The 46078-nt window shown below is 55.0% G+C and carries 36 protein-coding genes; 28 read left to right on the top strand and 8 right to left on the bottom strand.

Features of this window, described 5'->3' with window-relative positions:
- Nucleotides 1-673 precede the first annotated feature (673 nt).
- The 13 genes from GG681_RS17340 to GG681_RS17280 all read left to right on the top strand — a co-directional run bounded on the left by GG681_RS17340 (nt 674) and on the right by GG681_RS17280 (nt 15639).
- Nucleotides 674-1432 (top strand): hypothetical protein, encoded by a 759-nt coding sequence (locus GG681_RS17340; protein WP_194287221.1) that lies wholly within the window; start codon nt 674-676, stop codon nt 1430-1432.
- Nucleotides 1429-2871: a sigma 54-interacting transcriptional regulator gene (locus GG681_RS17335; protein WP_153549294.1), complete on the top strand. Its 1443-nt coding sequence runs from the start codon at nt 1429-1431 to the stop codon at nt 2869-2871. Before GG681_RS17340 ends, GG681_RS17335 begins: the two co-directional genes overlap by 4 nt.
- Nucleotides 2837-3892 carry an ABC transporter substrate-binding protein gene (locus GG681_RS17330; RefSeq protein WP_153549293.1) on the top strand — a complete coding sequence of 352 codons (1056 nt, stop codon included), beginning with the start codon at nt 2837-2839 and terminating at the stop codon, nt 3890-3892. The genes GG681_RS17335 and GG681_RS17330 overlap by 35 nt, the downstream gene beginning before the upstream one ends.
- A gap of 69 nt (nt 3893-3961) precedes the next feature.
- Nucleotides 3962-5035 carry an ABC transporter ATP-binding protein gene (locus GG681_RS17325; protein ID WP_153549292.1) on the top strand — a complete coding sequence of 358 codons (1074 nt, stop codon included), beginning with the start codon at nt 3962-3964 and terminating at the stop codon, nt 5033-5035.
- Nucleotides 5032-5886: an ABC transporter permease gene (locus tag GG681_RS17320; protein WP_153549291.1), complete on the top strand. Its 855-nt coding sequence runs from the start codon at nt 5032-5034 to the stop codon at nt 5884-5886. The genes GG681_RS17325 and GG681_RS17320 overlap by 4 nt, the downstream gene beginning before the upstream one ends.
- On the top strand, nt 5883-6698 hold the full coding sequence (locus GG681_RS17315; RefSeq protein WP_214645161.1) for an ABC transporter permease: 816 nt from the start codon (nt 5883-5885) through the stop codon (nt 6696-6698). Before GG681_RS17320 ends, GG681_RS17315 begins: the two co-directional genes overlap by 4 nt.
- A gap of 22 nt (nt 6699-6720) precedes the next feature.
- Nucleotides 6721-8208: an aldehyde dehydrogenase family protein gene (locus tag GG681_RS17310; RefSeq protein ID WP_153549290.1), complete on the top strand. Its 1488-nt coding sequence runs from the start codon at nt 6721-6723 to the stop codon at nt 8206-8208.
- A 233-nt stretch (nt 8209-8441) separates the two neighbouring features.
- A complete protein-coding gene (locus tag GG681_RS17305; protein ID WP_328593440.1) occupies nt 8442-9527 on the top strand; it encodes a Xaa-Pro peptidase family protein in 1086 nt (361 codons plus the stop codon).
- A 128-nt stretch (nt 9528-9655) separates the two neighbouring features.
- Nucleotides 9656-10282 carry a helix-turn-helix domain-containing protein gene (locus tag GG681_RS17300; protein WP_153549289.1) on the top strand — a complete coding sequence of 209 codons (627 nt, stop codon included), beginning with the start codon at nt 9656-9658 and terminating at the stop codon, nt 10280-10282.
- 118 nt (nt 10283-10400) lie between these two features.
- Nucleotides 10401-11942 carry an ABC transporter substrate-binding protein gene (locus GG681_RS17295; protein WP_153549301.1) on the top strand — a complete coding sequence of 514 codons (1542 nt, stop codon included), beginning with the start codon at nt 10401-10403 and terminating at the stop codon, nt 11940-11942.
- A gap of 102 nt (nt 11943-12044) precedes the next feature.
- Nucleotides 12045-13013, top strand: coding sequence for an ABC transporter permease (locus GG681_RS17290; RefSeq protein WP_153549288.1), 969 nt, complete (start codon nt 12045-12047; stop codon nt 13011-13013).
- Nucleotides 13013-13948 (top strand): ABC transporter permease, encoded by a 936-nt coding sequence (locus GG681_RS17285; protein WP_153549287.1) that lies wholly within the window; start codon nt 13013-13015, stop codon nt 13946-13948. The genes GG681_RS17290 and GG681_RS17285 overlap by 1 nt, the downstream gene beginning before the upstream one ends.
- Nucleotides 13948-15639 (top strand): ABC transporter ATP-binding protein, encoded by a 1692-nt coding sequence (locus GG681_RS17280; RefSeq protein WP_153549286.1) that lies wholly within the window; start codon nt 13948-13950, stop codon nt 15637-15639. Before GG681_RS17285 ends, GG681_RS17280 begins: the two co-directional genes overlap by 1 nt.
- Before the next feature lie 215 nt (nt 15640-15854).
- Here the strand turns inward: GG681_RS17280 and egtD are convergent, their stop codons facing one another.
- Together egtD and egtB are read right to left on the bottom strand one after the other, a co-directional pair.
- Nucleotides 15855-16793, bottom strand: a complete 939-nt coding sequence (gene egtD / locus GG681_RS17275; protein WP_153549285.1) for an L-histidine N(alpha)-methyltransferase — start codon at nt 16791-16793, stop codon at nt 15855-15857.
- A gap of 1 nt (nt 16794) precedes the next feature.
- Entirely contained in the window at nt 16795-18039 is a 1245-nt protein-coding gene (gene egtB, locus GG681_RS17270; protein WP_214645160.1) for an ergothioneine biosynthesis protein EgtB, read from the bottom strand.
- 410 nt (nt 18040-18449) lie between these two features.
- On the opposite strand from egtB, the gene GG681_RS17265 reads away from it, so the two are divergent.
- Genes GG681_RS17265 through GG681_RS17245 form a run of 5 tightly spaced genes read left to right on the top strand, consistent with a single transcriptional unit; the run spans nt 18450 to nt 21583 of the window.
- Nucleotides 18450-19178 (top strand): energy-coupling factor ABC transporter ATP-binding protein, encoded by a 729-nt coding sequence (locus tag GG681_RS17265; protein WP_153549284.1) that lies wholly within the window; start codon nt 18450-18452, stop codon nt 19176-19178.
- A complete protein-coding gene (locus GG681_RS17260; RefSeq protein ID WP_153549283.1) occupies nt 19153-19767 on the top strand; it encodes an energy-coupling factor transporter transmembrane component T family protein in 615 nt (204 codons plus the stop codon). The genes GG681_RS17265 and GG681_RS17260 overlap by 26 nt, the downstream gene beginning before the upstream one ends.
- Nucleotide 19768: 1 nt before the next feature.
- Entirely contained in the window at nt 19769-20326 is a 558-nt protein-coding gene (locus tag GG681_RS17255) for a biotin transporter BioY (protein ID WP_153549282.1), read from the top strand.
- Nucleotides 20316-21008: a nitroreductase gene (locus tag GG681_RS17250; RefSeq protein ID WP_153549281.1), complete on the top strand. Its 693-nt coding sequence runs from the start codon at nt 20316-20318 to the stop codon at nt 21006-21008. Before GG681_RS17255 ends, GG681_RS17250 begins: the two co-directional genes overlap by 11 nt.
- Nucleotides 21005-21583: a hypothetical protein gene (locus tag GG681_RS17245; RefSeq protein WP_328593439.1), complete on the top strand. Its 579-nt coding sequence runs from the start codon at nt 21005-21007 to the stop codon at nt 21581-21583. The genes GG681_RS17250 and GG681_RS17245 overlap by 4 nt, the downstream gene beginning before the upstream one ends.
- 2 nt (nt 21584-21585) lie before the next feature.
- On the opposite strand, the gene GG681_RS17240 is transcribed toward GG681_RS17245, so the two are convergent.
- The 3 genes from GG681_RS17240 to GG681_RS17230 all read right to left on the bottom strand — a co-directional run bounded on the left by GG681_RS17240 (nt 21586) and on the right by GG681_RS17230 (nt 24505).
- A complete protein-coding gene (locus GG681_RS17240) occupies nt 21586-22686 on the bottom strand; it encodes a thiolase family protein (protein WP_153549280.1) in 1101 nt (366 codons plus the stop codon).
- Nucleotides 22683-23846 (bottom strand): AMP-binding protein, encoded by a 1164-nt coding sequence (locus GG681_RS17235; RefSeq protein ID WP_235900058.1) that lies wholly within the window; start codon nt 23844-23846, stop codon nt 22683-22685. Before GG681_RS17235 ends, GG681_RS17240 begins: the two co-directional genes overlap by 4 nt.
- A gap of 86 nt (nt 23847-23932) precedes the next feature.
- Entirely contained in the window at nt 23933-24505 is a 573-nt protein-coding gene (locus GG681_RS17230) for a TetR/AcrR family transcriptional regulator (RefSeq protein ID WP_153549278.1), read from the bottom strand.
- Between the two features lie 231 nt (nt 24506-24736).
- Here GG681_RS17230 and GG681_RS17225 point away from each other — a divergent pair, with 231 nt between their 5' ends.
- Nucleotides 24737-25210 (top strand): nuclear transport factor 2 family protein, encoded by a 474-nt coding sequence (locus GG681_RS17225; RefSeq protein WP_153549277.1) that lies wholly within the window; start codon nt 24737-24739, stop codon nt 25208-25210.
- A gap of 33 nt (nt 25211-25243) precedes the next feature.
- On the opposite strand, the gene GG681_RS17220 is transcribed toward GG681_RS17225, so the two are convergent.
- Complete coding sequence (locus GG681_RS17220) at nt 25244-25774, bottom strand: hypothetical protein (protein ID WP_235900056.1); 531 nt, start codon at nt 25772-25774, stop codon at nt 25244-25246.
- A complete protein-coding gene (locus GG681_RS17990) occupies nt 25771-26517 on the bottom strand; it encodes a response regulator transcription factor (protein ID WP_153549276.1) in 747 nt (248 codons plus the stop codon). Before GG681_RS17990 ends, GG681_RS17220 begins: the two co-directional genes overlap by 4 nt.
- Nucleotides 26518-27197: 680 nt before the next feature.
- Here GG681_RS17990 and GG681_RS17210 point away from each other — a divergent pair.
- The 5 genes from GG681_RS17210 to GG681_RS17190 all read left to right on the top strand — a co-directional run bounded on the left by GG681_RS17210 (nt 27198) and on the right by GG681_RS17190 (nt 40282).
- Nucleotides 27198-28961: a hypothetical protein gene (locus tag GG681_RS17210; RefSeq protein WP_153549275.1), complete on the top strand. Its 1764-nt coding sequence runs from the start codon at nt 27198-27200 to the stop codon at nt 28959-28961.
- A gap of 113 nt (nt 28962-29074) precedes the next feature.
- Nucleotides 29075-31123, top strand: coding sequence for a hypothetical protein (locus tag GG681_RS17205; protein ID WP_153549274.1), 2049 nt, complete (start codon nt 29075-29077; stop codon nt 31121-31123).
- A gap of 21 nt (nt 31124-31144) precedes the next feature.
- Nucleotides 31145-33187, top strand: coding sequence for a type I secretion system permease/ATPase (locus tag GG681_RS17200; protein WP_328593438.1), 2043 nt, complete (start codon nt 31145-31147; stop codon nt 33185-33187).
- A 12-nt stretch (nt 33188-33199) separates the two neighbouring features.
- Complete coding sequence (locus tag GG681_RS17195; protein ID WP_153549273.1) at nt 33200-34558, top strand: HlyD family type I secretion periplasmic adaptor subunit; 1359 nt, start codon at nt 33200-33202, stop codon at nt 34556-34558.
- 507 nt (nt 34559-35065) lie between these two features.
- Nucleotides 35066-40282 carry an Ig-like domain-containing protein gene (locus GG681_RS17190; protein WP_153549272.1) on the top strand — a complete coding sequence of 1739 codons (5217 nt, stop codon included), beginning with the start codon at nt 35066-35068 and terminating at the stop codon, nt 40280-40282.
- A 93-nt stretch (nt 40283-40375) separates the two neighbouring features.
- Here the strand turns inward: GG681_RS17190 and GG681_RS17185 are convergent, their stop codons facing one another.
- The gene (locus GG681_RS17185) at nt 40376-41692 is read right to left on the bottom strand and encodes an AcvB/VirJ family lysyl-phosphatidylglycerol hydrolase (RefSeq protein WP_194287220.1); all 1317 of its coding nucleotides are present in this window, start codon (nt 41690-41692) and stop codon (nt 40376-40378) included.
- A gap of 294 nt (nt 41693-41986) precedes the next feature.
- On the opposite strand from GG681_RS17185, the gene GG681_RS17180 reads away from it, so the two are divergent.
- The 4 genes from GG681_RS17180 to GG681_RS17165 all read left to right on the top strand — a co-directional run.
- Nucleotides 41987-43402 carry a methyl-accepting chemotaxis protein gene (locus tag GG681_RS17180; RefSeq protein WP_328593437.1) on the top strand — a complete coding sequence of 472 codons (1416 nt, stop codon included), beginning with the start codon at nt 41987-41989 and terminating at the stop codon, nt 43400-43402.
- Nucleotides 43403-43588: 186 nt separating this feature from the next.
- Nucleotides 43589-44347 (top strand): 5-oxoprolinase subunit B family protein, encoded by a 759-nt coding sequence (locus GG681_RS17175; protein WP_153549296.1) that lies wholly within the window; start codon nt 43589-43591, stop codon nt 44345-44347.
- Nucleotides 44344-45381, top strand: a complete 1038-nt coding sequence (locus tag GG681_RS17170) for a 5-oxoprolinase subunit C family protein (RefSeq protein WP_153549270.1) — start codon at nt 44344-44346, stop codon at nt 45379-45381. The genes GG681_RS17175 and GG681_RS17170 overlap by 4 nt, the downstream gene beginning before the upstream one ends.
- Nucleotides 45378-46078 (top strand): LamB/YcsF family protein (locus GG681_RS17165; RefSeq protein ID WP_153549269.1); only part of this gene is annotated, 701 nt, incomplete at its 3' end. The genes GG681_RS17170 and GG681_RS17165, both read left to right, overlap by 4 nt.

Genomic DNA, 46078 nt, shown 5'->3' with positions numbered 1-46078 from the left:
GGTGAAAGCCCGTGTTGGCAAGTGGATCGAGTTCTACAACCGCAAACGCCCCCAATCCGCCCTTGGCGGCAGACCTCCGGCCGTGGTCTATTGGCTGAGAAAGACAAAACCCAACCCGATCAGCAGGAGCAGAGAGTAGCTTAAGTTACGCCGAAATCTGTCCAAACATTGGGGAGTAGCCCATCCGGCCAGGGGCGTGAAGGCTCCTAACATGGCTGCGATGACTATCTTGAGATGAAATACATCTGCTTGAGTGTGGATTGAGCGCACTTAAACCACGCGCAGCGCAGCCTGACATCAAATGAATAGTATTACAGGGGGCATCGGGTATACGATGCCCCCTTTTTTATGCCAACCGTGGCTTGCTCGCGGGGCGGATATTGATGTCACGGTTGATGGAAATACTTCAAGTGCTGCAGTTTTGCAGCGCTTTTTGATTCTGATTTCACGGTTGTAATTGCAATTTTCGATACAGTTCATTCCGACAATGCAGCACCTATTTGGTATTTTTTGAAAAAAATACCATCAGACTAAAGCCTTGATTGACTTGTAAACTTTCGACTGGGCGCAGTGGGGAGGGTGGTTGATTGAAACTTCATGATTGACGATGTGATGCATAAATGGCCACATATGATGCATGAAAGAATCACATAAAAACACATCTGCATCTACCATGGATCCTGGTCTCGAGTTGGAGATCTTGCGCGGGGTTGTCGACGCCTCTAGCGATGCATGCTGGTGTATGGAATTTGGCGTGCCGGTCGATCTTGCGGCACCATATGATGAGATTGTTCGGCAGGTTTTTGAAAACAACCCATATTGGAGCATCGCAAACGCAGCGATGTCTCGTCTTTATCTGCTGGAGCCAAACGAGGATTTTCTCAAGCGGCCAACAGCTGAAATTTTTCCGCGCAACAAGCAAAACGAAGATTTTGTGCTGAACCTTCTTGCAAATGGTTTTGAAGTAGATGGGGCGCCGGCGCGGGATACCCGCTACGACGGCGTGCAGATCTACGTGGAAAACGATGTGCGCGCACATATCGCTGATGGCAAATTGCGGCGCTTGTTCGGGATCGTGCGCGATGTCGAAAAACACCATCGGCGCGAAGAAAACCTCAGAAATGAACGCGACGAAGCGTTGGATATTTTGGCTGCGCTGCCGCAGCCGGTTCTCGCGCTGAACAGTGATAGCGTCGTTATCGCTGTGTCGCGTTCTGCCGAGCTTCTTCTACGTGCTGGCGCGGACGATTTGCTAGGCGTTCCGGTTGCGGAGCTCGAAATTGTGGGCCTGTCAGAGGCGGTCACCCAATCAGGTGAACAAATGATGCCGACCGAAGGTGCCAATGGGCAAATCAGCTGGGCGATTGCACCACGCCGTATGGGAGGCGTGGTGGTCACTTTGGAGCTGGTTGCGCAGGAGGGTTCACTATGACGATCTGGCAGGATCACCCATTGTTTGATGTCGAAACCCCATCTGAGGCGTTGCAGCGTTTGGACGGGTTTGATGAAGGCATTATTGCGCTTGGCGTTGAAGGAAACGTCTTGTCCGCCAATGCCGAAGCGAAGCGTATCTTGTCGCCGGATGCGGCTGTGGAGCTGAAAGACCTGGACACAATAGGGCAAGCGCTTGGTGGCTGGCAAAAGGTTGTCGATGCGGTGGATGTTGGGAAGCAAACCGATGTCGCCCTGCAGGGCGCGCGTCACAAACAGTATCTTGCGACGTTGCGAAAAATGCCGGGGCAGGCGCAGATCGGGATCATCCTGATCCGAGATCTCGATGCGCTGGAGTTTCGCAAATCTTATGCAACCGGCGGTGCCCCCAAGAGCAACGTGCACTTCCTGACTTTTGAGCGGACTCGTCCGGATTTTGAGCAGCAGCGCCGACTGTCGCCGGAACTTAATCGTGTGCTGTCCCGCGGGGAGCGGGCCCTGAGACAGGGGGCGCGTGTTTTGATCACCGGTGAATCTGGTGTGGGCAAAGGTGAAATCGCGCGCGCGCTTCATCGATCTGTCAGTGATGCCCAGGATCCCTTTGTGGTGGTGAACTGTGCTTCTGCATCGGGTGATCGGCTGGAACGTCAGCTGTTTGGGGCCGCTGCCAGTGATCGGACCTCAGAGCCAAGCTTGGTTGAGCAGGCGCAGGGCGGCACGTTGTTTCTGGATGAGGTCGCTGACATTCCGATGTCGCTTCAGGCGCGCCTGCTGGGCTTTTTGGAAGACAGCGCAGCCGCAACGCGATTGGGCAATTTTGATCGCCGCAATCAGGTGCGGGTGGTTGCAGCAACCAATAAAGATCTAAAGCAATTGGTCCGCGAAGGCGAATTCCGCGCCGACCTCTTTTTCCGCCTAGCGGTTATCAATCTTCAGGTGCCACCGCTGCGCGATATGCAGCCATTGGTGTTGCATCTGATCGAGCGTTTTACACGCACTTTGAACCGCCGTCGCGAGGCGCCAGTCGAAATTCCGCGTCGGTTGCAGCATGTTTTGATGGATTACAGCTTCCCCGGCAATATTCGAGAGCTGTTGAACATCGTGCAACGCATAGCTGTGCTGCAAGAAGACAGTGAAGAGATTGAGGAGCTCATTTATGAGCTCATCTCCCCCATCGACGTACCAGACAGTGAAGCAATCACAGGCCCGAGTTCGGATACCTATGATTTGCGGGCTGAGGTGCGGCGATATGAGCGCATCTTGATCGATCGCGCGATCCGCACGCACGGATCCAAAAGAAAGGCCGCAAAGGCGCTTGGTGTTGATATCGGCACCATCGTTCGAAAGACGGCCGAACCAACAGTGGAGGTTTCGAGTGGTGAAACCCCCAACAAGGAGATCACCGATGACACGCATCAAACAACTGGCGGCAAACGCTAGCAGTGTTGCGATAATTCTTGCCACAACAACGGCGGCATACGCCGGGGGCGAGCTCAATCTACTCACTTGGGAGGGCTATGCAGACCCAAGTTTTATTGAACCATTTGAAGCCGCAACCGGCTGCAAAGTTTCGGCAACATATGTGGGTGCCAATGATGATTTTGCCCCGAAACTGGCGGCGGGCGGTGGGGTATTTGACCTTGTATCCCCCTCAATTGACAGCACCGCCCCGCTGATTGCTGCCGGTTTTGTGGAAGAGATCGATACCGCAAAGCTCCCCCGGTTTGGCGAGATTTATGATAAGTTTCGCGATGCTGATGGCATCAACGTAGATGGTAAAACCTACGGGGTGCCATATGCCTGGGGTGCGATCAGCTTTATGTATCGCCCGGACAAGTTTGACACGCCGCCAACGTCATTGGCAGAGCTGTGGAACCCTGAACTCAAAGGGCGTGTTTCGCTTTGGGATGACAAAAGCGCGCTTTATGTAGCAGCCCGTCTGAACGGTGATATGGACATCTATAATCTGAGCGATGATCAGATTGGTGCTGCACAGGAAAAGCTGGCTGAACAACGCCCATTGGTGCGCAAATACTGGTCGACTGCGGGTGAACTGGTTGATCTTTTCCTCGCGGATGAGGTTTGGGTGTCCAACACCTGGGCGGGTTACCAATCGGCACTTTTGGCGGCTGAGGGTATGGAGGTCGTTGAATTTATTCCCAAAGAACGTGCCGAAGGCTGGATGGACAGCTTTATGATCGTCTCGGGTTCCCCCAATGAAGACTGCGCCTACAAGTTTTTGAACATGGCCATCAGTGAGCAGGGCCAATGTGGTGTTGCCAATGTCAACGGCTACTCTGTGACCAACCCAGTTGCGGCCCGCGCCTGTATGTCGCCAGAGCAATTCACGGCCCTGCATCAGGATGATTTGTCCTATCTCGACAGCCTGATGCTGTGGGAAAACCTCGGTGCCCGTCTGCAGACCTACACCAACGCGTGGAACGCGGTGAAGGCTCAATAAAGGGTCTGTGGAGAGCGCGCATTGGCCTGCGCTCTCCCGCTCTTCCTCTATTCAAGCTGGGGTAGGACGATGAACGAAATAATTAAAATCGATGCAGTGACCAAAAGCTGGGGCTCTGTGGTTGGGGTGGATGACGTTAGCTTTTCCGTCAAAGAAGGTGAGTTCGTCACCCTTCTGGGCCCGTCGGGATGTGGCAAATCAACCTTGCTGCGAATGATCGGGGGGTTTGAAACCCCTACGGATGGGCGGATTTGGCTGGATGGCGAAGACGTCAGCTTTGACCCGCCAAACAAACGCGCTGTGAATATGGTGTTTCAGGATTATGCGCTGTTTCCGCATATGTCTGTTGGCCGCAATGTGGCCTATGGGCTGCGGGTGGCAGGTGTTTCCGCCAGTGACCGAGAGGCGCGCGCGATTGAAGCGTTGGATCTGGTTGGGCTCGCCGACAAAGCCAACAACATGCCACATGAGCTGTCGGGCGGGCAGCGCCAGCGTGTTGCATTGGCGCGGGCGATTGTGCGCAAGCCCAAGGTGCTGTTGTTGGATGAGCCGCTTTCGGCGCTTGACGCAAACCTTCGCGAAGAAATGCAGGTTGAGCTGCGCCGCCTGCACACCAAGGTTGGCCTGACTTTTATCATGGTGACCCATGATCAGGACGAAGCGCTGGCAATGGCGGACCGGGTAATCGTAATGCGGGCTGGGTCTGTCATTCAGGATGGCACCCCAGATGAGCTTTATGATCAGCCAAACTCGCCCTATGTCGCGGGCTTTATCGGTGCCTCCAATCTGTTTACCTCACAGGTGAGCGGCAATACCGTTGATTGCTTTGGCCAAGTGCTGGAGTTGCCAAGCGCGCTGACCACGCAAAGCGGTGGAACTTTTGGCTTTAGGCCTGAAAAAGTGCGCTTGCTTGCCGCCAATGAACCCGCTGGGCCCAATGTGCTGACCGGCACGGTGCGCGAGGTCCTGTATCATGGGGCGTCAGCCCGGATGGTCGTTGTTTTGGGCGGTGGTGAAATCACCGCAACCTGTCCCATCCAAACCCTGTCAGGCCGCAAACTTCTGCCGTCAGAGGGCAGCACTGTGCGCCTTGAAGTGCCATCAGATCGGTTGATGCATTTCGCGCAGGAGGCAGCCGAATGAGCAGCCTTCGCAAATACTTGGTGCTGTCTCCACCTTTGGTGTGGACGGTGGTCTTTATGTTCGTGCCTTACACGATCTTGCTGGTCTACTCATTCTGGACCGCGCAATTTCCAACCTTTGTGCCGGATTTTCAATTTGGCAACTACCTCGAGCTGGTGCGGGATCCGCAGTATCTCAATGTGTTGCTGCGCACGTTGAAAATCGCTGTGTTAGTGTCGATTTTTGCCCTGCTTCTGGCCTATCCCTACACGTTCTTTCTTGTCTTTAAGGTCAAGAAACCCGGGGTGCGGCTTGCGCTTTATATGGCGGTGGTTGCACCGCTCTGGGTGAGCTACCTGCTGCGGGCCTATACTTGGAAGACCATTCTGGGCACCAATGGTGTTTTGAATTCCTTTCTGATGTCTGCCGGAGTGATTTCCGAACCATCAAGCGTGTTCTTGTACAATCAGGTCGCGATGGTGGTGACGCTGACCTATGTGTTCATTCCGTTTATGGTGATCCCGATCTACGCGGTGCTGGAAAAGATTCCGACATCCCTGTTGGAGGCCTCATCCGACCTCGGTGAAAACGCGCTGACGACCTTCTTTAAGGTGACGCTGCCGCTGTCCATGACCGGTGTGGTGGCTGGGTTCACCATGACCTTCTGCCTGTCCTTTGGCGATTTCATCGCCCCGGTTTTGGTGGGCGGGCCCAACAGCCTGATGATCTCCAACGTGATTGCGTCGCAGTTTGGAGCCTCGCTCAATTGGCCGCTGGGGTCCGCGCTCGCGCTGGTGATGCTGCTGATCGTTTTAGGCATTATTTCTGCATCTGACCGCTTTGAGCGTCTGGGGCAGGGGAGGTTGTCATGAGCCGCTCTTTGACCCAAATGCGCCGCGCCGCAATGGTGGATAAATGCGCTTGGCTTGGATTTGTTGCCGCTGTTCTGGCTTTTCTTTATGTGCCGATCGCCATTCTGGTGATGTACAGCTTCAACGCTTCCAGAGCGCTCTCTTGGCCGATGTCCGGGTTGACCCTGGATTGGTACCGGAAGCTTGCCCAGAATGAGCAACTTTTGGAGGCCATCGGCAACTCGTTTTACGTTGCCACCAGTGCCACAGCGCTGACCCTGATCATTGGGGTTCCCGCAGCCATTGTGCTGGATCAGTTGGATTTCCCCGGTAAGTCGGTGTTTCGCAAACTCATCCTGCTGCCGATTGCCTTGCCCGGGATCATTACGGGTATTTCGATGCTGACGTTGTTTAGGCTGGTTGGGTTCAATCTGAGCCTGGAAACCGTGATCATCGGCCATGCAACAGCGCTCTTGGCGGTTGTTGTGACGCAGGTCTATGCCCGGCTGCAACGGTTGCCCAACACCTATGGCGAAGCCTCGGCTGATCTTGGTGCAAATGGCCTCCAGACCTTTTTTCTGGTGACTTTGCCCAACATCAAATCTGCGGTGATCGGCGCTGGGCTGCTGAGCTTTACCCTCAGCTTTGATGAAATCCCCGTCACTTTCTTCCTGACCGGGCGCGACAACACGCTGCCCATGTACATCTGGTCGACCATGCGCCGGGGCATCACTCCAGAAATCAATGCGGTAGGTGCGCTGATCGTGCTGTTCTCCGCAATCCTTGTCATCACATCGGTCTCGCTGCTGCGAGACAAATCAACCGCTCGATAAGCGGATCTTTAGGGAGCATAAAATGAATAAGATAGCAGACGTGAATCCAAACGTCCTGAAAGCCGCGCTTATTGGCGGGGAGTGGGTCGATGGGAATGGCGGAACACTTGACGTTTACAATCCTCATGATGGATCGGTTCTTCACACCATTGGGGTGTGTTCCCCTGCGGATGCCGAAGCTGCCATTGCCAATGCCAAAGCTGCGCAACCGGCCTGGGCCGCGATGTCCACGATTGAGCGCGCCCAGATCATGCGCCGCATTCATCAGTTGTTTTTGGAGCGCGCTGAACCAATTGCACAGATGATCACCGCTGAGATTGGTAAGGTCATCACGGATGCGCGGGAAGAGGTGTTCGAATACTCGGCACCGTCCTGGGCAAAATCTGCCGAAGAAATTCTGCGTCATCGCGGGCTTAGTTTTCCGTCAACCCAAGAGCGGACTCGCAATAAGCGTCTGGTGATGAACCATCGCCCGCTGGGTGTTGTGGCCGTGGTCACGCCTTATAACTTCCCAACCGATATTTCCTCGATCGCGCTGGCGCATATTGCAGCGGCGGGCAATACGGTGATCTGGAAACCATCCGAACATGCGGCCGTGTCCTGTGCGATGCTTGCGGACATCTTCAAGGATGCTGGCTTGCCGGATGGTGTGATCAATGTGGTTCAGGGCAAAGGCGATGTTGGGGCGGCGCTTGTCGACAGCAGTGATGTGGACGGCGTGTTCTTTACGGGTTCTACCGCGACCGGCAAGAAAATCGCAGAAAAATGCGCCTTGCGGCCGCATCTGTTGGAGTTGGGCGGCGATGGCCCGTTCATCATTATGGATGACGCTGACATCGATGCCGCAGTGGAGGGGGCGATCAACGGTTGCTTCTACTACTCTGGTCAGGTCTGCACATCTGCCGAGCGTGTTCTGGTGCATGAAGCGGTTTATGATGAATTTGTCGCGAAGTTCCGCGCCAAAGCAGCAGAGCTTAAGATCGGTGATCCTTCCAAAGAAGACACTGAAATGGGGCCATTGTGCAACCACGACACGCTGCGCCGTGTGAAGGGCCATGTCGAAAACGCCGTTGCCAAAGGCGCGAAGATCGAACAGTTCGGCAAAGAAGAAGGGCTCTATTACCCGGCGACCATCCTCACGGATGTGACCACGGATATGGACATCATGTGCGAGGAAACCTTTGGTCCTGTTGCGCCGATCTACAAGCTCAAGAATGCAGAAGAGGCAATCGAAATTGCCCATCAGTCTGGCCTTGGTTTGATTGCGTCGCTTTGGACCAAGGATCTGGCGACCGCTTGGCAGATCGGTGAGGCATTGCCTCATGGTACGGTCAACATCAACGAAACTTCGAACTATTGGGATCAGCTTGCCCCCTTCGGTGGCACCGGTCAGTCCGGTGTTGGCCGCGAGCTGAGCCAGTGGTTCCTGGAAACCTTCACCGAGAAGAAACTGTTGGTATTTGATCTGGGCGGCGAGTCTTACAGCCGCCGCGCAGAGGGCGGCTGGTAATCAACTCCCAGTCGTACCGGGTGCCGGAGCGAAGCAATTCGCTCCGGCATTTTTGTTTGTGGGGACAGAGTTTAGGGAGGCGCGAAAGCTTGTGTGATTGGGAGGGTTTTTAAGGAGATAATTTTAGTATTGCTAAATAATTTGAGTTTTTTCACTGGAAGTGGTCATATGTGCAGTAATACTAAAATTACGACCGCTGCTTTGGGCGCGGCTTTGAATTGGGAGTGTGGCCAGTGGAGCGACTAAATTACCTGCAAGACGCGATGAAATCTAACTCTGTCGATCTGGTTGTGCTTGCACCAGGTGGGTATTTGAATTGGCTTGCAGCTTTGTCGCCACATTCGGATGAACGGCCATTTTTGGTGTTCGTGTCTCAGACCAACGTGGGCGTGTTGGTGCCTCAGCTTGAGGCGCAGGGCCTCACCGCAAAGACAAGCTACCCACTGTATGCATGGCATGATGCGACCGGGCCGGATGCTGCGCTTGTACAGCTTTTGCAAGACCTAGGCGGCAGCGATGCCAAGGTGCTTGCCCTTGATGAAGCAATGCGTGCGGATCATGCGGGGTTGGTTCGAAAGCATCTCCCCAACGCAAATCAGCTTTTCATGTGGGAAAGTCTGGGTGCGCTGCGGATGCGTAAAAGCGAGAGCGAATACCAGCTTTTGAAACAGAATGCCTTGGTTGCCGATGCGGCCATGCGCAAGGCCTGGGCACAGATGCATGTTGGCATGGGCGAAAGCGATGTGGCGCAGATCATCGCTGACAGTTTTGCCCATTCCGGCGCAAGGTCGCTGTTCCGGATTGTGGCCTCTGGCGCCAATGGTGCGATGCCACACTATATGGCGGGTGAATCTGTGCTTCGGACCGGGGATCCCGTGGTTATGGACATTGGCGGGCGCATGCACGGCTATTGCTCTGATATGACCCGTATGGCGTCTATTGGGGCCCCCAGCCCCGAGTTGGTCGAAGTGCACGGGATCGTCGAAGAGGCGGTGCAGGCCGCAATGAAAGCTGCTCGGCCAGGCGTGGCGGCGCGCGATGTCGATGCTGCTGCACGGCAAGTCATCGCGTGTGCTGGCTATGGCGCCTATTTCAACCACCGTATTGGTCATGGTCTGGGGCAAGAGGTACACGAGGCCCCCTATTTGACCGGCACGGCAGATACTGTCCTAGAGGAGGGTATGGTGTTCTCGATTGAGCCGGGAATTTACCTGCCGGATCGATTTGGTGTGCGGCTTGAAGAGATTGTGATTCTGCGTGCGGATGGCCCGGAAATCCTGTCGGAACTGCCGCGCGACATTCACGTCGTTGAGAATTAGAAACCACTCTACGCGCAAGCCTTTCAAACATAGGCAGGATTTTTCGCATTTGGTGCCGTCGCGTCGTATTTTTAGTAATGGTAAAATTTTGTTGACCGATTTGAAGTCTGAAGTATAGGATTTCACCAATGCTTAAAAAACCTACCATAAATACACCGTCAAAACCCCCTTTGGGAGAGGCACTACGTGCCCGCCGCAAAGAGCTGAAACTCTCCATGCAGACGGTTGCGGATCGTGCGGGACTTTCTGTCGGCTTTGTGAGCCAGGTTGAGCGCGGCCAGTCTGCGCCCTCTCTTGTGTCGCTCAGCTCAATTGCTGCGATCTTGGAATTGCCGCTGGGATCACTGCTGGATCAGCCGTCTGAAAAACCCAGCAGCACCTCGCAAGGCGCGCGAGATAAGTTTTCGGTGGCAGACAACGAACTGGTCTATGAACGCCTGTCGACCACGTTCAACCATTCACGGCTGCACTCGCTGATCGTGCATGAACCCCCAGGGCACCGTTACGAACCCATCAGCCATCCTGGCGAGGAACTCTTTTACATGTTGTCTGGCACGATCACCATCGAGATCGATGGTGAGGTTTCAGTGCTTGGCCCCGGAGATTCCATCCACTTCGACAGCTACCGCACCCATTCATCCTGGAACCATGGCAGCGAAGTTGCCTCCTTCCTCTGGTGCGGGACCATGGATGTGTTTGGTGAAGGCGGAACCGCGTTTCATCCGCTTCATAAGGAACCCAAAGGGGGCAATTAAGACCCTCTATCAACGATAATCGGCCGTGTTCTAAATCTTGAGAAACAGGGGTGAGCAGGGTCAAAACAAGGAGATCATTGTGAATAAAACTACTGGAATTCTGGCTGCAGTGGCGCTGATGTCGTCCACCGCGCTTGTGAACGCAGAAACCCTGCGTTGGGCCCGCGCAGGTGATGCGCTGACGCTTGACCCCCATGCCCAGAACGAAGGGCCAACCCACACCGTACGTCACCAGATGTATGAGCCGCTTTTGGTGCGTGATGTCACTGGCGCATTTGAGCCTGCACTGGCAACCGAATGGGCACCATCTGAAAGCGACCCGAACGTTTGGGTCTTTAAGCTGCGTGAAGGTGTGAAATTCCACGGTGGCGAAGAGTTCACCGCCGAAGATGTTGTCTTCAGCTTTGAGCGTGCAAAGCAGCCTAACTCCGACATGAAAGAGCTGATCGGCTCCATCGTCGAAGTCCGCGCAGTCGATGACTACACCGTTGAACTGGTCACCGATGGCCCGAACCCGATCCTGCCATCAAACCTCACCAACCTGTTCATGATGGATAAGGGCTGGTCTGAGGCCAATAACACCACCAATGTGCAAGACTTCGAGGGTGGTGAGATCACCTATGCGACCACCCATGCAAATGGCACCGGTCCTTACATCCTGCAAAGCCGTGAGCCTGACGTGAAAACTGTCATGACACGCAATGAAAACTATTGGGGCCGTGATCAGTTCCCGATGCAGGTTTCTGAAATCATCTACACCCCGATCCAAAACCCAGCGACCCGCGTTGCGGCGCTGCTGTCGGGTGAGGTGAACTTCCTGCAGGATCCAACCGTTCAGGACCTTGGCCGGATTGATGCGGCACCGGGTCTGGTTGTGAAACAGGCACCGCAGAACCGTGTGATCTTCTTTGGCATGAACAATGGCGCGGCGGATATTGAAGCCGACAACATTGAAGGCGCAAACCCGCTGTCTGATGTGCGCGTGCGTAAGGCGATGGCCATGGCGATCAACCGTGATGCGATCAAACAGGTTGTAATGCGTGGCCAGTCCAAGCCTGCCGGTATGATCGCACCTCCGTTTGTAAATGGCTGGACCGCGGAAATGGACGCCGAAAGCTCAACCGATCTGAACACCGCCAAAGCACTGATGGCCGAGGCTGGTTATGGTGACGGTTTCTCGCTGCGTCTGGATTGCCCGAATGATCGCTACATCAATGATGAAGCAATCTGTCAGGCCGCAGTTGGCATGCTGGGTCAGATTGGTGTGAAGGTGAACCTGAACGCGCAGCCTAAAGCACAGCATTTCCCGTTGATTACCGACGGCAAAACCGACTTTTACATGCTGGGTTGGGGTGTTCCGACCTATGACTCCGAGTACATCTTCAACTTCCTCGTGCACGGTCGTGAAAGCGATATCGGCACCTGGAACGGTACCGGTTTCGACAATGATGAAGTTGATGCCAAAATCAAATCGCTCGCGTCCAATACCGATCTGGCTGCGCGCAACGCTGACATCGCCTCCATCTGGCGTGTAGTTCAGGATGAGCAGCTCTACATCCCGATCCACCACCAGGTGCTGAACTGGGCTATGGGTGACGGCGTTGGCATCGCAGTTGATGCCGAAGACCAGCCCAAGGTCAAATACTTCACCATGAACTAAGCTGAGTGGCGGCTAGGGGAAATCCTCTAGCCGCTGTCTCTTTATCCACGGATATCGGGGTTCAACACGGTTGCGGCCCCCTTTGGCAAAGGCTCTTTAGCAATGCTTTCCTTCCTTCTCCGACGTGTCGGGCAATCAGCCCTTGTGCTTTTGATTGTTGGTTTCGTCGCCTTCTCAATGTTCAACTTTGTTGGCGATCCCATCGACAACATGCTGGGGCAGGAACGCACGCAGGAAGACATCGACCGTCTGCGCGCGCAGCTTGGCCTCGATCAACCCTTCCCGGTGCAATACTTCAAATTCCTGCAAGAAGCGGTGCAGGGAAATTTTGGTGTCAGCTACCGCCAGGGGCGTGAAGTCTCTGAAATCATTATGGAACGCGCGCCAGCAACGCTGGAACTTGCGGCCGTATCCGCCGTGGTTGCGATCCTTCTGGGTATTGCCTTTGGGGTTTACACCGCAATCCGCCGCGATGGGTTTGTTGCCAATTTCATTATGTCGGCCTCGCTGATCGGTGTTTCGCTTCCGACCTTTTTGATTGGTATCTTGCTGATCTATGTCTTTTCGGTTGAGCTGAATTGGCTCCCGAGCTTTGGGCGCGGGGAGGTCGCCCAATTGGGATGGTGGAGCACCGGATTTCTGACAGAAACCGGGTTGAAATCGCTGATCCTTCCGGCGATCACGCTGGGTCTGTATCAAATGACGCTGATTATGCGTCTGGTGCGTTCCGAGATGCTGGAAGTTTTACGCCAGGACTATATCCGCTTTGCCCGCGCTCGCGGCCTTGGGAGCCGGACCATCAATTATCGCCACGCGCTAAAGAACACCATGATCCCGGTTGTGACCATCATCGGTCTGCAGCTTGGCGCAATCATCGCCTTTGCCATCATCACCGAGACCGTATTCCAGTGGCCGGGTATGGGGCTGTTGTTCATCAACGCGGTGCAATTTGTCGATATTCCGGTAATGGCCGCCTATCTCATGCTAATTTCGGTGATGTTTGTCGTGATCAACCTGATCGTTGATATCACCTATGCCCTGATTGATCCTCGTATGCGGGTGAGTAAATAATGACCGAACAAACCACACCCCCGAGCCGCATGCGCCGTATGCTGGACAGCGATCTGTTCTACGCATTTCGCACCTCGCCAGTTGCTGTTGTTTCTGCTGCTGTTGCGCTGTTGTTGATCCTGGCTGCTGTGTTTGCGCCACTGGTCGCCACCACCAACCCGTTTGATCCGGCGGGGTTGAACCTGATGAATGGGTTTACGCCGCCGATGCAGGACAACGCCTTTACCGGTGAGAACTTCCTGCTTGGCACGGATGATCAGGGCCGCGATGTGTTTTCAACCATCCTCTATGGCATGCGCATCTCGCTCTTTGTTGGCGTGTCTGCGGTGCTGTTTGCCATGGTTTTAGGCATCGTTTTGGGCCTGTTGGCGGGCTACCTTGGTGGCTGGACTGACACTGTGATCATGCGCGCAGCTGACGTGCAGCTGACCTTCCCATCCATCCTTGTTGCAATGCTTATTTTTGGCATCGCCAAGGGCATCACTCCAATTGAATACCGTGATCAGATGGCGATCTGGGTGCTGATCTTGGCGATTGGCCTTTCGGACTGGGTGCAGTTTGCCCGCGTTGTTCGCGGCGCGACTTTGGTCGAGCGGGGCAAAGATTATGTATCTGCAGCCCGTTTGATTGGCCGCCCCTCGATCGTGATTATGCTGCGTCACATCCTGCCAAATGTGATTTCACCGGTTCTGGTGATTGCGACCATTTCGCTTGCATTGGCCATCATTGCTGAGGCGACGCTTTCCTTCCTTGGCGTTGGCGCACCGCCGACCCAACCGTCGCTTGGCACTCTGATCCGCGTGGGTCAGCAGTTCCTGTTCTCTGGCGAATGGTGGATCCTTTTCTTCCCGGCCTGCACCCTTTTGGCGCTGGCCCTGTCGGTAAACCTGCTGGGCGACTGGCTGCGTGACGCGTTGAACCCGAGGCTGAAATAATGTCTGAACCTATTCTATCCATCCGCAACCTGACCGTCGAAATCCCCACCCGGCACGGTATTTTCAAACCGGTGGAAGGGGTCAGCTATGATATCCGTCCCGGTGAAATTCGTGGCGTGGTTGGCGAAAGCGGTGCAGGCAAATCCATGACCGGTAACGCGGTGATTGGTCTGCTTGATGCTCCTGCCCATATCGCTGAAGGGGAAATCTGGTTGAAAGGGCGTCGTATCGACAACCTTGACCCAGAGGAAAAACGTCGTATCCGCGGCAAAGAGATCGCGATGATCTTTCAGGATCCGCTGACCTCGCTGAACCCGTTGTTCACGATTGGCGAGCAGCTGGTTGAAACGATCCAGTTGCATTTGGGCCTGTCGAACGCAGATGCCAAGGCGCGCGCGCTCGAGCTTTTGGAGGCGGTGTCGATCCCGAACCCGCCTGAACGCTTCAACCAGTACCCGCATCAGTTCTCTGGGGGTATGCGTCAACGGGTGGTCATTGCGCTGGCGCTCTGCTCAGAGCCCTCGGTGATTGTTGCGGATGAGCCCACAACCGCACTGGATGTTTCTATTCAGGCGCAGGTGCTGGATCTTATTAAAAAACTCGCCGATGAGCGCCAGATCGGTGTGATCCTTGTGACCCACGATATGGGGGTAATCGCGGATACAACCGAGCAGGTTACCGTGATGTATTCCGGCAAAGTGGTCGAAAGCGGCACCACTGATCAGATCCTCGGTGCGCCAGAACATGAATACACCAAATCGCTGATCTCGGCAGTTCCGCGCCCCCATGTCAAACTGCACCGCTTCCCGCAGGTGAGTTATGGCGGCCGTGAAACCGTGTTCAAGATCGATGATCTCGCCCGCAACTGGGACCGCTCGGTGAAATCTCAATCCGGCACATTGCTGCAGGTGAAAGGCCTGACCAAACGCTTTATCGAGAAGTCTTCGATCTTCCCGTCTCAACGCAAATACTTCACTGCGGTTGATGGTGTCAGCTTTGATATCAAAGATGGCGAGGTCTTTGGCATTGTGGGCGAAAGTGGCTCTGGTAAATCCACCGTCGCACGGATGATCGCCACGCTTTATGACACCGACGGTGGCGAAGTTCTGTTTGACGGCAAGGATGTGACCAACCTTGATGCCGAGGGGCTGGCAGATTATCGTCGTCAGATCCAGATGATCTTCCAGGATCCGTTTTCAAGCCTAAATCCCCGCATGAAAGTTGGTGATATCGTGGCCGAGCCGTTGATCCACCACAAGATCCTCAGCAAGGGGGAAACCGCGCCCCGCGTGCGCGAACTGCTTGATAAGGTTGGCCTTGCAAGCGACGCCTACCGCAAATACCCGCATGAATTTTCTGGCGGCCAGCGTCAGCGGATCTCCATTGCGCGGGCGCTTGCGACCCAGCCGCGTTTCCTGATCTGCGATGAGCCCACCAGTGCGTTGGATGTGTCCATTCAGGCGCAGATCCTCAATATCTTGAAGGATTTGCAAGAACATCTCGGCCTCACCATGCTGTTCATCAGTCACGATCTTGCTGTCGTGCGCCAGATGTGTGATCGCGTTGGTGTTATGCAGCGCGGTAAAATGGTTGAGGTTCAGGAGGCAGAGGGTCTGTTTGAGGATCCGCAAGCCGAATATACTCAGCATCTGCTGAAACTGATGCCACGACTGGCGCAGATCGCCAACTGATTGACGGCTATAGCTAAAAACAAAGGGCCAGCGACATCTTCGCTGGCCTTTTGGGTTCATACTGGCAGTCTTAGAAAGATTTGCCCAGTCTCACACCAACTTCACGGCCAACTCCTGATGGCACGAGGCTGTGATCGACAGATCGCAGAAACCCAGATATGGGCCGCGAAGTCGAGTATGCATGCAAGAATACGCAGGCCTGCTCTAACGATCGTTTATTGAGCACGCAGCAGATTAACTGAGAAATCACCTTGGGCATCAACCAGGTGTTCAGTCAGAGACCAGCCCGCCTGCGTCGCCAGCTTTTGCAAGGTGCTTTGGCGGTATTTATGGCTGTTTTCGGTATGTATGGTCTCGCCCGCTGCGAACTGAACAACTTGTCCCATCAAATGCACGGTCTGCGCCTTGTTACTGATCAGATGCATTTCGATCCGTTCATCTTCAGGGTTCCAAAGCGCCTTATGATGAAAATCCTCAAGCGAAAAGTTAGCTTTGGCCTCACGGTTGAGCCGCGCGAGGAGGTTGAGGTTAAATGCTGCAGTCACCCCTGCACTGTCATCATAGGCATCAACCAGTCGCTTTTCATCCTTGACCAGATCCGCCCCCAGAATGAGCGCATCGATATTTTCAATCGCGCGCACCCGTTTGAGCAGGTCCACAGCAGACTTGGGTTCAAGATTTCCGATGGTGGATCCTGGGAAAAACGCAACTTTTCTGCGGGTTTCGATCTGTGATGGCAGCAAAAACGGCTGCATGAAATCGCCCACAATTGGGATGATATGAAGATGCGGATAAGCCTTGCGCAAAGGGGCTGCGATCTGGTGCAGAAACGGCCCAGAAATATCCAGCGGCGCATAGGCAAAAAGCTGTGGAGCCGCATCCAACAACAAGCGGGTTTTTGTGCTGGAACCGCTGCCCAGTTCAACCAAAACACTGCCAGGCGGGATCAGTGCCGCCAAAGTTGCGGCATTCTGTTGCAAAATCGCGGTTTCCGTGCGGGTTGGATAGTATTCTGGCAGTTTGGTGATCTGTTCAAACAATTCACTGCCGTAATGGTCATAGAACCATTTGCTCTCGAGCGATTTTTGCGGCTGTGACAGGGTGTGCAGCGCCGAATTTGCCAGCGCGATATTGGTCAGGGCTGATTTGCTCATGTCAAAGATCCTTGGCGAGGCGCAGGCCCATCATCTGCCAACGCTGATGCGGGTAAAAGAAGGTGCGGTAGCTTGGGCGCATCTGTTCGCGCACGGTGGCACATGAGCCGCCACGCATCACAAATTGATTGACCATGAACTTGCCGTTGTATTCACCAATTGCTCCTTCAGGGGGGCGAAAGCCGGGGTAGGGAGTGAACGGCGATTGCGTCCATTCCCACACATCGCCCCAGATGCCAGCGCCTGGTTTCGGCTGGAGTATACCTTGATCCATGAAATTTCCGTCAATCGCGCTGCCGCGGAAGGCGATTTCATGTTCAGCCTCAGTAGGTAGCCGTGCCCCTGCCCAACGGGCAAAGGCATCCGCCTCATAATAGCTGACATGCACGACGGGGGCGTCGAGATTGACCAGCTGTGCGCCATTCAAGGTAAACGTCCACCAGGCCCCATCTTGTTGCCACCAATATAGCGGGTGTTGCCAGTCTTCGCGCTGATTGCGCGCAAAGCCATCCATCAGCCATAGGACCGCGTTTTCATAGCCGCCATCTTCCATGAAGGCGATCCAATCACGATTGCTCACTGGCCGATTGGCGATGGCAAAGGGCGCGACATAGGTTTTGTGGCGCGGCGCTTCGCAATCATAGTGAAAGCCCGATCCCTGATAGCCGATGTCGACGAGCCCGGCGTCATGGCTTTGAAATGACAGCTCGGGCGCAGCAACATTCGTTTGATCCGGCACTGTTTGATAGGCCGGTAGCAGCGGGTTGTGTGAAAGCCCATGCAGCAAGTCGGTAACCAAAAGCTCCTGATGTTGCATTTCATGATGGCAGCCAAGTTCTACCAGCGCATGGATTTCGCTTTGATCCGCACGTTCTTCTGCAATCAGCGCAATCAACGCCTCATCCACATAGGCGCGGTATGACAGCACATCTGATACCGATGGTCGTGAGATCAATCCTCGCTGGTTGCGGGCGTGGCGCGGTCCGGCCTGCACATAGTATGAATTGAACAGCCGCGCGAAGCGATCATCGGGCGATTGATAGCCGCTGCGGTATTTGCTGAGAATGAATTCCTCAAAGAACCATGTTGTGTGCGCCAGATGCCATTTCGCCGGACTTGCATCCATCATTGATTGCAGCATCATATCTTCGGGCGAGAGCGGCGCAGTGAGTGTAATGCTGCGCGCACGGGTGCGATCAAACAAAGCACCAATCTGTGGCTGCGGTGCCGGGGACATTAGGTTCATCTTGCGCTCTCCTCAGCGATGGCCATGACGGAATGAGGTGCAACCTGGTCATGCCAGGACAGTGTTGTGTCCAAGTTAAACTTATATGTCGATGTGATGCTCTTCACGGTTTCGTTGGTATGAGAAAAAGCGCGAATCTACCTATGCAACGGCCCTCTTCAGTTTCAGTTCACCGCGCCGGAGAGCGCGGTGGCGCAGTAAAATTATCTGTAGAACATGGGTTTTTAGCGGCCTGGGCGGGTGGGAACAGCTAAATCACTTGCAATTTGAAGCCTAAATCGGCATGGCTGCGTGCCGAAGATGTAAATAATCTATGATTTTATGCGTTGTGCAAATAATCTATGATTATCCAAGGGCGCAATCCTACTTCGCAGGGGCGTGTCAAACGGTCGGTGTAAAGGGGTGCGGTCATGGTTTTGCCAAGCCGGATTGAAGTTGAAGCATTGGGGTTTGCCATTGAAGGCAAAGAAGTGCTGCGCGACATTTCCCTGAATATCACGGAACGCCGCATTGGCGTTGTTGGCCGCAATGGGTCCGGTAAATCCACGTTTGCGCGCCTGCTGGCGGGGCTTGTTGCGCCAAGTTCAGGCAGCATAACAATCAATGGCCATGATCTGGCCAAGGATCGCCGCGCCGCGCTGACCGAAGTGGGCATTCTGTTTCAAAACCCCGAACATCAGATCATTTTCCCCACAGTGGGCGAAGAGATCGCCTTTGGTCTGGAACAGCAGGGCAACAGCAAGGCAGAGGCGTCTGAACAGGTGGATGCCGCGCTGGCGCGTTTTGGACTTAGCCATTGGCGCAACGCCTATATCAACACGCTGTCGCAGGGACAAAAACATCTGGTTTGCATGATGGCGGTCGTGGCCATGGCGCCAAAACTTTTGATTCTGGATGAACCCTTTGCCGGGCTCGATATTCCAACTCGCGCGCAGCTCAATCGTTATCTTGCGCTATATGAAGGCAGCTTGCTTCATATCACCCACGATCCCGCTGACCTTGCTGAGTATGAACAACTGGTCTGGATCGATCAGGGCAGCATTCGCCAAACTGGCCCACATGGAGTGGTGATGGCGGCCTATCAGGCCACAATGTATTCCGAGGGAGAGGCCGATGATCTCGCTCACCTCGCCAGTTAGAACCCGCGCCCATAGTTGGCCAGCCGGGATAAAACTGGCAGTGCTGGGCGTTGGCACGTTTTTCCTGTTTATGCTCCATGATCTGCGGCTGCAGGGTTTGGCTCTGCTGGTCATGTTGGTGCTCTATGCACTGCCGGGGGGGCAGTTCTTTCGCGCGGGTATGCGACGCTTGCAGGTGCTCTGGCCGTTTCTGGCGATTCTTGCGCTCTGGCATGGGGTGACGGCAACCTATCTGGAAGGCGCTGAAATCATCCTGCGTCTGGTGACAGCGGTGGGGCTTGCAAACCTTGTGACCATGACCACCGCGCTGAGCGAGATGATTGCAGTGATCCGCTGGATCGCCACCCCTTTGCGCCGCATCGGGCTGAATACACGGGCGATGGAGCTTGCGATTGCGTTGGTCATTCGCATCCTGCCAACGCTTGTTGAAAACGGGCAGCGTCTAACTGATGCCTGGCGCGCCCGCTCACCACGTCGCGCTGGTTGGCGCGTGGTTGTACCTTTTACTTTGCTAGCTTTAGACGATGCCGACCATCTGGCCGAAGCATTGCGGGCCCGCGGAGGAATTCTGGAAAACAAGGAGACCTAAGATGGAACGCAATGTCGTCCTTATTGCGCTGTTCACAGCGCTGATCGCAGCACTTGGCCTGGTGCCAAAACTGACCCTCGCCAGCGGCATCCCGATTACTGCGCAGACCCTTGGTTTGATGCTGTGTGGCACTGTTTTGGGTGCAAAACGTGGCGCATTGGCTGCGGCACTGTTCATTGTTCTGGTGGCTGCTGGCCTGCCGTTGCTTGCTGGTGGCCGTGGTGGTCTTGGCGTCTTCACCACGCCTTGGGCAGGTTTTTATTACGGCTATCCGCTGGCGGGCTTTGTTGCTGGCTTTGTGATGGAGAAATGGAGAGGTGGCAATGTCACTGTTGTTGCCGGTGTTGCTGCCGTTCTTGGTGGTATTGGCGCGCTCTATCTGGTGGCCGTACCCTATTACATGGTCGCAAAACCCGCCGGTCTTGGCGAAGCACTACTAACTGCGATGGCACCGTTTATGCCGGGTGACCTGATCAAAGCAGTTCTGGCAGGTCTGATCACTGGTGCGCTGTATAAGGCACGCCCGTCCAGCGTTCTGTCGCGCTCTGATGCTGCCTGAGTTCGCTGAACTCATCAAAAACCGACGCTCCACCCGGGCCTATACACAGGACCGGGTGGAGCGCTCTGTTGTGGAACGCATCTGCACCGCAGCACGGATGGCCCCCAGTGGTGCCAACCTGCAACCGGGCGCGTTTCATGTGCTAACGGGCGCAGCTTTGGCGGCGCTCACCGGAGATCTGAAATCGGCCTCGGCAGATGGCACACCGATAGATCTGGAATATTCCTACTTTCCCAGTCCTATGTCTGCCGCGCTCAAGGCGCGCCAACGTGCAGCGGGCTATGCGCTTTATTCTGCGCTGGGCATCGGACGGCGCGATATTGCTGCACGCCGGGCGCAATTTGATCGCAACTATGAATTCTTTGGCGCGCCGGTGGGGATCATTGTCACCATTGATCGCAACATGGGCAAAGGCTGCTTTATGGATCTTGGTATGGCGGTGATGGGGTTTCTGCTTGCTGCTGAAAGCGAAGGTCTGGGGGCAACCGGCATTGGTGCAATCGCCAATTACGGCCCGATCGTTCACCAACACCTTGGCCTGCCTAATGATGAAATGGTGGTTTGCGGCATCGCGCTGGGCCATCCGGATCGTGACGCGGCGGTGAACCAGTTTCGCACAGACCGCGCCGCGCTGGATGAATTCACCAGCTTTCGCGGTTTTGAAGAAGAGGGCACCTTGTGAATATAGCCTCCCCTATTGTTGAGACTGTTTTTGCCAGCCGCGAAGACTGCGACGCGGCGCTGCCGCATATTCTGGCGGCCCCCAAAGATCGCGCTCCGATAGAAAGCCTGTGTTTTCGCGAAGGCTACGGGCAACGCGCATTCCCCGAACAGATCGAGCTGAGCGTTACAGGTGGCATCAAAGGGGAGCGTTGGACCAAAGCGCCGTGGCTTAAGCTTGCGGATGGAAGCCCTGATCCACGCATTCAGGTCTCGATCTTGCCGTTGCGGGTGATGGACCTGTGCTGGCGGGATCGTCAAAACAGCGTGCATCCCGGTGATACGATGGTGGCTGATCTTGATATGAGCGAGGCCAATTTGCCCGTTGGCACCCGGCTTGCGGTTGGGAGTGCGGTGATCGAGGTGAGCGATTATTTCAACACTGCCTGCATCAAGTGGAAAGAACGCTACGGCGCAGAAAGCCTCGCCTGGATCAATCATCAACCCTATCGCGCGTTAAGGCTGCGCGGTGCTCTGTGCCGCATCGTGCAAGATGGTGTGATCCGTGCAAGCGATGAGATCTGCGTGCTGCGATAGCTTTATCCTTGCAGAACTAAGGCGCTGCCAATGCCTCCGGCGGCGGCGATCGCAGCCAATCCGTTGCGCTTGGTGTGTTGCAGCTGATGATAAAGATGCACAGCCAGTATAGCGCCTGATGCCCCAACCGGGTGCCCGCGCGCCAATGCGCCGCCATGGCGGTTGATTTGATCCTCAGCGAACCCTGCGCCGCGCAGACAAGCGATGGCCTGTACCGCGAAGGCTTCCATAATTTCTGCCGTATCCACATCCTGCGGCGTGAGACTGGCTCGTTTCAGGCTGTTCTCAATCGCAGGGAGCGGTGCGAGGCCAGGTTGCAAGGGATCGGCGCCGAGGGTTGCACCAGACAGAACCTCAACTGCACTGTGATTGCGGGCAATGCGCTCAGACACCATGAGCACAAAAGCAGCCCCATCTGCAGCGACAGCCATATTGGCGGCGGTGATGGAGCCACAAACCGTCTTCGCGCGGCTGCAATGACGCGGGGTCAGGTCTCGGGTGAAACTGTCTTGGCTGAGCCCTGCAATCGGGGTAATTTCCTGCATCAGCACATCTTCAGCCGCACGCGCTTTGGCGTGGCTGCCCTGCGCCCAGCGATCTTGTTCTTCATGGCTGATGCCAAGTTTTTGCGCCAGAGTATCCGCAGCTGTGGCCATATCCGGATCGCGGTCTGGCCACGGGGTGAACGGAGCCTGATTATATGGCACCGGCGCGCTGCCATCTGCCGGGGCGTGCATGCGGATCGGGCGGCGTGAATAGCTTTCGACACCGCCCGCGATCACCACGTCATGCAGGCCTGATCTGATCATCACATCGCCTAGCAAAATAGCGTCCAATCCCCCCGCGCATTGGCGATCAATACTAAGCCCGGCGATACGCTCTGGCAGGTTGGCGGCCAGTGCTGCAATCCGGGCGGGGTTTCCACCGGCACCCAGCGCGTTTGATAGGATTAACTCATCAATCTGATCACGTTCGATACCTGCGTGCTGCAACAGATCTGCGATCACTGGTGCTGCCAATTCATGTGGGAGCAGGTTTGAAAGTGCCCCCCCTCTGGGGGCAACTGCGCTGCGGCGGGCCGCGATGATATAGCTGGGGCTCATGCGTTTCGCTCCTGCCATAGCCGCTGCAAAAGCTTTAGGTCGGGTTTGCCAGCCGGGAGCAGCGGGATGTTATCGCGATACCAGAAACTGCGCGGGGCTGCGGCTGCGCCCAAGGTTGCGCGACAGGCCTGTCGCAGCGCCGTTTCATCCGCTACGCCCTGAACAACAGCAACAATATGATGGCCCCGTAGCGGATCCGCGACAGGGATAACAGCTGCAGCACTGACACCAGGCTGAGCCATCAGACAGCTCTCAATTGCTTCTGGGAATACGTTTTGATCTGCAACCGTCACCATCCGGCTGCGGCGACCCCGCAGATAGAGATAACCATCAGCATCCAGCAGTCCCATTTCGCCAATGGCAAGGTAGCCGCCTTTCCAACGGGTCAGCGGGCTGTCACCTTCTTCATAGCCTGCAAACAGATACGGGCTTTTGACCCAGATTTCCCCGACCTCATCCAATGGTGCATCAATGTGAATGTCGACGCCTGGATAGGCTTTGCCCACAGATTTATCCGGGGTTGCCGCATCTGACATGGAAATGAAACTGGTTTCCGAGGCGCCAAAGAATTCAATCACACGGGCTGCAGGGAACTGATCTGGCAGGCGGGCCTGTAGCCCCGCACCCAGCGCGCCCCCACCACAGATCAGCCGCGTGATCTTGGGAAAAACTGCACCATCCGCGGCAATCAACAGCCTGAGCTGGCTTGGAGTGGCATAGAGCAGGCTGGCCTCATGTTCACGTAGCGCACTTGCCTGCTGTGCGGGCGTGTGCCCCGAGAGAATTGCAAGATCGGCACCAATATGCAGCGCTTCTGTCGCGGCATAAAGGCTGATGGAATGGCCGAGATGGCCAAGCACCGCATAGGTGTCATCGGGCGTCACACCCAAAAGCGCTTTGTTGATCTCAAAGCTTGCGCGCCAACTTGAAGGCGTGCGTCGGATCAGTTTGGGTGCCCCTGTAGAGCCGGAGCTTTCGCACATCACCACCTGCACAGCGCTTTGCGTTGCTATTAGGGGTGTCTTTGCTAGCGGGCTTGCGCGCAAAGACAGACCCGAGCCAAGCGCCTTTAGCAATTGATCTGCGCCGTCAGCTTGTGGCGTCAGCAGCTTGGCCTTTGCCGCAATATGGAAAACCTCGCGCTGCGCAGTCATCTTCATACCTTACACCATCGTTCTGATCATAGGTTTACGCGAGTGTGAGGCTGCGGGCCAAGGGCAATCGGGCGTTTCAAAGCCAGCCAGTCTTAGCCATCAGAAGGTATGGCTTTGGCAATCAGCATCTCTGCCACCGTTTTTGCGTCCCGCGCTGCATTAGGCGTGTGTGACATCGCTGCCAGAACAATTGCGCCCTCTTTCAATATCAGCAGGTGTTTCGCGAGCTCCAATGGGTCCGCTGCACCAGCATCCCGGGCCAGAATTTCGAAATGTTCCGCGAGCAGCTTTTTGTGATCAAGCGACTGTTGGTTGATCGCATGGTCCTGAGCCTGATATTCCGCGCTGGCTTTGATGAACATGCAGCCCTGAAACCCGTCCTGCAAAAACCACTCTTCCATCGCATCAAAGATCGCCAACAGCTGGCCTTTGGGAGTGGAGGACAGCTCACCCATGCGACCAAAGAGCCAGCCGCGAAAGTTCTCATCACGCAGTTGCAGCGCTGCGAGGATCAGCTCTTCTTTGGTGCGGAAATGCTTGTAGATAGAGGTTTTAGAGACGCCTGTCTCCTTCGCAACCAGATCCATCCCGGTGGCATGGAAACCATTGCGGTAAAACAGCCAAAGCGACTTTTGTACAAGTTCATCGCGTTTGTTGCGGCTCATTCTTACTCCTCGTCTGGCTTACGCCCTCCATACAGCGGGAGGGGCTTGGCTACAACTTGGTCAATTTCTCACATTTTTCAGACTGTAGCGGAGAATACAATGAGATGCCGTTTATTTTACTTGCGAACATTAACCGATCAGTACACCATCTGAACATTACACAGACCACAAGACCACACAATACGATTCTGGCGCCCCACTCACCGCCAGATTGATACAAGGAAACAGCGTATGACCGATGCTCCACGCCCCCCTCTGCCCCCATTCAATCGGGAAACTGCCCTAAAAAAAGTCCGTGCGGCGGAAGATGCCTGGAATACGCGCGATCCTGATCGCGTAACCTTGGCCTATACCAACGACAGCCAGTGGCGAAATCGCTCAGAATATGTGAACGGACACGAAGAGATTCATGCTCTTTTGACTCGCAAATGGACGCGCGAGATCGAGTATCGCCTGATCAAAGACCTTTGGACCTTTGCAGACAATCGCATTGCTGTGCGTTTTGCCTATGAATGGCGCGACGACAGCGGCCAGTGGTACCGCTCCTTTGGCAATGAAAACTGGGAATTTGCTGAAGATGGCCGCATGCGCCGTCGAATTGCGCAAATCAACGATCTGGCGATCCGCGAAGATGAACGCAAATTCCTTTGGGGCGCGGGCCCACGCCCGGAAGATCACCCCGGCCTGGAAGAGCTCGGCCTTTAAAATACGCACCGGCCCCGGAAGGGGCCGGTTGCATTAGCGCGGGAACCCCTGCGCGTGAACCAGGCTCCAGATGTCGGTATTGAGCCGCTCCAGATTGGCAATGCAGCTGTCTATTGCATCGGCCTCATCCGAGGTGATGGTTTCCATTTTTCCCAGCTTGATATCTTTGCGCCGGTCCTGGATCCGCATCATGATTGTGTGAATTTTCCCCGCGTCTGGTTCAAAGGAATAGATGCAGTGATTGTATTTGTTGCGCAGTTTTGACTGCCGCACGAGCCGGGACGTCAGATCAAGGATCGCGTCCCGCAATGCAGTATCGACTTGCGGCAATTTTGACAGACGTTCCACCAAATCAACCCGGGCACGGGTGGTGTTCAAGGTCAGAAAAATCACCACTGCTACGTCTTTCTCAACCACTGCTAGACCAGCGATCAGATGGATCAACAGGCTTTCCGTATTGGTCCAAGTGTAGTTGAGACGCCCGACGCGCAACAGAATTTCATCCAGTTGCACATCGTGTGGATCCCCGCGCGCGTTCTGTGGCGAAGGGGGTTGTTCGCTCAATGCTGCATACCTTGAACGAATTTCATCGCAGCTGCGGTTCTGTTGCTCACCTTCAATTTGGTGATGACATGGTGAATATGCAGCTTGATGGTGTGCTCTGAGACTTTGAGCTTCTCTGCGATCTGCTTGTTCTGCAGACCTTTGCGAACGTATTCCATCACCGCGATTTCCCGCTGCGTCAATGTCGCGGCTACGGGATCGGGCGTTTCTGCTTCGCAGGCAACATCGGTTTTGCAGCTGTCAGCCCCGTTGAGCTGAATGACATCGGCTGGGAAATACGTGCCTCCGCTCAGCAACAGTCGCATGACCGCAAGCCAGATATCGATACTTTGATTCATAGGCAGAACGCCTTGCAGCCCGTCTATGTTTTTAAAGCTGGCAAATACTTTCTGTACGCAGCTGTCGTGCATATAGGCCAATACGATGCCCGGGGGCTCAAGACTTGTGCCCAGCATGTCGCGCTGTTCCAGCAAACGCTGAAACTTATCTCTCTCTTCCTCCAGGAGAGAGGCGTCTACAACGATCAAACAGGGTGATCCCGAATCGGGAAGATTTACAGCATTGAAGGTAGTGATATTATCGACTCGGACCGGATCGATTTCATCAATTTCTAATTCGACATTCCTCAAAACTGTTTTCGAAAAACTTTTCTTTGGTCCAATGAATATTGCTGTTTCCCCCTCGTTTTCAATATGGTTATGCGCCCCTGATGCCAATGGTTCCATACTCGTAATATTTGGCATTATTAACTCCCACACACACACGATAAAGTTCTCGAAGATATCGAGATGGTAATAAGCTGCTTATTCCATTCCCCTTAACAGTTTAAGCGCTCTTTTCCTCGCTCAAAGGAAGCCTGTGTGAATTGCTGTGCCTCGTAATTCCAGCTTCTGCAATTCGGTCTAGTCACGTTATTATGCTATCCGAAATATCGTCAACTAACCGAAAGGTTAGGTGATCTGGATGGAATTCTTATCCATAGGTTATAACAATTTTATCGAGTCGGTTCAAACTTGAAATATTTATATCCCTATTTGCGTGATTTTAAACTGTTAACCCATTAAATTGAATTTGGGTAAGTGGTTGATTTGAAGCGTGAAGTAATTGGAATTCCTCATATCTATTGAGTGTAAATCCAATCGCTAGCTTACCTCTACTGCTGTTTTTCGTGAACCTGATGAGGCTTGCAGCCCAGCCGCGCAAGTAAGTTTTAAATCTGACGAAGCGAGATTCTTGTCGGATACTCTTGGTCAGATTGCGAAAAAGAAGGAGGTGTAAATACGATTCACCAGGCACTCAGAGTGAAATCCGTTTTGAGTAATTTCACCTGAGACGAAAATGTTCATTAACAATTTAAATGCGTTCGGCAATGACCACGTTGGATATACTGGTGGTCGTTCGAACCCGATTGGGAGAACCGAAAATGTCAGGAAACAGACATAACCATCTATTCGGCCTTCAGGGCCAACTTCAAGGCCAATTGCAAGGCCAAGGCCAAGGGCAACACCAGGGTCAGGGCCAAGGTCAGGGTCAAGGCCAGGGACAGCATCAAGGTCAGAACAGTGAAAACCTGAACCTGAACGGTAATGGTAACCTGAATGGCAACGGCAACCTGAATGGTAATGGAAATGGTAACCTGAATGGTAACGGAAACCTGAATGGTAACCACAATTCCAACACCACCGACAATAACTCAAGCTCAGCGTCTGACAGTTCAGGTCATGGCGCAGGTGCTGGTGTTGGTCTCGGCGCGGGCGTTGGTCTTGGCGCAGGGGCAGGTCATGCAAATTCGGATGCTGACTCCAGCTCACATTCTGGCTCACATGCGGGTTCTCTGGCGTTTGCTGCAAGCAAGAACATCTCTGAGACCACAGTCACAAATACCAGCGATATCGATGTAGACATCGACATCGACATTTCTGACTGGGAACCAACCGATGATGACTTTGCTGACTTTGATCTCGGCGAAGACGCTGAAATCGGTGACATCACTATGGCCAATGGCGACATGAACACTGATATCGGCGGCAACACCGATTTCAACAAGGTCATGAACAATTCGTTGAACGGTCAGGGCAATGACACCGGCACCGTCAACAACATGAACAACGCGCTGCAGGACAACGATGTGTCCGAGTCCGCGGAAGTCTCCAATGATGGCTATTACAAAGCTTATCAGATCGCCAAAGGTGGCTATGCTTCTTCTGATGATGGCATCGACAATGAATCCGATGGTGGCGGAGCAGGTTATGCAAAAGCCAACGGTGCAGATGGTGGTAAAGCCTATGCAGATGGTGGTTCAGCGCTTGGCTTTGGTGGAAAACACGAAGGCAACGAAGGTGGTGAGAGCGAAGGCGACGATGGCGGAGATGGCGGCGACGCAACATCCGTTGGCGTAGGTCTTGGTGGCCTCGGTGTTGGTGTTGGTGTTGGTGCCAACGGGGGTGACTCCGGTGATGCTGGTTCCGGCGGCGGCGGCGGTGGCGGCGGTGGCGGTGGTGGCACCGGTTCCACTGGTGACACTGGCCATGCAGCTGGCTTTGGCAAAGGTGACAGCGGCGACGCAGGCGCAATTGGCGCAGGTCTCGGCGGCGGACTTGGCTTCCTGCCTGCGGGTAAAGGCTTTGGTCTGGGAGACGCGGACAGCGGCAATGCAAATGGCTACGGCAAAGGGTCCTCGGGCGACAGCGGTGACAGCGGCGATGCTGGTGACGGTGGTGCCGGTGGTGCTGGCGGCGCGGGTGGTGCATCGGGCACATCCGATGGCGGCTACGCTGGTGGTAAAGGCTTTGGTGCTGGTGAAGGCAACGGTCTTTCCAAAGCAATCGCTGGTGACGGCGGTGCAGGCGGTGACGGCGGCGACGCAGGTGCATATGGCGGCGTAGCTGGCGGTGCAGTTGTTGGTGGCGGTGACGCACTGGCACAAGGTGGTATCGGCGGCGCAGGCGGCTGGGCATCTGGCACCGGTGGCCAGGGCGGTCAGTCCGGTGGTTACTGGGGGTCCAACAATGGTGACGACGGGTTCGTGACCGGATCTTCCGCAGCTTCTGCTGATGCAGCGCTCGACAACGCAGCCTTTAACCAGAGCATCGTTCAAGGTGCAAACGTTCTGGGCAATACCGTTGACATGACCGTTGTGGGCGGTGGCTACAGCTCCACCCTGATCGGTGATGATGATCTGGGCTAAGTAGCTCAATCTAAAATACTGCGGCGCGCGCGGCTGGTCCGCGCGCGTTGCCAACAAAAAAACAACCGAGCAGTTCGGACCGGTGGGGTCCAAGATTTTACGGAGTTCTGCTCATGCTTGACGACAAGTCAGAGATCATTGCCCATTTTATCGGAATTTTCGAGCTCAACCTCGAAGCGGCCCGGATGAAGATCAAATACCAAGAGCTTCAGGCCCATCTTCATGCAAACCCTGACCTTGGTCCTCTTTTCAACGTTACGATCAATGTTTCAAGCGAATATGGTTTGCAGGACTATGTGCCGGAAGTGTCCTGGCGTATTCCTCCCGCGCTCAGCCCCAATCCGCCGTTTGTTTTAACTCTGCCCCCTGCACCGGTTGAAGTTCTGCCAGTGGATCAGGGATTTGCTTTGGGGTGGTATTTCAATCCCCCGCTGTGGAGCCCAGATGCGGTTGGCGGTGGTGACCCTATTTTCTTTGTTCCTTTGCCATCCTCTGTCGCAACAATAACCGTTCAGAACAACTGGCTGCAGGACTATGATCGGCTGATCAATTACGATGCCGATGTGGCATTTTATGCGCCACAAAGCTTTGAAGCGGTAGTGCAGGACATGGCGAAGTTCGCCCAAGACCTGCAGCCGCTTACCACGCCAGACATGCCTGAAGATGAAACAGCCATTGTTGAAAGCGTCACAGCGGTGCTGGATGAAATCGCTGATTTTACGCTGATCGGTCCGTCTGACGGTCCGGCGGAAATCCATCTGGCCGTGGGCGAAGGGGCGCTGTCGCTGACGGTGAATGGCGCTGATGCAGATGAGATGTTGGAGCTGCAAGATGTAAGCTTGGTCTTTGCCCCGCCAGAAGAGGTGGAAGAGAGCGAGACCGAAGCGACAGGCCCGATTGAAACACCCGCTGACCTGCCCGAAAGCAATGGCCCGCAAGAAGCCACAGGCGAAGAGATTACCAGTGAAGATCCTCCCACAGACGACGATGAGGGCGCACCACATGATCTGTCGACTGGCGGCAATGTCCTGTTGAACGATAGCTATATTGCCAGCGATTGGCTTGATGCATCGGTGATTGCGGTACAAGGCTATGTGATGGACGCCAAAGTGGTGAGCCAGGTCAATGTCTGGAACGATGTTGATATGATCAATGGCACCCAGACCGCCAGCGCCGCGGGATCAACCGAAAGCTTCAACGCGGTTCAATTCCAATCCCTCGCTAATCCAAAGCCACTCACTCCGGAACAAGAGGCCGAAGGTGGATCAGGGCCACAGTTTGTGGCCATCTCCAAAATCGACGGCAATGTGATCAACTACAATTACGTCAAACAGTTCAACTTCGCGATGGACAGTGATGTTGTCAGCGTTCGGTTTGATGCCAATGAGACCATGATTGAATCCGGCGGCAATACTCTGGCCAATGGCTATTCTTTCCTGGGGCTGGGCTTCCACTACGACTTGATTGTTGTGGGTGGAAACATGATCGACATGACCTTTGTCTCCCAGACCAATGTGATGCTCGACAGTGACTATTTGCACCATGGTGCGGGCTTTGGTGGTGAGATTGAGTCTTCGAACAACCTTCTGTTCAACTGGGCCAGCCTGCAGGATGTTGGGGTCGACCAGAATGTTGCAATGAATGACACCTTCCAGACCGCCGCTGATCGGGTGATGGATGGCGACACGGATATTGGTTCTGCGCGCGATGACACGGCCTTTGAGCACAGTGAAATCCTGCGGGTTCTGTACATCTCTGGTGATGTGATTGATGTGCAGGTGATGGAGCAGATCAATGTGCTTGGCGATGCGGATCAGGTGGCCTGGGCCTCCGAAACCGTACAACACCAGGATGGCGCAGATGTCTCGGTCACTACCGGTGAGAATGAGCTGATCAATATGGCCTCAGTGGTGGATGCGGGCATCGATTCCACCATCTACACCGCAGAAGGGGCCTATACCGAAACCTTCCTCTATCAAGCCGATTTTATTTCCGAAGAAGATCCCCTGCTGGCGGCAGATACTGATCTGTTGACCGGCGAAGCCTTCCTGTTCCTGGCCGATGGTTTGTTGGGCCCAGAAGAGGATGGTGAAGACAGCCTGATTGCGGCTGCCCCCGCTGAAGAGACGTCAGTGGACATTATGCAATCTGTACTTGCCTAAATTATTTTAAGGAGCGCACAGGTGAAAGACTATCACAGTCAAGAGGCTACAGGTGCAAATGCCGGGCCGGAAAACAACAAGTCTTCACACAACAGCACAAGGGACAGATTAAAACTTTCACCCGACCAACGCATTGATGACAAAGCGGATGGTCGTATTTCTGACGCTGCAAACCCGGCCATGGGCAGCGCTGGGCGCGCCCAGGCAGTACCGCGTAAAATCACCCCGCCGCCAACCCCCAGCAACGCCGGAGGTGGTGGCAACGGCGGCAACCGCTTTCACAAACGGGTTCGCTCGGGTGGGTTTGCGGATGGGCTGGACCGCGGGCTCAAGGCCATTCGCCAGAACCTCATCTTGGTGGCAATTTTCACCTGCGCAACCAACTTTCTGATCCTCGCAATCCCGGTCTACCTGTTTCAGATCTCGGATCGGGTGCTGACCAGCCGTTCTATGGACACATTGGTGATGCTCACGGCCGTGATTATTGGTGCGGTGCTGTTGCAGGCCATATTGGACGCGGTGCGTCGTTTCATCCTGATGCGAACCGCCGTGGAGGTGGCAGCGCAACTTGGCGCGCCAATTCTGTCGGCGGCGGCGCGGGCCTCGCTCAACAGTAATGGACGTGAATATCAGACCCTGGGCGATTTGCAGCAGCTGCGGGGGTTTTTGGTTTCAGCCACGCTGCTTGCCTTTTTGGATGTGCCCTTTGCACCGTTTTTCATTCTGGCGATCTATCTGGTGCACCCGCATCTGGGCACCATCGTGGTGATCACCGCGATGATCCTTTTTGTTATTGCTATGGTAAACCAGCGGATCACCTCACGCGGGTTTGCACAGGCCAACCAACACCAAAGCCGGGCCAACCTGCATCTGGATTCCATGTCGCGCAACAGCCAGATTATTAATGCGCTGGCGATGATTCCTGAGGCGGTAAACATCTGGGGCCAGGACACCGCGCGCTCGCTCAAGGCGCAAGTCAAGGCGCAGGACCGCAATATCATCACCGCCGCGCTGTCGCGTGCTGTACGACTGCTAACCCAAATTGGCATGTTGGGCTGGGGGGCCTATCTGGCCATTCAGGGCCATATCACCGGTGGTATGGTGATTGCAGCCTCGATCATTGCCGGTCGCGCGCTTGCCCCGGTGGAAGGTGCCATTGAAGGCTGGAACCAGTTCCTGCTGGCGCGGGCCGCCTACGGGCGCATTTCCCATCTTCTGAAAGGCTCACCGCTCAATACTGAACGGCTGATCTTGCCCAACCCCGAAGGGCGGCTTGATGTAGAGCGTCTGCTGTTTGTGCCAGCGGGCACCAAACGGGTTGTGCTGAATGGTCTCAGCTTTGCGCTGGCACCGGGTGAATCCCTTGCGGTGATCGGCAATTCGGGTGCCGGTAAAACCACGCTGGGTAAGATGCTGGTGGGGTCCGTTCTGCCTACATCGGGCTCGGTGCGTTTTGATCTGATGGATCTGCGCAATTGGGATCAGCGCCAGCTTGGCACCAATATCGGCTATCTGCCGCAGGACGTGCAGCTGTTCCCCGGCACCATCAAACAAAACATCGCCCGTATGCGCACCGATGTCAGCGACGAGCAAATCCATAAGGCCGCCGTGCTCGCCGATGTGCATGAAATGATCGCAAGCTTCCCGCAGGGCTATGAAACGATGGTCGCCGCGGATGGCACACCTTTGTCTGGTGGGCAAAAACAACGCATCGCCCTGGCGCGCGCCTTCTTTGGTGAGCCTCGTTTGGTGGTGTTGGATGAGCCCAATTCCAATCTCGATACCGCTGGCGATGCGGCGCTGGCACGGGCGATGCAACACGCCAAAAATCACGGGATGACAGTGGTGGTGATCACCCAGAAACCGTCCCTGTTGAGCGTGGTCGACAAGATCATGCTGATGGCGGATGGCAATATCGCGATGTTTGGTCACCGTCAGAAAGTGCTGCAGGCGCTGGAGCAGCGTCGCAATGGCGGCGCCGTGCCGCCGGGCCAAACCCCACCGCCACAGACACCGCCACAACGGCAAAAACCCAATCTCAACCGCCCTGATGGTCAAAGCTGAATTGGATTTAAAATGACATTTGTATCGCTTGAACATGAACCCGAAGCCGAAAAACCGCAGGAATGGTTTTCCGAATTACCACGGCAAGTCTGGCGTATTGGCATCTTTGGTCTGGTGCTGATGACGGGCGCACTGGGGGGATTTGGCTATTGGGCCACAACGGCACCTCTAGCAGCTGCGGTTGTGTCGCAAGGCAGTTTTGTCGCCACCGGGCGCAATAAAATCGTCCAGCATCTCGAAGGCGGTATCATCAGTGAAATCAAGGTCGGCGAAGGGGATATTGTTCACGCCGGGGATACGTTGGTGGCGCTTGATCGCACCGCTGCGGAAACCGATCTGGCTGAACTGAACCTGCGCCGCTCTCGCCTGAATGCAATGGTTGCACGGCTGACGGCGGAATATGAAAACTTACCCGTGATGCAGTTTTCCAATGCTTTGGTGGCGCAGGCGGATCAGGATTTCAACCTTGCCCAGATCATGAACAGTCAGAAACTCAGCTTTGAGCTGACCCGAGAGAAGATGAACAATGAGCTGGCGCTGATTGATGCCAATATCTCGGCGCAAAAACTGCGGATCTGGGGGTATGAAGAGCAGCGTGGCGCGCTAGAGCAGCAGATCAGCCTGCTGGAAGATGATCACGCGGCCAAGGAATCCCTGTTCAAAAGTGGGCTGACCCGCCGCACTGAGATCAACGCATTGCAGCGGGCACTGGTGGATGCGCGCGGTCAGATTTCACGCCTCACCGCCGAAATTGGCGAAAGCGAAGCGATGATTGGCAAATACCGCAAGCAGGCGCTGCAGACCCGCCATGCCTATAATCAGACCGCGCTGGATGAATTGCACGCCGCGCAGGCTGAGCTCGACAGTATCAATGAACAGATCCTGCAGGCCGAAGATGTGTTGCGTCGTACCGAAATTGTGGCCCCAGTTTCCGGCACCGTGCTGCGGATGCACTACCATACCTCTGGCGGGGTGATCAAAGGCGGCAAAGAAATTGCAGAGATCCTGCCGCTTGATGCGCCGCTCATCATTGAAACCCTAGTGCCCCGCACTGAGATCGACAGCGTGCAACTGGGGCAAAAGGCGTTTATCCGCTTGGTGGCATTGAACCAGCGCACCACACCGGTGCTGGACGGAGAGATATTCTACGTCTCTGCCGACTCCATCCATAACGCCAGCGATGTGCAAAACCCCGAGGTCTATGTGGCGCGCATCAATCTCAGCCCCGAAAGCCTGTCGAGCGTACCGGGCTTTGTGCCAACACCGGGGATGCCTGCGGAAATTCTTATTACAACGCAGGAGCGCACGTTCTTTCAATATCTGACCAAGCCCATCGTGGACTCCATGTCGCGGGCCTTCCGCGAAGACTAATCAAAGCTTGGATCTACAATAGGCGCCCGGGAATCGAGCAGGGAATCGATTGTCGGGCGTCATCTTTTATTTTGTTTGCCTTATTTTGTCTCATCGGCTGCCTCTGCTGCAGTCGAGTTGTAGTTATTGCTTTTGCGAAATTGTGGCGATTTTAGAAACAGACTATTTGATCGCTTGATGTGTAAATTTTTGCTTCATCAATACTGCTAAAATCTGCCTTAATTTCAACACACCTTCGCTCTAATAAACGCGGTTGAATTAAATTTTCGACATCGGTGATCCTCTTAACTGCATGATATTTAAGACTATTAACGGCGGTGATTTTACTGATTTTGTCAAAATTGAATTATCATCTAGGTTTCGAAGATGTGAATTTTGATCAATTAAATATTCCATTTGCTGAATAACAAAAACGTGATTGGTGCATGAAAAATCGCATGTCTAAGCAAGGGTAGGAATTACTAATTTTGCAATTCCAATTTTGCAATTTAATCAAGGAGAGAAGCCTTGGATGCTATTATTTCAAAAGTTGTATCCGATTTGAGCTCTGAATTTTTGAGCCTCGACGCAGCAACCGTATTGCCGGAAGCCACCGTTGAAGCCCAAGCAGACGCAAAAACGTCTAGCCACGAAGATGAAGACCGTCCTGTGGAACTGAACACCTCTGGTGCGGTTCTTGATGCGGATGGTGGAGCCATTTCAATTGATTTCGGATCTGATGATACAGGCGTGGACATTGGCTCGGTCAGCCGCTGGAGCAGCCTGGGTCGTGAGCTGGGTGTCGATCAGCAGACACCAGCCTTTGTCATCAACGCACGTGGCGCCACTGCAGAAATCAACGGTGAGACAATCACAGCGAACCATTTCTCGCTGCAAAACAATACGGCCAGCGCCGTCTCCACTGTGCTTCTGTCTGCAACCGCGCTGGAAACAACACTGCAACTGGCAAGCGTGGCACTGAACACCAATTCGATCACTGCCACCGCAGGTGATGATCGCTACTTTGGCTACGACGAAGACGCTGAGGTCTTTGGCGGTGCTGGCAATGACTACTTCCGCTCGCTGGGTGGTGATAAATCGCTGTATGGCGAAAGCGGTGATGACAGTTTCTACGTGCGCGGTGGCGCAGGTGTTTTGGTTGATGGCGGCACAGGTGCAGATGAGGTCAGCTTTGCGGGTGAACGCAGCGGGTTGGTGATCGAATCTATCGGCCGTTTCGGCGCATTGGGCCGCGAGCTTGACCTTGATCGCGAGACTAGCGCCTATTCCGTCTATGAAAACGGCGCCACAGCTGATTTTAACGGCGAAGACGTACGTGCGCGCTATTCTGTGATCAACAACAATGTTGCTCAGGGATCAGATGAACCCTTGTCAGATACCGCGCTGGAAACTGCGCTTAAGCTTGGGCATGTGGTGCGCGATGTCGAAGAAATCACCGGCAGCCGCCATGATGATGCATTCTTTGGCAGCCGATCTGCGGATGCGTTCAACGCGGGTGATGGCAATGATTGGATCGACAGCCGCGCGGGTGATGATCTGATCGACGCGGGCGCGGGCAATGACCGCATTGTGCTGACCCGAGGCAACAACACCATCGATGGCGGCGAAGGCGTAGATCAGCTGTGGCTGCGCGGCGCGCCAGAAGATTTTCAGATCACCCATGATGGCAGCGGCGAATACACCATTGTCACCGCAAGCGGTGACGTGAGTACGGTCAAAGGTGTTGAAAATGCGCGGTTCTCAGATGGCTCCATTGTGGCGCTGGAAGATCTGGCGCGGGTGATTGATCCAGAACCAACCCCGGATCCAGTCCCAACACCTGACCCCGAACCGACACCTTTGCCAGAGATCGCCGCTGCGGATGACGCGGGTTCTGTTTTGGAAGATGGCGCGGTTGTGTTGGATCTGCTTGGCAATGACACAGGCGACAGCCTGACCATCACCGCTGTTGACGCCGCAGGCAATGGCAGTGTCACGCTCAATGATGATGGCACCGTGACCTATCGCCCGGCGGCCGATTTTGCGGGCAATGATCAGTTCACCTACACAGTACGTGACAGCGCAGGCCAGACCTCTAGCGCCACGGTCGCAGTAGCAGTGCAGCAGGTGAATGATGCGCCGGTTGTTGTTGATGTCACAGCGCCTACCATTCTCGAAAGCGCTGCATCCGGCTCCAGCGTCGCCCAGATCGTGGCACAGGATCTGGAAGGGGATGCGCTCAGCTATGAGATCGTTTCCGGCAACGAAGATGGGCTGTTTGAAATCGACAGCTCAACCGGCGAAGTTCGCCTGGCCGATGAAGCCGAGCTCGATTTTGAAACCGCCACGAGCCACAATCTGGAAGTGCGCGTGTCTGATGGCGATGCAGCTGTTGTCACCGGTGTCACGATTGAAGTTGCGGATGTGGATGAAGGCCGCCCCGAAGCAGATGAGTTGATCGCAAGCACCGACCGCGCGCTTGGTGTCTCCGATGGCTCTGGCTCAATCGGTTTGACTGGCGCGCACGATTGGGATTCCCAGCTGCCCTTCCTTGACATTATGAAGTTCAGCCGCCCGGTCAAAGCGCATGGCTATGACGATGAGGGTAGCCCGGAATTTGGCACCTACGGCCATAAAGATCTGGAAGACCAAGGGTATCTGGATGATCACGGCTGGCCCACATCTATTCCCGAAGATTCCTATGGTATTGGGTTTGTCTTCTCGGAAACCGTAGGGCGCGAAGGCACTTATGTGCTGCGATATGAAGGTGAGGGCGAACTCCGCCTGTTGAATGACGCCAATATTATCAGCCAGTCCGATGGCGAGATCGTGTTTGAACATACCTCTGGAACCTTCGAGGTGCGCATCGATTCAACCGATCCTGAAGGTTCGGGGGATCACATCCGCAATATCAGCATCGTCAAAGAAGAGTATGTCGACATTTATGATGCCGGCGCGGTGTTCAACCCCGAAGCCTTGGAGGTGCTGCAGGATTTCCGCGAGTTCCGCACCATGGCCTGGCAGCGCACGATTGAGTCCCCGATTGAGACATTGGATGATCTGCCCTCATTTGATGATGCAAACTGGGTGACAGAATATGGCGCTCCAATTGAGGTTCTGGTACAGCTGTCCAATGAGGCGGGCACTGACCTGTGGTTCAATATCCCGACCAAGGCTAGTGCAGAGGTGGTGGAATATTACGCGACCTATATTCGCGACAATCTCGACCCAAATCTGAAAGTGACCGTTGAGTTCGGCAATGAGCTTTGGAACTACGGCTATCACGACACCCATGATCTGCGTCGTGAGGCGATCGAAGCTTGGGATCTGGCGCCGGACGATAATGTTGGACGCTTTGCCTATATTGCCAAAAAGGCAACCGGGGTGGCGTTGCAGTTCAATGAAATCTTTGATCAGGTCGAAGATGGCGAAAGACCGGCAATTCACCACACCTTTGGCACCCAGACAGCCTCTACTACGATCACCAATGCCTTCCTGCGTGCAGAAGCTTGGCAGCTCAATGAGCCAGAAACATTTGTCCCCCCGGCAGAGGTCTTTGATTCCATCGCAGTCACCACCTATTTTGGCGGTGCCAGCCTCACGGATGAAGACTATCGCGCGGATTTGATTGCAGCGATCGAAGATCCCGATGTGGATGCACAGGCCTTCTTGTTCGAGCGGTTGAATGATCCGCAATATACCCTGTCGGTGCCTAAGGTTGCCGAATATCTAGAAGCGCAAAAAGAGATCGTTGATCGTTATGGTATTGGCCTGACAGATTATGAAGGCGGCGCGCATATTCTCCATTCCGACAACACCGGCTTGCCCACAGAGACCATCAATGAGCTGCAGGATTTCTTTGTTGAATTTTACCGCAGTGACTACATGCGGGAGCTGTTCCAGAGCATCTGGGACGTCTGGCGCGAAGTTGGCACCGGGGCCTTCACCAACCACGGCAGCGTGGGTGAGCCTTCAAAATTTGGATTCTTCAGCTTCTTGTCGGACCTGAACGATACCAGCCCGCGGGCAGAATTCCTCTGGGAGCAAAACGCCAATGAGGCGGCCTGGTGGGAAGATCGCGGCGGTGAACATTTCCAGCAAGGTGTGACGGAAACGGGCACTGATGGTGATGACCTTCTGATCGGCACCAACCAGGAAGACTACCTCTCTGGTGGCGAAGGCGATGACTATATCGTCGCGGGCGTCGGCAATGATGGTATCAATGGTGGCGAAGGGGCAGATACTGTACTGCTGGCCGGATCGCGTGGTGAATATGACATCTATCGCGATGGTGATGCAGTGATCTTCCGCCACGCCGAAGGCACTGATCGGGTGCTCAATATTGAGTATGCTGAGTTCCAGAGCGGTGAGTTCTTCTCCATTGAAGAGCTGGTCAAATCGGCCGATGCACCAAATGAAGGTCCACTTGCGGTGGATGATGTGCTCGAAGCCAATGAAGATGAGCGTACCACCTTCACCACGCTTCTTCTCAACGATCACGATGCGGATGGTGGCACTTTGGTTGTAGCAGAAGTCGGCGAGGCAGAGCACGGTATCGTGCGCCTAGAAGCGGATGGCAGCGTAACCTACATCCCTGCTGTCAACTTTGTTGGTGAAGACAGTTTCACCTATGTGGTGTCAGATGGTGTGGATCGCAGCACCGCGACCGCTACGGTCACTGTGCACAATCAAGCGGACGCGCCAATCGTTGAAAGCGAGCATCTGAATGTGTTCAACGCGGACGTACAGGCAGGTGATGTCGTTCATCAAGTGGATGCCTTTGACCTGGATGGTGACGCGCTGCGCTATAGTATTGTTGATGGCAATGAAGCTGGCCTCTTTGCGATTGATGCGCAGACCGGTGAAATCACCACTACAGCTGAACTGGAGCCTGACAAAACCAAAGGGATCACAGAATTTGATCTAACGGTTGCGGTGGCAGATCAGGCATTGGTGACAGAGGCCGCAATATCCATCGATGTTCACCACCGCGACAATATCGTTTCAGAAAGCAGTGTTGCAGGGGAAATCCTGGATGGTGGTCTTGGGGATAACGACATCTTTCAGCTCACGGCTTACAATGGCCGCGGGCGTGCATTTGGTGTCATCTCCGGTGGCGATCAGTTCCGCGATCTGGAAGATGCCGGCTACGTCGAAACCTCATCTACATCGGTCTACCGGTCCTATACTGCGCGTTATGAGGCTGAGGTCGATGGCGAAGCAGTCTTGGCGACTGGGAAGAACTTCGACGGGCAGAACTTGGACTTTGTGCTGAACCTTGCCAACTTTGCCGTGAACTTTGAGGCTGTCATCGGGACTGAGTTCTATGACTCCATCTTTGGTTCCAGCGGTGCGGATACCTACTATGGAGCAGGCGGTAGCGATTTTATCACCGGTGGTGGTGGTGATGACCTGCTTGTTGGTGGCGCCGGTAGCGACAATATTTTTGGCGGATCTGGTGCAGACACGTTTGTCTTCGACAGCTTCGACGGGGTTGATCGCTTGCGTGACTTCTCGGTTGAGGAAGGTGACACATTGGACATCGGCGAATTGCTGATTGGCTTTGATGCGGATCTGAGCTCGATTGCTGATTTTGTGTCGCTTGGTGTCGATGCTGATGGCAACCAGACGCTTGCGGTCAGTGCGGCCGGCAATGGTGAGTTCGTTGATGTGGCGCGCTTTACCAATGAAACTGCGCTTACTCTGGCGGAACTCGAAGCTAACAACAGTATCCTGTTTATCTAAAGTATCAGTGATGCAATCTGAAAGGGGCCGGACCACGGCCCCTTTTTCAGTTCTTGGTGCGCTGCTAATGGTGGCGCTGGACCAACATAATCATCAACGGGCTGCGTGTTGTTCGGTGATGAGTTTCAGCTGCTCGATCAGCGCCTGTGTCACCCCCGCATGGTCTTTCCCCATATGATGGCCGCCCGCGAAGCTGACATGCTGTACACTATTGTTTGCCACAATCGGACAGGCGCTGACGGTTTCTTTTTGGCCGCGAATACACAGAATACGATTGGGCGGTAGTTGCTGCGCCAATGTATCGATTGCCGGGGCAACCTCTATTGCGCCGGTTTTCTGCCCAAGCCAGCCCCCGATAACAATTTCAAACCCGGTGTGCTCTTCTGGGGCAATCAACCCAACGCCTGCAATTTGATTGCGAAACCGGTCCGGTAGCTCGGCCACCGCGAAGGGTAATGTGTTGGCACCCAGGGAAAATCCGATCAGCGCGACCCGCTTGGCTTTGAAATGTTCACGGTAATGGGCATCGATCCGGCTGAGATCAGCAGCAATCTGCGCGGGTGTTTTGGCGCGCCACATGTATTTCAGGCTCGAAATCCCCACCACAGGGATGCCCTGAGCCGCAAGCCGATCTGAAATTTCTTCGTCGAAATTGGCCCAGCCACCATCGCCAGACAGAAAGATTGCATAGGTTTCAGTGTTGGTGGCATTTGGGTCCTGATGCAGCGTCAAAGGCAGATCCGCGAGATCAGCGGAAGCAGACGCGGTATCAAGGTCAAAGGCTGAATCGGTGCCCGCAAGTCGCAGATAGCTTTGATAAAATGGAGAGCGTTGGGGATCTTTGGGCTCAACCACGGTGACACCAGCAAGATCTTTCACCGCAGAAGCTGCATCTGTTTCAACAATATCCAGCCAGCGCAGCGGCGCCTTTGGGGGCAGGGCACCTGAGGTTGCAGTCATACCTTCGCAGTCGGGCAGGGCCGTGGGGCTTGCATGGGTTACCAGCCCTTTGAACCGATCTGGCAAGGCCCAGGCCGCGTTTACCGCATAGCGACTGCCATCCCCATGACCTGTAAGGACGGGTGCGCGGGCAAATGCGCCAACATCTGCTTGTACGTGTTTTGCGGTCAGAAGCAGCGCCTCGGCAAACCCGCTACAGTCTTCGCTTTGGGAAAAAACCGCAGGACCATCGATGCCAATAACAAGGGTGTGCATTTCCGCCAGTCGCGCAGCGCGCGCTGCGTACTCGGGCTGCCACCCTTCAGCGCCTACAATAAAGAGCGCGGTGGAGCGCGCGTCTTTGCCTTGGGGTGCAATGACGGCCAGCGGCGGATGATCTGCTGAGGGGCGGCTAAACCAGGCACCCATTGCGAATGCGCCCGCCGCGCCAAGAAACGCAATTGTTTTCATCACACTTGTTCTATGTGCCGCCATGATTCTGCATCCTTTTCTGGATTTCGCCGCCACTACAGCTATCTGAGCATTCCTGACGAAGCGTGAATGAGGCGTGCGCCCTGTTTCTAAATGCTTAAGCGGTTTTCATTTATTCTGTTAAATATCAGATAATTGCGGTTGTTTTACGGTGCGCCGTGGCTGTTGTGTCGGGCAGTTTTTCTAAGTGGAGAGGCGCGATTTAACGGTTTGCGAGGGAATCTGATTTATCCAATTGCAAAGCTGTGCAACATTTTTGAACGGAGTAGTGGCGTGTTTTTTAAATCGAAGAAGAACACCGAAAATGCGACGTTGGATGAAACCAACAAAGCCATTCTCGCAATGATTGATAGAACTCAGGCAACGATTCAGTTTCGGCCTGATGGGACCATCTTGGAGGCCAATCAGAATTTTCTGGATGCGCTGGGCTATACGCTGGAGGAAATCCGGGGTCAGCACCACTCCATGTTCGTGTATAAAGCCTTTGCAACATCCGACCAGTACCGCACGTTCTGGGCCGATCTTGCGGCTGGCAAAGATTTCACCGATCAGTTCCCACGCGTGCGCAAGGATGGCAGCGTGATCTGGATTCAGGCAACCTATGCGCCGATCTTTGATGGTGATGGTAAGGTTGAGCGGGTGGCAAAAATTGCCAGCGACATTACGGATCGCAAAGAAGGGCTTGCAACCATTTCAGAAGGGTTGAAAGCTCTGTCCGAAGGCAATCTCGATCACCGGATCGAGGCGTCGCACATCCGCGATGTTGCGGATCTTGGCAAAGCGTTCAACGACTCTGTTGAGCAGCTGCAGCAGACCATGGGCACCGTATCCACGGTCTCTGAGGCGGTGCAGCGCACTTCAAACGAAATCAGCCAGTCTTCTGGTGATCTTGCGCATCGCACCGAAAGCCAGGCGGCCACGCTGGAAGAAACCGCTGCTGCGATTGAAGAGCTCACCGCAACTGTGCGTTCGTCGGCAGAAGGCGCGCGCCAGGTGGAAGACATCGTGCGTACCGAACAGCAGAAGGCAACCGAAAGTGGTGAGATTGTTACCAATGCGATCTCTGCCATGTCAGAGATTGAGCAGTCTTCCGACAAGATCGCCAATATTATCTCTGTCATTGATGACATCGCGTTCCAGACCAATCTTTTGGCGTTGAACGCGGGCGTCGAAGCGGCGCGCGCCGGTGAAGCTGGCCGTGGGTTTGCGGTTGTGGCCTCCGAAGTTCGTGCGCTGGCGCAGCGGTCCTCTGATGCGGCGGGCGAAATCAAAAAGCTCATCAGCGACAGTAATCGTCAGGTTTCAAATGGCGTGGATCTTGTGGGGCAGGCGGGAACCGCGTTGCACCAGATTATCGAAAGCGTCAGCGCTATCTCCACCCATGTGAGCAATATCGCCCAGGGTGCGGAAGAGCAGGCAACAACGCTGAATGAAGTCAACTCGGGTATGACCGAGCTCGACAAAGTGACCCAACAAAACGCCGCCATGGTTCAGGAAAGCACCGCTGCGGCGCAGACGCTCAATAATGATGCCGCCCGTCTGGGGCAGCAGGTTGCCATGTTCACTGGCAAAGGTGGCGCACAGGTTACCAGCTTCCAGCAACCAGCTGTGGCCGCTGCGCCCGAGCCCGCACCTGCGCCCACTGCGCATGGGGACTTTGACACCGCTGTTGGCTGGGATGATTTCTAAACGCGCTTGCCGCAACGCCCTGTTGGGCGAATGACTTCAAAATATCGTACAGCTTGGGGGGTGATCTTAGATCATCCCCTTTTATATTTTAGCCAGGCCAGTGTTCAGATCCTGCGTTCAGCCTTACATTCTTCAGTCTAGCGTTGACCTTCGGCCAGCGGACCGCAATGTTTGCGCAAGAGAGACATGGAGCGGGAAGGTTACGTGGAGCAGGTCTATCCAAGCATTGATACCGTTGGTTTGACGGGCATGATCGTAACCTTTGCGGCAGAGCTGAGCGAGGCCAGCAATCGCGCAGCGCTTGCCTTATGTGGCGCAGTGAAGCAGCAGAATTGGCCCGGTGTGTTGGAAGTGTCGAGCACGTTGACCTCTGTTTATGTGCGGTTTGATCCTGATGGGCTTGGGCATGACCGGTTGCGGGCATTGCTACAGGATCTGTTGATCAGTCAGGATTGGTCGACTGCTGCGCTGCCCGAAGGGCGTCGACTTTGGCGGGTGCCAACCGTTTATGGTACTGATCTTGCCCCGCAACTGGCCGAGGTTGCTGATCTTGCAGGCCTGTCAGAAGCCGCCGCAATCGAAGAGCTATCGCAGACGCGGGTGCGGGTGCTGACCATTGGCTTTGCACCGGGGCAGCCCTATCTTGGTCCGCTGGATCAGAAATGGAACATCCCGCGCCAAGAGGCCTTAACGGCCCAAGTGCCGCGCGGCGCCTTGGTTTTATCGGTTGCGCAGATGGTGCTGTTTGCCAATCCTTCGCCCACAGGTTGGCGTCATATCGGCCAAACCGGGATCACGTTGTTTCGCCCAGATGATGACCCGGCTTTTCTGTTGCGCCCTGGCGATGAATTGCAGTTTCCAGCGGTGAACCCGGCTGAGCTTTCACAGCTCATGTCCCGTGACCCGCATCTGGGCGGTGCTTCGGCTGAGGGGATCGTTTCATGAGCGCGTTGAAAATCCTCCAAGCGGGTCCGGGCATGTCGCTCCAGGATCGGGGCCGACCCGGCTTGCAGGAGCAGGGTGTCGCGCAAGGAGGCGCGGCTGATCAGCTTGCTTTGGCGGAAGGGGCCGCACTTCTGGGGCAGGACCCAAGCCTCGCCGCGATCGAAATGGTTGGGATTGGCGGCACATTTGAAGCGCAGGCAGAACTGCGCATCGCTCTGACCGGTGCACCAATGCATGCAGAAGTGGACGGGCGGGCGCTGACCTGGAATGCATCGCACCATCTGGAAACGGGCCAGCGTCTGCAGATCCGTGCGGCGACCTCGGGGGTATACGGTTATCTGCACCTTGGTGGCGGCGTTGCTTCGCCGGTGCAGTTGGGCGCGCGTGCCACCCATCTTGCCGCGGGGATCGGTCGAGCGCTTGTAGCCGGAGATGTGCTTCAGGCGGGGGAAGATGCCCGTGCGGGTGATGCGGCAAAGCTGCTGCGGGTGTCACCACGGTTTTCGGGGGGGGCTTTGCGCATTGTCGAGAGCTTTCAATCCAGATTATTCGCGCCCGAAGTCCGGGCACGTTTTGCCCAGACCTGGTTTCGCCGCGGCAATCGTGCCAATCGCATGGGGGTAGAGCTCTGCTCAGAGGGCGCAGGCTTTCAGGCGTGTAATCAGCTGAGCATCCTTTCAGAAGTCATTGTGCCCGGCGATGTCCAGATGACTGGCGATGGCCGCCCCTTTGTTTTGATGCGCGAATGTCAGACCACCGGAGGCTATCCCCGTATTGGCACGGTGTTGCCCTGCGATCTGGCTGTATTGGCGCAGGCCGATCTGGGCGCAGAGTTTCAGTTCAGCTGGATCACCCTGGCCGAGGCGCTGGAAATCGAAGCACGGGCGCAAAAGGATCTTGCGGCCTTGCCGGGGCGGGTGCAGCCATTGGTACGCGATCCCGCCCAAATGCAGGACCTGCTGTCATATCAATTGATCGGTGGCATGGTCTCTGCAAGTGAAAATCCCTTTCAGACCGCAGGAGAGAACGGATGAGCCGCGTTGTTGATTTGAATGCCGACATGGGAGAAGGCTTTGGCGCCTGGAGCATGGGGGAAGATCAACAATTGCTCCAGATCATCAGTAGCGCCAATATCGCCTGTGGCTTTCACGCGGGGGATCCGGATGTGATGGCTGATACAATGCAGCTGGCGCGCTCTGCCCAGGTCGGCATTGGTGCCCATCCGGGTTTTCCGGATCTGCAGGGGTTTGGCCGACGCAAAATGCAGCTTTCTGATAAAACTCTGGCCAATATGATCCGCTATCAGTTGGCGGCCGCTCAGGGCATGGCTCGGGCGCAGGGGGGTGAGGTACGCCACCTGAAACTACATGGGGCGCTGTCCAATATGGCCAGTGCGGATCCGCATATGGCGCGCATCTGCTATGAAGCTGCGCTGGAGCTTGATCCGGATCTTATCATTATGGTTCTGGCTGCCACCGCCATGGAAGAGGTGGTGCGCGATCTTGGCTGCCTTTGGGCCGGTGAGATCTTTGCCGATCGGGCCTACCGCGATGATGCCACTTTGGTGCCACGTGGTGAGGCGGGGGCGGTAATACATGATGCAGCTCTGATCGGCCCAAGGATCATTGAGATGCTCACAGCAGATGCGATCATTGCAAGCAGCGGCCAACGGATCCCTGCGGCGATTGATACGATCTGTTTGCATGGGGACACCCCGGCGGCGGTTGATCT

Source organism: Tritonibacter aquimaris (assembly GCF_009617595.1).
Classification (GTDB): domain Bacteria; phylum Pseudomonadota; class Alphaproteobacteria; order Rhodobacterales; family Rhodobacteraceae; genus Epibacterium; species Epibacterium aquimaris.
The sequence above is the reverse complement of the archived record's forward strand: the minus strand, read 5'-3'. Positions and strand labels throughout refer to the sequence as shown.

Bases quoted from the DNA above. Each gene is read 5' to 3' on its own strand.
- GG681_RS17310 (WP_153549290.1), top strand. From the start codon at position 6,721: ATGAATAAGATAGCAGACGTGAATCCAAACGTCCTGAAAGCCGCGCTT.
- GG681_RS17325 (WP_153549292.1), top strand. From the start codon at position 3,962: ATGAACGAAATAATTAAAATCGATGCAGTGACCAAAAGCTGGGGCTCT.
- GG681_RS17235 (WP_235900058.1), bottom strand. From the start codon at position 23,846: ATGAAGATGACTGCGCAGCGCGAGGTTTTCCATATTGCGGCAAAGGCC.
- GG681_RS17320 (WP_153549291.1), top strand. From the start codon at position 5,032: ATGAGCAGCCTTCGCAAATACTTGGTGCTGTCTCCACCTTTGGTGTGG.
- GG681_RS17335 (WP_153549294.1), top strand. From the start codon at position 1,429: ATGACGATCTGGCAGGATCACCCATTGTTTGATGTCGAAACCCCATCT.
- GG681_RS17255 (WP_153549282.1), top strand. From the start codon at position 19,769: ATGGAACGCAATGTCGTCCTTATTGCGCTGTTCACAGCGCTGATCGCA.
- GG681_RS17340 (WP_194287221.1), top strand. From the start codon at position 674: ATGGATCCTGGTCTCGAGTTGGAGATCTTGCGCGGGGTTGTCGACGCC.
- GG681_RS17260 (WP_153549283.1), top strand. From the start codon at position 19,153: ATGATCTCGCTCACCTCGCCAGTTAGAACCCGCGCCCATAGTTGGCCA.
- GG681_RS17185 (WP_194287220.1), bottom strand. From the start codon at position 41,692: ATGAAAACAATTGCGTTTCTTGGCGCGGCGGGCGCATTCGCAATGGGT.
- GG681_RS17250 (WP_153549281.1), top strand. From the start codon at position 20,316: ATGCTGCCTGAGTTCGCTGAACTCATCAAAAACCGACGCTCCACCCGG.
- GG681_RS17195 (WP_153549273.1), top strand. From the start codon at position 33,200: ATGACATTTGTATCGCTTGAACATGAACCCGAAGCCGAAAAACCGCAG.
- GG681_RS17295 (WP_153549301.1), top strand. From the start codon at position 10,401: ATGTCGTCCACCGCGCTTGTGAACGCAGAAACCCTGCGTTGGGCCCGC.
- GG681_RS17290 (WP_153549288.1), top strand. From the start codon at position 12,045: ATGCTTTCCTTCCTTCTCCGACGTGTCGGGCAATCAGCCCTTGTGCTT.
- GG681_RS17170 (WP_153549270.1), top strand. From the start codon at position 44,344: ATGAGCGCGTTGAAAATCCTCCAAGCGGGTCCGGGCATGTCGCTCCAG.
- GG681_RS17280 (WP_153549286.1), top strand. From the start codon at position 13,948: ATGTCTGAACCTATTCTATCCATCCGCAACCTGACCGTCGAAATCCCC.
- GG681_RS17300 (WP_153549289.1), top strand. From the start codon at position 9,656: ATGCTTAAAAAACCTACCATAAATACACCGTCAAAACCCCCTTTGGGA.
- GG681_RS17990 (WP_153549276.1), bottom strand. From the start codon at position 26,517: ATGCCAAATATTACGAGTATGGAACCATTGGCATCAGGGGCGCATAAC.
- GG681_RS17175 (WP_153549296.1), top strand. From the start codon at position 43,589: ATGGAGCGGGAAGGTTACGTGGAGCAGGTCTATCCAAGCATTGATACC.
- GG681_RS17240 (WP_153549280.1), bottom strand. From the start codon at position 22,686: ATGAGCCCCAGCTATATCATCGCGGCCCGCCGCAGCGCAGTTGCCCCC.
- GG681_RS17265 (WP_153549284.1), top strand. From the start codon at position 18,450: ATGGTTTTGCCAAGCCGGATTGAAGTTGAAGCATTGGGGTTTGCCATT.
- GG681_RS17205 (WP_153549274.1), top strand. From the start codon at position 29,075: ATGCTTGACGACAAGTCAGAGATCATTGCCCATTTTATCGGAATTTTC.
- GG681_RS17210 (WP_153549275.1), top strand. From the start codon at position 27,198: ATGTCAGGAAACAGACATAACCATCTATTCGGCCTTCAGGGCCAACTT.
- GG681_RS17315 (WP_214645161.1), top strand. From the start codon at position 5,883: ATGAGCCGCTCTTTGACCCAAATGCGCCGCGCCGCAATGGTGGATAAA.
- GG681_RS17285 (WP_153549287.1), top strand. From the start codon at position 13,013: ATGACCGAACAAACCACACCCCCGAGCCGCATGCGCCGTATGCTGGAC.
- GG681_RS17230 (WP_153549278.1), bottom strand. From the start codon at position 24,505: ATGAGCCGCAACAAACGCGATGAACTTGTACAAAAGTCGCTTTGGCTG.
- egtB (WP_214645160.1), bottom strand. From the start codon at position 18,039: ATGAACCTAATGTCCCCGGCACCGCAGCCACAGATTGGTGCTTTGTTT.
- egtD (WP_153549285.1), bottom strand. From the start codon at position 16,793: ATGAGCAAATCAGCCCTGACCAATATCGCGCTGGCAAATTCGGCGCTG.
- GG681_RS17330 (WP_153549293.1), top strand. From the start codon at position 2,837: ATGACACGCATCAAACAACTGGCGGCAAACGCTAGCAGTGTTGCGATA.
- GG681_RS17225 (WP_153549277.1), top strand. From the start codon at position 24,737: ATGACCGATGCTCCACGCCCCCCTCTGCCCCCATTCAATCGGGAAACT.